This window comes from Bacillus sp. ISL-77 (assembly GCF_018613105.1).
In genome coordinates, this window is sequence record NZ_JAGGQY010000026.1 from 1 (window position 1) to 57,671 (window position 57,671).

Genomic DNA, 57,671 nt, shown 5'->3' on the forward strand with positions numbered 1-57,671 from the left:
CACTTTTTGCAACTTATTCATCGCTTATTGAATTAAAGGGTGCTTTAGTTTAACAAAGAGTCGTAGCTGCGGCTCTTTTTCTTGTTCCACTAACGTATGCAGTTTGCTTGAATAAGAAAAAACGCTTAATGCGTATTTGACTTAAACTGTGCATTAATTAGGGTTTGTTAAATTAAAGTAAATAGCTAGTAAGTAAATAATTATATGACCCACAGCCCAAATTCTACTCAAAAACATTAAGCAACCTTTTTCACTTCTTAAGAAAATAAGTACTCCAAGAGCCATTATTACAGTGATGATATATAAAGGGCTATAAGTTAGTTGGGCCAATAAAGTAGTCGTCGGTTGTCCTTCTAAGTCAGTCATGTTGCCTCCAAATTAATAAATAATACCTATTTTATCAGAATTATCTTAATGACTAACTATGGGAAATCTTCGGAAGAACTTAATGCACAGTTCGAGGATATTGTGTACTTCTTGTTCAACTAACGGGGCAGGTTAGTGGAATAAGGTTTTTGATTTAGTTTATTAAGTGATAACAAAAAGAGACACTCCTCCAAAGAATGTCTTTTACTCATCTTTTTACATTTTGAGTGGTAATATATTTCTAAATTATGAAGTGCCATCAAGTTTAATTTAAGTTCTTATACCACTACCATACTTGTCAATGATAAAGTCGATAAAGTATCTACTTGCTATTGGCAATACCTTTTTATCCTTGTATGCCAAACTGATTGTACGAACAACAGGGGGAGAGATTGACTTCGTTTCAATATTATACGGGCATCTGCTTAAGACAAGTTTCGGTAAAATAGAAATGCCAAGTCCTTTTTCAATCATGGACATAATCGCATAATCATCATAAACTTGGAATTGTATATTAGGTTCAAATTTGTTTTGTTTAAAAATCATTAATGGTTCACTTAGTCCTCCTTCATCTAAAAGAATATAAGATTCCTTCGTTAAATCTTTCAATGAGACTATGTTGTGCGTTGATAAAGGATGTTCTTTTGGCAATACAGCTAACATTTCATCTTCTTGCAAAGGAATGGTCGTTAGCTTTGTTACAGCCTCTGGATTCACAAAGCCAAAGTCTACAGTTCCTTCTTTAATCCAATTGGAGATACTTGTATAGTCGCCTTGATGTAATTCAAAATGAACACTTGGGTACCGATCCTTAAAATCTTTCATCAATCCAGGTAGCCAATTACATGCAACACTAGAAAATGTGCCAATTCGAATCAGCCCACTTTGTAGACCTACCATCTCTTTTTTCTTCTCAAGCAGTTCTCTATGTGAATTGCAAATATTCTTAATAAATGGCAAAAATTCCTCGCCATCTGGTGTTAGGGTAATACCTGTACGAGAGCGTAGAATAAGGGTAGTAGAAAGTTCTTCCTCTAATGACTGCACCATTTGGCTAATGGCGGATTGAGTATAGCCAAGTTCTTCAGCTGCTTTGGTAAAACTCCCTGTTTCTATAGCTTTGATAAATGCATAATAAGAGTTCATCATTACTAGCTCCTTTACATTAGAATTACTTATATATCTATTATAAATATTCGTTTTACTAATACAAATACAGATGATACCATAAATTCAATCTTAAATAAATAGATGAAAGGTTAGGGCTAACAATTATGACACAAAAACAAGCAAACTTGATTTTAGCTACTGTTTCTATGGCTTGGGGAACATCGTATATATTTATGAAACTTGGGGTTGTTACGATGTGGAATTGCATTTATCATTTTGGCAGCAATATTCCACAAGAACTGTTATCTTGGTACCAGTTTTACAAATGTTTATTACACGAAAACTACCGAGTAAAAAAATAATATATGGAATGATAATTGTCTCAGTTGGGTTAGGACTACTTACTATCAAAGATGATTTCTCTATTTCAATTGGCTCACTATACTGTCTTGTAGCTGCATTACTTTATGCAATCCATATTATCGTAACAAACCATTTTGTAAAAGAAGTAGATGCCTTGCAACTAGCTATCTTTCAACTAGGATTTGCTGCTCTGTATGCAACGATAGGAACGTTTATCTTAGAAACACCAGTTTTACCACATGGCATGATTGATTGGATTGCTATACTTGGTCTTGCGTTCATTTGCTCTGCATATGGTTTTGTTATGCAGCCAATTGCTCAGAAGTACACCACACCTGAAAGCGTAGGTTTTCTTTTTTCACTAGAACCTGTTTTTACAGCAATATTTGCGTTTATCTTTATACATGAAATTATAATGTTCCAAGAATATTTGGGTGCTTTGTTCATTTTAGTTGGTGTATTCGTAGCAAATTCCACATCTAAAAACAAAAGAAAATATTCTATAAATTCAAAACCTAAGCCTAACCCTAACCCTAACCCTCAGTAGCCTACTTTTAATTGGTCGACTAGTGATAAGAGGTAATTACTGATTAAATATTGGAAATATATTTCCAAATATATAGAAATATAGCAAAGGGGAGACAAATTTGGTGTTAAAAGTAGGAGATGTAATTACGTTTGAACGGACTTTTACAGTAAGGGATGTTGAATTATTTACAGAGATTTCAGGTGATGAAGGGATTCATCATATAACTCAAGATGAACAAGGAAGACTTGTCATTCAAGGGTTATTAACGGCAACTCTACCAACAAAAGTAGGTGGAGATAACAACGTACTGGCTCGCACTATGAATTTTGAGTTTTTAAGACCTGTGTTTACAGGAGATACAATAATTTGTGTAGTGAAAATTGAAAAATACGAAAGGCAAGAAAATAATAGAACAGCTATCATTGCATCCTTTTTATGTAAAAATCAGAATGAAAAAGAAGTATTAAAAGGGAATTTTTCAGGTGTAATACTTTAAAATCTTTATAATTTCTTCAACTAACGGAGGCTAGAGTTAAACAAGTTAAGGCTACATCGGCAGCCTTTTCCTCTTCAACATACGGGGCATAGTTAGTGGAATAAGAAACGATAAAATGAACTTAGTAGGATTTATTGTTTACATTCATAAAGGCAGTGTCTCATTGTAAGGATCATTATTTTATTGAAATTGATGAACAAGTTTGAGTATAGAGATATTGTTCAAAAATGAAACATTTTGCTTGAAGTAATAAAGGTTAAAAGAGAAAATGGCAAAATCAGCTTATTAGATTTGCTAATAAGAGGGGTTTTATGGAGAAAATTTATAAAGAGCTTCAGAAATTAGGATTTTCGCAATATGAGCTCCAAGTATATACAGAAATTTTAAAGGACTTTCCTATATCTGGATATGAGATAAGTAAAAGGTCAGGCGTACCTAGGTCAATGATATATGAAGTAGTGGCAAAATTATTAAAAAAAGGAGCCGTTTATACAGCGTCTCTTGTACCTTTGACTTATGTACCTTTACCAGCAAAAGAATTAATCAATCGACTACGTAATAACTTCGAATAATTTTTTAAAAACCATTATTAAAGAAAGAGGTTCTGGTGCAAAGACCTCGAACATCTTGCAATTTTTTTACTACAGAAGAAAGATTGTGAAATATTGTACTTAAACTATCGGGTGCTTGAGTTCAGGAAGGATTGCTGCGGCAATCCTTTTTTGTTGTTGTGCTAACGGGGGAGTTTAGTTGAATCAGAAAACATCTTAGGGAACACTATAATGAGGTGTTGAACTAATGAAAAGATACGTTATTTTTATAATGGCATTACTTCTTGTAATTGCCCCTAATAAAGCAGGGGCAACGATTAAAGGATATGATATGGTTGCAAAGTCAAGTAAGGATAATATAACTATGTATGCCAAGAAAATCGATGGTTTATATTATGACTTCAAAATTGACTTTAAGGGAAGTATTGCCTCAAGACCTTTTTGGTTAAGCGTTGCTAGTAACCCTTCTTATGCCCCACAAATTATATATGAGGACATAAACAGAGATGGAAATAAGGAGTTAATCATAATATTGAACAAAGGTTATGGTACTGGTGTTTTATTAGAAGAAGTTTATGTTTTTGAAACAGATTATAATCGATTTGGCGAGGTGCTTGTTGATAACCCTCTTGCAGTAGTATTGAAAAATGCGAAAACTAGGTTAACACCAACTGAAGCGAAAATAAGTATTGGAGACAAGCATTATGTTGTAGATATAAGTCCAGTAGGTATCAAGCCTGAGAATGTATTTAAAGATATATTTTTTGGAGGCATTATTAAATATGAAGTAGAAAACAATCACCTTATCGCTAGGTTAGCTGCTCAAGTTTCTCCAGCACACTCTATTGGTGAAGTTATTATTACTTATGTATATCGTGACAAAATGTATCAAGCAAAATCAGTGGATTTTCAGCCCTACAAATAAAGTTTGTGAATAATTGTACTTAAGCTAACGGGTGCGATTGTTTAATAATTAAAGAAAAAGTTTTAGAAGGCTTTAAGCGATATTTCGGAGAAAATTCGGATTTTCATATTATGTTTAGAAAAGCCTATTTAAAGGGATTGGAATAGGAAGGCTTATGAGGGAATCAAAGAGATTGACGGAACTGTCCAAATTACCAGATTCAAAAACAGAAAAATTTTATGATTGTTTCACTCTTATTTCCTCACAAATCTAATAACACGATTAATTATTTTCCAATAAAAAGCACCTGATAAATGTAACCGCTTCCATTAATATGGATAGTAAGAAATAGGAGAGGGGATACAAACAATGGAACTTTTATTAGAACAATGTGAACATAACCAGTCGGAAGAACCTTGTGAAGAGTGTACCCCAAAAAAAGAAAGAGAAGAGAATTACGATATCTCTGAATATGATTATCATAAAAGATTGTGGTTTTAATATAAAGAGAGCTTCCTTTAGAAGTTGTTTTATAAAGGGTAGTTGTTGACGGAAAAAATGACATAGATATAAGAGATGTGTTGATTTTCTTCTTCAGCTAACGGGTGCTTTACCAAAAAGATGGGCAAAAAAAGGTGTTACCTTATCTGGCAGCACCCATTTTTATAATTAAAAGTCAGTTTATATTTATGGAAGTAAATTTAGTTAAATTATAACATTAAACAAATAAGGGCTAGGCAATCTGAGAACTACACCTTGTACCAACTTGTTCTGATTGTAATAAATCATTTAAGGCTTGCTGATTAATCACTTCATTAAAATCAGAAGGTTGGTCTAAGGAAATTCCTCTCCGATTAGCAACAGAAATAATTATACCTATTTCATAATACATATTTTTCGTAAGAATACCTTTTTCAATATTATTAATAATTTCATAGTAAAAACGAATTAATAACTCATCAGGTAACTTTTCATAGAAATCCATTTTTTATTCACCTCAAACTCCAACGATTGTAAGCCTTTTCAATAATTATACCATTAATCGTATAATTATTGATGTTAAAGTTGTGTAAAAAATTAAAAACATTATGATTTGTTATAGTAAAATACGGAATGTTTGATAATCGACTTCACCCTAAAACCTAACTATCCACCTTCTTCAACTAACGGGTGCAATAGTGAAATTAAAGGAGGACTTATGAAAATAGAAGAAAAAGATGACAAAGTAATAATTGATGACTTTGAAATTGATGGTCATATTGATGAAGACCGTTGTTGTTCTAATTGTAAATTTAATTTAGTTTACTATGAAGATTTTGATGCTTATTTTTGTCCTAAATGTAATTACTGGACTGAATCTAAATGTAGTGACACTTACTGTAATTACTGTCCTAAACGCCCTGAAAGTCCATTGCCAAATAAATAGTGTTCTTCAACTAACGTAAGCAGGTTAGCTTTAGGAGGATTTGTAATTGAAAAAATCGAATATAACAGGTGAGAAGAATTGGTTCAAGGGGAGATAAGCAATGAATAATAAAAACAATTGGTTTTATATTTCGCTAACTGTCATTTCGATTATTGTATTAATTTTAGAAAAGGCTGGACCGTTTGCTGATAAATTACGCTTTGTGGGATTTGCTCTCTTCACGATATTCTGTGTTGCCATGATTATTGAAAATAAAGACTCAAAGGGGAAAAGAATTGGGGCTATATTATATTTCCTTCTTGGCTTAGTCGTTCTCTTAAATTAAGCCAATTTTGTCATCCTTCTCTTATGTATGTGAAGAAATGTACTTAAACTAACTGGGTGCTAGAGTTAAACAAAGGGTTGTTGGTGCAACTCTTTTTCTTATTGTATTAACGACGCAGGTTTGTGAAATAACCTGTTATATTAATATATTTCATTGTTATATTAGTTTCTTTTATATTCTGCTGCCATTGAATAGAAAAATAAAATGTTAAAATAGAAATAATCTTTTATTATGAATAAAGAAATAAGGAGGTAGAGATGTTTTGATTCATTTTAAAAAATGTGGTTTAGAGGATATTGAAACACTTAAGGGGATTTCTGTAAAAACGTTTGCGGATACATATGGTGAAGATAATACAGAGAAAGATATATCTTTATATATTCGAAATTCATTATCAGATGAAGCATTAACGGAACAGTTAACTAATTCTGATTCTCTTTTCTATCTTATGTTTGATGATGAAAAGCTAGTTGGTTATCTTAAATTAAATACTGAAAAAGCTCAAAGTAAGATTTATGACAAGGACAGTGTAGAGATTGAAAGAATTTATGTATTAGATGAATTTCAACAACGAGGATTCGGTCAACAAATGCTTGATAAAGCTATTGAAATAGCAAAACAATTAGATAAAGGGTCACTTTGGCTTGCGGTATGGGAAAAAAATAATGGTGCAATTTCTTTTTATCGAAAAAACCACTTTAAACAAGTGGAAACAATTACCTTTGTTTTAGGGGAGACCCTGTTTACTGGATTGGTTATGAAAAGGTTTTTAATAAGTAATTAAAAAAATATTGCAGAAATGATGATTTTAGAGGATATCGTGAAGTAATTCACTTAAACTAACGGGTGCAATAGTTATAGATGAAGGTCGCGGCGGCGGTCTTTTTTCTTGTTGAACTAACGAAGCAGGATAGTTGTGCGAAATGTTTCTAGCTTAAATGGAGGATGGTCACATTTCTCTGGTAAAGGCTAGACAGTTCCTATCGGAACTGAAGGATTATATCGAAGAATCAAATGATGGGGTAACGCCCTGAAGGGTTCTCTCTTAGTCGAATAGCACTGGAATTAGTAAGAATGATAGTGTTATAAGCTCGGCAAAAAGGCGTGAGAAATTACCGTAGCAGTTCGGCTGCCGAAAGCCTACTCGATGGAGTGGTGTAATTCATGATGCTTGAGTTGAATGAATATGGTGAGAATGCAAATAAAGTCTAAAAGTAAAAGGCTAAGCTGACGAACTTCTGAATGTACGGGTCTAAACCTGCAATACATAGAAATGTGTATGTCACCAAATTGTGAGGTTAGATGTGGGTGAGTAAAAATAACTAATATGAAAATCCATGATACGTTACAGGCGTATGAATGCTAACAGGCTTACAGGAAGCACCTAAGTTCATTCTATAATAGATATAATTCAACATTGTAAGCTGATAACGTGGAGGGCTTACTCCCAGAGAAACGTTGGAGTTCACAACATCATCCGTGTCTCAATTCTTCCGTTTCAATAAGTCGGTGCCTCCCGTAGGAGGTGAACCTCTATTAGTCTCACAAGAACCTTATTAACCGATAAAGATTTGCCTTGCATGATTAGTGAGAGTAGCGGCTGTATAACTTATCTTTATATCAGTGAAAGTGGTGGAACAGTACCAATGAAGTTCTAATCAACATGGAGGGATAGCCACTAGACCCGTATGCGGTGAAAGCTGCACGTACTGGTGTGGACGGGGGGAAAAGGGAGCGATAACTTCAAACCCCTACCTATCTGTATGAAGAAGGATATTTTCTGTTTTAAGCGAATTAGAATTACAAACAAACCTTACGCGAATACAGGTATTGAAATAACAGGAACATAGGAGGAGGAGGTATGAGATATGAAGATCAATAGAATAGATCATGTGAGTATAAACGTAAATGATCTTTCAGAGGCTAAAGCGTTTTTTCTTGATTTAGGACTTGAAGTGCAAGCGGAATGGGAATTGGATGGAGAACAGTTGGATAGAATAGTTGGGCTTAATGATGTTAAAACGGCCTGTGTAGGATTGGGGATGCCAGATGGTCAGGCATGGATAGAGCTAGTCAAATTTTATACGCCGTCAGATGAAAAAGATATTCAGCAGCCTTTTGCAAATACGCTGGGTATCCGACATATTTGCTTTGCTGTTGAAGATATTGAAGCTATTGTTGCAAAATTGAAAAAGAAGGGCACGGAAATCTTTAGTGAGATACAGCAATATGAAGAAAGTTATAAGTTATGCTACGTTCGTGGTCCAGAGGGAATTATTTTAGAGTTGGCGGAGCAAATCAGATAAATATTAAAGACTTCTTCTTAAACTATCGGGTGCTTTAGCGAAAGATCAGAGCTGCCAATTGTGGCAGCTTTTCTTATTGTGCTAACGGGGCAGGTTAGCTCAAGAAGGATAGTAGTTGAGGTGTGTTGAATTATAGGAAAATAAGTGTTTTCAGGAAGAGGTGAGAATGTTGGACGTTGGAGAAAAGCAATTTGCCGAAAGGGCTCTTCAACATTTATTTATTGGTAGTCAATTAGATGGAGTAAAATTCGGTGTTGGAGCAGGAGCAATTTTTATTCGATTTATGCATTAAACAACTAATCAAGAACCAGATGACCTTTGGATTAACATCGAGTCAAAATGGACAGTTTTACCCAATGGAATGAAAAATTATCCTAGTTCAGAGGATGAAATGGAGGAATTAACTGAGGAATAGGAATACAATTTAGTTTTCAAATTACGCAGGGACAAAGTTGTTGACATTAAATTAGGTAACTCTGTCCCGCACCTTTTTATCGTTTTCCAATGTGGATTAACGATGTTTGTAAACGGTCACCACAATTTTTATGAATGTTGGCAAGTTGGAGATGGTGCTGGATATACAGGAGAAGAATGGCTGATAGTTGCTACTCCAGGGGACCATATTGCTACGTGGGTACCTGACGATTTTAAGTGAAGTAATTAAAAGATGGCGGAACGGCGACTAACGGGTTCTCTTTTGGGGTGCAAAAATCAATTTCACAATACATTTTTAACGTGAATTCACACACGAATTCACGTTTTTTCTTTCCTTGAAATTACTACACTCTTTGATATTTTTATTAAAATTCAAGTAGGATTTCGCACACCAATTCTCGAATATGGAAATAATTATTGTACAGTGTGAATTTTACTGTGAATTATCATGTGATTTTTACTGTGAATTATGAAGGAGGAACAGATATGGAGTTTTTTAAACCCAAGAAAACCCAAAGTAGTGGAAATTCGCAGAAGAAACTATTTGGAAGTTTTGTAGAACAAGTTGTAAATATAACATTTTAAAGTAAGAGCATTTCTTTGTAATGAGAAATGCTTTTTATTTTTGTCATAATTAAAAGGATATTTTAATAATGATAATAATATAATAAAAAACAATACTAATTTATTGTTAAACGATAAATAATATGCTAAAATCAGTTGTCATTAAATAAGTGAGGTGTATTAAATGAATGTTAAACGAGGCTCAACCACTTTCTTAAAGGTAATTATTTTTCTGGCTGGAATTGCAGTGCTTGCTTTATGTATTTGTTTGCCTGAAATAGCCATTAAAGACGCAAAGGTACATCCAGATACGGCTTATTTCCTAATCCCCTTTTTAGTATGTGCATATGGATTCTGTATTACGTTTTCTGTTGCGTTGTATCAAGCATTTAAACTATTAACCTATATCGAAAAAAACAATGCTTTCTCTGAATTATCCCTTAATTCTTTGAAGGTTATAAAAAAATGTGTTTTTACAGTCATTTTCTTCATTGTGTTAGGGATAGTAATCTTAAAGGTGCTTTCTAAAGTTACAGGTGACGACGCAGCAGGTCCAATATCACTAAGTCTAATGGGCATTTTGGCAACAAGCATCATCGCAGCCATTGTGGACGTACTTCAAAAACCAATTAAAAATTTCCTAGAAAAAAATGAAATAAAAATGTGAGGTGTTTATTTTGAGAGAAGTCACAACATTGTTTTTAAAAATAGCTGTTTTTAGTATAGGACTACTGGTTCTTGCTTTATGTATATTTTTAGTGCCCCCTATGGCGAATTTCGCAGCAAGAATGTATCCAACTATTGCCCCGATGAAATATCTCGTTTTCATCGTGATGTATGGAGCGGCTGTACCTTTTTACGTTGCTCTCTATCAGGCTTTCAATCTTTTACGGTACATTGACGAGAACACAGCGTTCTCGGAATTATCTGTAAAGGCGTTAAAGAACATAAAGTGCTGTGCGTTTACAATCAGTGGTTTGTATGTATTAGGTCTGCCACTCTTTCGTTTTATAGCGAAGAAAGTTGACCCTCCTATTGGATTATTAGGACTCATCATCATTTTTGCTTCGTTGGTTATCGCCGTTTTTGCTGCTATCCTCCAACGGCTTCTACAAGAAGCGATTAACATTAAATCAGAAAATGATTTGACGGTCTGAGGTGGAGGATATGGCAATGATTATTAATATTGATGTGATGTTAGCAAAACGAAAAATGAGCGTAACGGAGCTTTCGGAAAGGGTTGGAATTACTATGGCTAATCTTTCCATTCTGAAAAATGGGAAAGCAAAGGCGGTTCGTTTTTCAACATTAGAAGCGATATGTAAGACTTTGGATTGTCAGCCAGGTGATATTTTGGAGTACAAAAGCGACGAAGACACTCAATAAAAACAGACAACAAATTTATTTAACGGAAGTCGTTAGAGAATTTAAGGGATAGCCATTAAGCTATCCCTTCTTTGCGTTTATTGATGTTATTTACTCAGAGAATTCCATTGAGAATTGCATTGATATTAGTGACAAAATATATGATGTGATTTGCTATGTTTGCACCTCAAAACGGAACCCGTTAAACGGCGACGTATCCCCTTTTCTTCTTCAACTAAAGGGCAGAATACTTTAAAAAGAGGTTTATAATATAGGGGTTTATCTTTTAAAGAAGGAATATAAATTCATATTAATCTTTATTTTCAGTAAATTTAGTATTGACAACTCGAGTTTATCGATATATTATCGTATTTAATTAAATAATAAGCAAAGATTGGAAATAGTAAAAGGATTTATAAACTTGTTAGAGAGCCGATGGTTGGTGAGAATCGGTAGTTATAGCCTTTGAACTCATCCAAGAGCTACTCCCTGAACTTAATCAGTAGGGGATGTCGGTTTTCTACCGTTATGTAGATAGGTGGTGATTGCCACTGAAAATGAGTGGGTTAATATTATTATGATTAATCAATTAGAGTGGTACCGCGAGCAATGCCTCGTCTCTATATTTTTATAGAGACGGGGCTTTTTTTATTTTAAATAAACTAACAATTACAAATGAAAAGGTGGGAGTCGGATGAAAAATATCGATAAATATTCTAGAGGTTACTTTATGCCCACAGTGCAATGCTTGAAATGGACAGAGAAGGAGTATATTACAGAAGCTCCTACCTGGTGTAGTGTTGATCTACGTGATGGGAATCAGGCTTTGGTCGTCCCGATGAGTCTAGAGGAAAAGTTAGAATATTTTCAGTTGCTTTTACAAGTAGGTTTCAAGGAAATTGAAGTAGGTTTTCCAGCTGCCTCGGAAACCGAATTTGCTTTTTTACGTACATTAATTGAAGAAAATTTGATTCCGGATGATGTGAAAATTCAAGTTTTAACACAGTCAAGAGAACATATTATCAAAAAAACATTTGAAGCGTTACAGGGTGCGAATAAAGCAGTGGTGCACTTGTACAATTCCACATCTATGGCACAGCGTGAGCAAGTATTTAGAAAATCTAAGAAAGAAATTATTAATATTGCTGTAACTGGAGCAAAAATACTAAAGAAATATGCTGCTGAAACCGAAGGGAATTTCCAATTTCAGTATTCTCCTGAAAGCTTCACGGGTACAGAAGTGGAGTTTGCGCTTGAAATTTGCAACAAGGTACTTGATATTTGGCAGCCGACAGCTGATAACAATGTAATTATCAACCTACCAGTTACGGTATCAATGTCCATGCCTCACGTTTACGCAAGTCAAATTGAGTATATGAGTGACAATCTGAGCTACCGAGATAATGTAATCCTATCACTTCATCCACACAATGACAGAGGAACTGGGGTAGCAGATGCAGAGCTAGGAATGCTTGCCGGAGCGCAAAGAGTCGAAGGAACATTGTTCGGAAATGGAGAAAGAACAGGGAACGTGGACATCGTAACGCTTGCATTAAACATGTATTCCCACGGGGTAGATCCCAAGCTGAATTTTGAAGATATCCCTACTATTATTTCCAAATATGAAAAATTAACAAGAATGAAGGTTCACGAAAGACACCCATATGGCGGTGAACTTGTCTTTACTGCATTTTCAGGTTCCCATCAAGATGCCATTGCCAAAGGTATGAAATGGCGAGAGGAAGAAGAACGTAAGTATTGGACTGTACCTTATCTATTAATTGATCCGATGGATATTGGAAGAGAATATGAAGGAGATATCATCCGAATTAACAGTCAATCCGGTAAGGGAGGAATCGGTTATATCCTTCAGCGAAAGTATGGAATTGATCTACCTACCGAAATGCGTGAGAGCTTTGGATATAGTGTGAAAAATGTTTCAGATCATAAGCACAAGGAACTTATGCCCAATGAAATCTATGACATTTTCATCAATGAATATGTAAATATTAACACCCCTATCGAATTAATCAGTTATAAATACACTCAAAATGGATATTACGAAACGATTGTATCGATCCGGATGAATAATGAAGAACATAAATTTACTGGTGTGGGAAATGGAAGACTTGATGCTGTCAGCAACGCTCTTCAAACCCAACTGGGTATGGATTATACAGATTTGGTCTATAAGCAGCATGCGCTGGAAATAGGTTCAGGATCAAACGCTGTATCTTATGTAGGAATTACCGCAAAGAATGGTGCTGTATATTGGGGCTGCGGAATTGATACTGATATTATGACCTCCTCAGTAAAAGCTCTGTTTAGTGCAGTTAACAACATGGTATCCAGCTTACAACTTCCTGTTGAAAAAGAATTTATCCATTCAAAAAATAAGTAGAAAAATATTAACGGGTTCCGTTACCTATTGCAAACAAAAAAAAATGTAAGGTGAAATGTCTATCAAATTATATTATGAGGCATTTTTTGTTGCTATATAGCGATTTCTATGTAATTTCTACTGAAAAATGTTGGAAAATGTATATAAAATTGTATTAGTAAACTGGCTGGTGTACAACTACAAATTAGCCTACATTTTAAAATAAATACAAGATTGTGAAATCTTGTACTTAAACTATAGGGTGCTTTAGTTGAACAAGACATTACTGTAAGCGTCAAGTACATTTGAACAATTTTGCTCATTAATTTTGAACACTTTGTTCTTTAAAAATTGTTTCGCGATGTTTCATCCTATAACTTGAATCATTAAAATGAACAATTTCTGCCCGATGAATGAGACGGTCTAAAATAGCTGTCGCCACACCTACGTCACCTAGGAGCTCAGTCCACTCTTTTGGAGAACGATTGGACGTTAAGATAATCGATGAGTTGTTGTACAAGTCATTAATCAATTGGAAAAATAAATTAGCTTCCCTTGGATCCATAGCTGCGTACATCAAATCATCAATAATAACTAAATGTGATTCTTTTATTCTCTTAATCCTAGTTTGGGACTTCCTGGTGATGTCCATGGTTTTCAAGGTATGAACCAAGTCTCCCATTGATATAAATGAAACCTTGTAACCTCGTTTAATGGCTTCTAATCCTAATCCAACCGCCATATGAGTTTTCCCCACACCTGGAGGTCCTAATAGAATAAGATTAAATAACTGCTCAATCCATGCTAATTCTTTTAATTGATTAAACTGTTTTAAGCTTAACGATTCTTGTTCATCTAAATTAAATTCCTCCAGCGGAGTGACACATGGGAACGCTGCGAGTTTCAACCGTTTTTCCACGTTTTTTTCGTCTCTCATTTTCCGTTCGTAATTAACTACACTATTCAAGAAAGCAATATAACTAAGCTGCTCCTTTTCAGCTGCTTCCAACAGAGAAGGGAGCTCTTTTGAGCTCTCCACTAACCTTAGTGAGATAAGGGAGTCTTGTAGATATTTTATTTGTTTCATTTTTCACTCTCCATGATAGTGAAATAATCTTCCAGGGGACGCTGCTTCGCCTCAGTATTTACGAGTGTTAACTCAGAGATGTCGTTATAATCTGTTTCAATGTGTTGATCGCTGACGTTTGCACTGTTCACTTGGCGTTGTCGCTTAAAGAGGGATACCACATCCTGAAAGTCATTTGCACTAAAGAGCTGTCTCTCCATACAGATTGCTAGGGCATCATCTATTACTTCTAAAGACCCAAGTTCGATACACTTTTTTATTAAGCTTAGCTGGTCTCGCAGATAGCGTGGATACCTATTTCGTAATTCATTTAGGTATGCCCTTGCTTGTGCTTTATGTGTAAAATGTTCACTAATAATTTCGATAAGCTCTTTTATCCCTTTGGAAGTATCCCGTTGATGGGATCTATTTTGAATGAGTTTCCCTTTATCAGGGCTAATGATATGTGTAGCCAATATTTCCCCTGACTCTTGGACGTAGATTACTAACTTATTATCTTCAGTCTCATGAATAAGGACTTCTGGATACTTTTGATATGTTCCTAACGGAACAGAGTATCTGTTCGAAAGGTACATGATTGTATTGTCCTTTCTTACACTTCTTGTTATACTATTTGTGTGAATATGGTTTAGTAAGTTGACCTGTCGCATGTGTTGCTTTTCGACGAGAAACACATCGGCGGGTCTTCTTTTTGTTCCATTGTGGATTTTGCCATTACCTGTTCTTTTTAACCATTTATGAGACTGCTCGTTCCAAGAATCAATGTTATGAAATACTCTATTATTAATGAAGTTATTCTTGATGAACTTGACCGCATTTTCTACTTTACCCTTACTTTCTGGATCAGCCTTTCTGCAAAGTTTCACTTCAAATTTGATTTCATTTACAAACTGTTGAAACTCTTCTGTAAGTAAAATATCCCCTTTGTTCTCAGACACTACTATTAGTCGATCCTGATCATACAAAATTTCTTTTGAAACACCCCAAATTCCTTAAATGCATTTCTATGAGCTGAAATAACATCTTTCGTCGTGAAAGGGTGATTTTGAAATTCAATGTATTTATATCTAGAATGGGCTAACACAAATACGATAAACATTAGTTTAACTGGTTTACTATATTGGTTCTTTACCGTTTTGAAACCAAAGTCTACTTGAATTTGTTCACCCATTGGGGGATCAGGAACTGCTTGATAATCCCTAGAGCCAGATTCCTTTGGAATTTGATATTCATCACGGAGGTACGCGACATAGCTTCTAACTGTACTTTCCCCGATCTTGAAATCAGGATATTTTTCTTTAAGCCAGTCTTGAACTTGGGCTGCAGTTATATCTGGATATTCTCTTAACCAATACAGGATTAATTCTTTATGAATGTCTAACTTCTTACTTCTAGTCATTGTAGATGCTGTCCACTCCGCCATTTCCTCTGGTGACTTACGAATATACTTGTAAACAGTATTTCTCGATATATCTAATGTCCTAGCAATTGAAGAGATACTATATTTCTGATTGAGCATTCCTCTAATTTCAACATACATTTCAAACTTATCCACCTTTGTAAATCCTCCGCCTAATCATAGAAGTATAAAAATCTATCATAAAATGGAGAATCATTTTAGTAAATAAGTGTTCAAAATTATTTGTCGTAAACTGTTCACTTTAGTCTAGCAGTTACAATTACTCAAGGCCAATCTAAAATTGGTCTTTTTTCTTTGATGAATTATCAACAATAAATTAACAGAGCCCTTTTGAAAAAACTGTTTCATTTAGGTACACCCGAATGAGACCTCCGACAGCTCACGGCAGAAATATATTTATAGTGTCTCAATTAAATGCCTCAAAACCGGGATAATATTCTAGTAATTTTTATATAAAAGGGCAAATGACAAATGAAAAAGGGGGACGCCAGGGTTTCAACTACTGAGTAAAAATATAATATAAAAACATAATTTGTAATAAAATCAAAACATATATCATCATATACATTAATATATAATTTATTATTAAAATCATCTCTAATTTTATTGTTTACTACAACAGATAAGTGGTTAATAGTTCTTTCTTGAGAAGGGATCTTAAAAAAACATAAATTCCGATTGTTATGTAAAAAAGTACTGGCCCTTTAATAACTTTACAAGATGATTACGAATCATAATGAAAGAAGAATAGGTAAATAGAAAAACTCTAACCAAATCGCGGTTAGAGTTTTTGTCTATATAGCATTCAGCCAGGATTTTTGCCGATTTCAAATACTGTAATTATTCCAAAATTCGCCAACCTGAAGGTGACGAGAGCTAATAAAGGTTGGTAGCTATTAAAAGTAAAACGAATAGAAATAGACAGAAGTAAGAAAAAAGGTTGTTAAAAAGTAATACCGAAACAATATGACTAAAGTCTGCTAAAGCTAACAACTATTGTTGGGCGTTTTTACCATATTTAATGCTAATGACTCATTATTAATATAGTTTTAAGATAGTAATATCTGAATATATCGAAAATAGTATATTTTTGTTAAAATATAAATAGAACAAATATTCGCACTATATAACAATATCATATAAGGGAGTTGAGAGAAAAAATACATATGTATGAGATTGATTCAAACAAATACCACGTGAGTTGTTTGCAATATCATATTGCATTTTTTACAAATAATTACATAGTGCTAGAGAAAGAGGAAATAGACTTTATAAAGTCCTATTTTAGAAACGTCTCCACTCGTCATGAATTTAAAATCGTGGGAATGGAGATCCATGGGTACAGCGTTAGACTAGTTATCAATTGCAAAACGACTCATTACATACCCAATCTCATGAAAGCTCTAAAAGGTGGAACAGCAAGGTTTTTATATAAGGAGTTTCCGGAAACAAAAATAAAAAAGGGTGGTAGTCTGTGGGATCAAAGATATTTTATCTCAACTGACAATCGGCTGCTAGATAACTTGGTACAGGACTACAAGAATTAAAAAAGCCTTTCTTAATAAGGAAGAATCCAATATAAGTCGGGGTTAAACTTCAATAAGAACAGTATTGAATCATAACTTTATGAAGTTATCCTTTTTCAAACATGACCAATTTTTATAGACCCTTTATAGCATCAGTTTTGACCAGAAAGGGGATTATCTTTTGAGAAACGATTCTATCGAAAGATCCGTTAATGATTCAATGGTCACTATCGCCGATTACATTTTGCAAATGATCGAACAGACTAAAAGGCAGCAAGAATTAGATATAAAAAAGCTCCTAGTTGACGATGAGCTTTCATTATCGAATGAAGAGAGGGGAGAAGTCGAGTACGAAATTTATTACGCTTTAATAAAAGAACGACAGCCAGATCTTTTTGAATTAAATGGAGACTGTATAGATATCTTTTCATGGGGTCAGGATAAAAGATTATTTCAAATATTTCAAAATAATGGTCAATTTTATGGTGTTTATAAACAGGAGTTCAAAGAAGCTCACAAAGTTACTGAAGTCTTTCATTCTAAAGAGGAAGTACTTCTGAACACGTTCGGAACCTCCAAATTTGAAAGATTCAGAGGGCATGTACTTTTTCTTTCGAAAGACGGAAAAGCATTCTCTCTCCAGAATAGTCAGCAATTTCGACTGAATTTAATGAAACCTTTTAAAGCCCAAGCATTCTATGAAAATATTGAACAAGCACGATCCTTTATTGTAAAAGACGAACTAAAGAAGGAACCGAAAATTAGAATACAAGCCCTTCGTAGAACGTTAGAGGAATATTATATTCCTTCGGACTTTGTAGGAAAGACTATCACATTAAACAGTATATCTAAAGATAATGAAGGGGTAAGGATCTCTTTTGAAGAGAATGAAATAGAACAAAACATCAGGATACCTAATCTGGATGAAAAATGGTTGGGAAAAATAAGGGACAATCCAAGAATGAATGTAGCCTTTGATGAACTTATCATGGATAGTTGTTCTATTGGAGAAGGTTTTCTTGCCTTTTACGATCTTGAGATAAAGAAAGAGCTTCAAATAAGGCAACAAGATTTTGAGGTGGTCTCAGATGAAGAGGGTTCGTACATTGGGAAGTTAAGTGCGACAGGTGGGGTAAAAAAAATATCACCATACTTCTCTGAAAAGGAGGCCAATGAACAATTAGAAAAGTTGAATCATTATATTCAATTGGAAAAACAGAAAGATAGATACAAGGAAAAAGAAGTGGAACCAAGCATCGAATTCATGGAACTTAGTGAGAAAGACTAAAAGGAGGCAGAGGAAAGTGAAAACGCTCAAAAAGTTACAACCCATACTCTTGTTTACAGCCATAGTGTTATGTCTTTATGCGATTCCAGAGCATGCATTTGCAGCTGGCGAGATTGAGGCAAAAGTGAAGGAAGGCCTTAAACAAATTCAATCATTCTTAACAGGAATTGTCGTGATAGTAGGAATCTGTGTAGGTGTCTGGATCATCATTAAAAAATTACCAGGCGTAGACGATCCTCATACGAAAAATGAAATGTTCCGAGGGGTAGGAATGGCACTTGCAGGTGTTGGGCTAGCATCTGCTCTTGTATGGATAGTTCCTTGGGTATATGGGTTATTCGCTTAAATAGAGGGGATTATTATGACTTCAAAAGAAGAAGTGAGAGCAGTTCTAAAAGAATTATTAGGACAAGAAGATTATCGAAAGGGGAAAACATTTGTTTTCCCTGATAATGTAGATCGATCTTATAACATTGTGAAAGGCTTATCGATATCAAATTTTTTAAAATTTATATTGCCGGCAATTTGTTTGGCAGCAGTCATCCTGCTTATCCCACCACACTCATTAGGATTTATGATGGTCAAAATGTTCTTTGTCGCATTGGTGCTATTAGTCTCTTTTATTTTTGCAGTTTTACGTCCCATTACATCTCGATCAAATATAACCTACAGTAACTATTTGAAACTAATTTTTAATTACAACAGTAGACAGAAGTTGTTCTTTATGAAACCAAATAAAAGGGATGAATTTCATGGCTAACAACAAAATGAAAATAGATAGAACACAGTTTGACTTTGAAGTGGAAACCCTTGTAAATAAGGGAAAAAAAACGATTCAAGATCTAAGCGTGATAGAAGGTATATATAAGGATTATGTGCTTTTGAAAAATGGGTACTTAGTTTCCATTTTTCAAGTAAGTGGTATCAATATGGATTTATTAGCTGAGTATGAACAGAATCGATTATTTGAAGACTATGGATCCTTTTTAATGAGCCAAGTCCACGATCAGATACAAACCATCTCTATGACTGTACCTGTGGATTTGAGATCGTACAATTTAGGTTGGAAAAAACGATATCTTCAAGAACTTGAAAATAAGGACAGTGCTAGAAATGAATATAAGCGAAAATTAATTGCTTCATATATAGATCACTTCCAAGGTATCAGGGTTAAAGAGGAAATGTCCACAAAACAACACTTTATTGTTATGAGGGAGAAAATGAGTAAACGAACTTTTCAGGATTTAGAACGTGCGGAGAGTATTTTAACAAAAAAGGTGGAGGAAATATCAAACTCTTTACAATCTACTTTTGAGACTTACGATGTATCAATTAGAAAATTATCAGAGAAAGATACGTTAATACTGCTTTACCGTTACTTTGATTTTGAGATGTCGAAACTTTACGTTTAGCCACTCTGGAAGGAGAAAATCATGCCATTTTCTATAGCAACACTTTTTCCATCACGAAATCGTAAAAATAAACAAGAAGAACAGATGCAACAATTTCCAGACCTCCTACAAGGAGTGTTAGAGACCGAGGAACTTAATTCCATCTATCCGTTTGTTTGGAAGGAAAATAAGAGTTTCATAGAAAGTGGAGGGAACTTCATTAAAGTGCTGGCTGTTGTTTCTTATCCCAAAGAGCAAAAAGGAAACTGGCTATCAGACTTGAAACGCTTGAAGGGTAACATTTCTTTTGTCCAATATTTAGAGCCTGCTAACTCTGAAGGGATGATTAGTTATTACAATGACTCTATTAAAAATAAGGAGGCTGAACTCTTAAAAACAAGAGATCCAGCTACGCGTATCAGGGTACAATCAGAACTTGATAGTGCCAGATACCAACTCAATCAGGTGTTAACAAACCGTTCCAGCTTTATGTACCTTTACACGTACATTTTCATACAAGCAATATCCCTAGAAGATTTGAAGACTTTAGAGGACAATGTTCAGAGGATTTGTACAAAATTAAGAATGAAAGCTTTAAACCCTCATTATGCTGCACCAATGGCTTTCTGGTCCGCTTTACCCTTAGGAGATAATCAATTAAAAGATTATACCTATCAGATGTGCAACAGTGAAACTGCCTCTTCTTTTTTTCCATTTGATGATTCCGAAATTTGCTACCTTTCCCCAATGGCTCAGGTGGAAGGGATTAATAAGACAACCAATTCCTTAGTAGCGATTGATTATTTAGATACGCAGCGTACATTAAACCAAAACATGGTCGTTATCGGAACTTCCGGTGTTGGTAAATCGACATTTATGGTTCAGAAGATTCTTCGCTGCTACGCAATGGGAATAAAAGTATATATCATTGATCCGGAAAGTGAGTACTCCCATATCGTGAAAAGCCTAGGTGGAGAAGTAGTCCACCTAAGCAGTAATAGTAGGACAAAGATCAATCCCTTGGAGATATTTTCAACAGAAATTACAGACACCGAAGATTTTAACACGGATGCAGAATTCGTTAGAGACCTTGTTAAACAGAAGGTTCAACGCCTTAAGGCGTTTTTTAAAGTATTAAAAGCCGATTTAACACAGGTTGAGTCTAGTATTTTAGACAAAACACTAACCCATCTTTATAATCGCTTTTCAATCAATGAAGAGATTGATTTTAAAAATCTGAAAGCCACTGACTATCCCATTCTTCAAGATTTTTACAATGATTTAGGGGAACTAAAGGAAAATGATATCGAACGGTATGAAAAAATCCAAGATTTTTATTTTATATTAGAAAGTTATGTTCATGGCTCAAACTCATTATTTAATGGTCACACGAACGTGAATATCAATAATTCCTTATTTTCCTTTAATTTAAAATCACTTCAAAATGAAGTAGATGTACAGGCGGCCTGTTACTTTAACATTTTCGGCTTTCTCTGGGACGAAGTAACAAAAACAAAAGATGAGTTAATTTATTTATTTATTGATGAGTTTCACTTCTTATCCAAAAATCCTGAATCTATGAGGTTTTTCTATCAAGCCTATAAACGATTTAGGAAATACAATGCTGGAGCGATCGCAGGTACACAACAAATTATCGATGTTCTCGATACCACTGATAACCTGGGGGCTGCCATGATTGAAAACAGTCATACAAAAGTATTTTTTGGTCTAGACAATAAAGGGGTAGACGATGTAGTGAAAAAGATTAATCTATCCTTTTCTGATGAAGAGATTTCCTTATTACGTGCAAAACGACAAGGAGAAGCGTTAATTACATATGGATCTCAACGTGCTTTTATCAGAGTGGAGCTTACACAAGAAGAACTTCGTCTTTGGAATAAAAAACGATATTTTGAAAAGTATGGGTTGGATCCTGACGAAATCCCAGACTATGAAGCTAGGAACGAAATGACTCCAATTGAAAAAGAGGAAGTCCGAAATTTTGTTCTGTAAAGGAAGGAAATTATGGTGAAAATCCAATTATTCGAATTCGGAACGTTATTTATTCATCAAAATAACCACTATCGTTTGGAAATACCTGAAAACAAGGTGTTGGCTGAACGAATTGAAGATTTAAAAGATCTTCAAGAAGATTCACCTGATTTCTTTTCTCTAAGTGATATAAAAAAAGGAAAACATCGATTTATTCTCAACTATGTGATGGAGGAAGATTACCAACCACTTATTAAAGCAAAAGAATATTCTCGTGTACTGCGTCTGGCCTTAATAAAAGAGTTGTTGGAGATGGATCCGTTAAATAAAGTAAAAGAGATAGTATTGATGCATCCCAGAAATATTTTCTTTAGAGATATGAAAACACTAAAGTTTCTATATAGAAGCAATCAATGGTTACCCTATGATAACCATATAGAAAAGCTGGAACAGTATAAAATTTTAATTATCTCTATGTTTTCACGTTTCACCTATGAAAAATATAAACGAGAAAAAGGTAATCTCTTAAAGAAGGAAAAAGATGAATTTCTATTTAGAATTGACAATGCTGAATCTGTTGAGGATTTGAAAGAATTGATTTCCAAGAGACTACAGAAGGAAGAGACCAAACATTTCATCGGATTGGAAACGGAACAACAAAAAATGAAGAAGCAAAGGAGGATCTTGGCAGGTATATCGATTGGGATTTGTACGGCTGCCGTTGTTTTAGCACTATTTCTTAACCAATCAGCAATAAATAGAATTCAATCGATCCATACGGTTGAACTTAAAAAATCAGAACAAGAATCAAAGTTTTATAAAATGCTCAGTGAGGAAAAATTCGATGAAGCCATTTCCTTTTTGAAAAAAAATAATGGCAGTAATAAAGAGATTGCCATTGTGTACCTTAAAAAGGGTGAGTATCAAAAGGCGATTGATTCCGATAAACGTTTAATTAAACCCACTGTGGAGGCCTTATATAAAGTGAATAATAAGGATGAAATACTTGGGTTAAAAGCTGAAAGTGATTATTTGGAGATCGAAAAGAAAATACTAACTTATGATTACAGCACTTTGTTTTCAATGCAAGCATTTGCAAAAGATAAAGACCAACTGCTTCGTATAGGCAAAGCATTTACAGAACATGGAGATCTTGAAGATGCTAGAAGTTTAAATGAAAGGCTGAAAAGCAAAGAGTTAGAGAGTGCTATAAGAAAAAAAGAATTGAAAAATCAAGTTGCTACCTTAGAACAACAAATAAAAGAGATTAACGAAAACGTAAAACCAGAGGACAAACAAAAAGAGCTTGATCCCATAAATAAGGAACTTGAAAACGCGAAAGCTGAGATAGAGAAAATCAATAAAGAATTGTGGTGAAAATAAGTGACAGCATTAGTGGCTGTGAAGGGATCTGTTTTTGTTATTAGGAACTGGAGGCAAATCACGGTAGGAGTCGTTTTTGCTTTCATACTCATGTCCGGTTTGCTACTTGGAATGAATACCTCTGAACAACAACAGATTGAGAACATTAATTCACCATTTGGCGCAGCTGGTGTCCCACCAAATATTGCGCAATGGAGAGGATTAATTAGTGAATATACGTCCAAATATGGAATACCAGAATACACAGATTTCCTTCTAGCTCTTATGTATCAAGAATTAGGGAATTCTCAAACGTTAGATATTATGCAAAGTTCCGAATCTGCTGGGTTGCCACCCAACTCTATACAAGATCCTGTGATGTCCGTCAATTTAGGTGTTCAACATTTTAAATCAGTGTTAAAACAAGGGCAAAAAGCTGGAGTTGATTTTGCTGCTATCGTTCAATCTTATAACTTTGGTTCTGGTTACCTTAATTTTGTTGCCTCAAATGGAGGGAAACATTCAGTCGAATTAGCTCAAGCGTTCTCCTTGAGTCAATCTAGCAAACTAGGATGGAGCTGTTCGGATTGGAGAGCGCCTTACTGTTACGGCGACTTTACATATGTACAAAAAGTGATGGAAAATCTAATGCCTACCAGTATGGTTGTAGGTGGTGGAGATGTTTCTCCATTGGGGGAACAAGCATTTAATGTGATTATTTCAGAAGCACAAAAATATGTAGGTTGGCCTTATGTATGGGGAGGTGCACACCCTAATACAGGATTTGATTGCTCAGGCTTTACACAATGGACATTTGCTCAGGCTGGCATAAAGCTACCTCGAACAGCTCAGGAACAGTACGATGTATCTTCAAAAATCTCACCTGCTGAAGCTAAGCCCGGCGACTTTGTCTTTTATACTGGTACATATGAGACCGACAAATACATCACACATATAGGCATATACATGGGAAACGGAATAATGTTTGATTCAAATGGTTCAGGTATAGGAAACCATGACATTAATTCTCCTTACTGGCAATCCCATCTGGTTGGTTTTGGTAGAGTGATCCATTAGGAGGAAAACACCTTGATTAAAGTATTGGCTGTTCTGCTTGGAATATCTATTTTAGCAAATGTGATCTTGGGATTTATGTACATTGGTCAAAGAACAATGGTTACCCAAGCAGAGGAAATAAACAAAGAAACCAAAAAACAGATGGTTCAGTTAAAAAACGAATCGCATAAAAAGGAAAAAGCACTTTCTACCTTTCAACAGAATGAAGCCTTGTATGAAATTGAACATAGTGAAGAGATTAAAAGTTTTGTAGATGGAACTTTTAGAGAATTATTTAATTACGATAACAAAAATTATGCTGCCCGTTTTGATCAGGTCCGCGATAAACTAGCAGAGTCCGTCATTTCAAAACTAAAAGCTTCTGGAGAAATGGGAAGTACACAAATTGAATTCAAAAATGAAGTGCAGGCTTTAAATGTCTATCTAAGTGCGGTTGAAAAGAACCAAGCAAAAGCTCTTGTAAACATGGAAACACAATACTCAGTGGGCGGAAGCCAATTCCCAAGAAAAAACCAAATGTATGAAGTAACGCTTGCTCAAAGCGGAGATAGATGGTTATTTGATAAATTAGAGTTAATGGGATCTTTCGAACCCTTTGAAGAGAACTAGTTATGCAGTGATTAAAAGGTAATCCAAAAGGAGAGAAACCCATGAAAATGTTTGGACTACGCCTATTGTTAACGGTCTTTTTACTAATCCTTCTTGAACTGATCGTAATTAATATAGCCGGAATTCTTCCGTTTATTGCAGCGCACCGGGATAATCTATCTGATGCTCCATATTTCGAATTTATAACGGATAACCTACTGCATCCGATTGAGAATTCAACTCTCATGGTTGAAGAGAAAAATCCTCTTTTCTTCTTAGGTAGTGGGGCAGTTATCCTATTATCCTTCTATGCTACTTTTTTTATGAAAGGCGCCAAAGGCAAATATCAGTTAGCGGACAAATACGGTGTTCATGGTTCGAGTCGATTCTCTCACAAGCATGAAATATTTAAACAGGGCGATACAGTTGGGGTTCCGGTAAATCAACTCATGAAAGATCTTGAAGCTAGTATGCAAGTTTCTAAGGAGGAGAAGTGATATGGCTGTAGATTATATGAAAAGTAACGGAATCATAGCCGGTATTTTGAATCAGGCAGTTATTGTGCAGCCGACAGATTCAAACCTTCCAAACAGAAACCACTTTGTAGCCGGTGGGCCTGGATCTTCCAAAACACAAGGATATGTCGTAACTAATGTGTTACACGAAAAGGAATGTTCTTTAGTGGTGACAGATCCAAAAGGTGAGGTCTATGAAATGACTTCGGAGGTTAAACGAAGGCAAGGCTATGAAGTACATGTGGTGAATTTTTCAGAAATGGAGTATTCAGATCGCTATAATCCTTTTGATTATGTTAGGGAGGAAATCCAAGCATCCACGGTAGCTAATGCGATTGTTGCTTCTAAAAATGACCCTAAAAGAAAAGATTTTTGGTATAATGCTCAGTTTAGCTTGTTAAAAGCATTAATCCTGTATGCTGTTCACGAGTTGCCGCCTAATCAACGCAACATGAAAGGTGTTTTGGATTTTTTACAAGAGTTTGATCCAGAGGAAAGTAATGATGGTGCCAGTGAATTAGATGAGCAATTTTTAAGACTAGATAAATCGCATCCAGCAAGAAGAGCATATGAGTTAGGATTTAAAAAGTCCCAAGAAAAAACTAGGGCAAACATTATCATTTCTTTGCTTACGACAATAGGTGACTTTACTTCCAGTTCGGTTTCACGGTTTACGTGTTTCTCAGATTTCTTTTTAGGGGATGTGGGAAAAAGGAAAATCGCTTTATATGTGATTATTCCAGTTATGGATTCTACATGGGAAGGCTTAATCAATTTGTTTTTTAATCAAATGTTTCAGGAGTTGTATAAAGTAGGGGCTAAAAACAGGGCAAAACTCCCTCATCCTGTGGTTTTTATCTTAGACGAATTCCCGAACTTAGGGAAGTTTCCGGACTATGAAAGGTTCTTAGCCACCTGCCGGGGGTACGGAATTGGGGTACTAACGATTGTTCAAAACATTACTCAATTGCAAGAAAAGTATGGAAGGGAACAAGCTGAATCCATTTTAGGTAACTGTGGAACAAAAATTTGCTTAGGGAATGTAAACGAAACAACCGCAAAATATTTTTCACAGTTAATGGGGAAAACAACCGCTAAAGTAGAGACAGGTTCGTCTTCAGAATCTAAAGGGAAATCATCAAGTACTTCTTCTTCATCTAGTTACTCATATGCAGCACGGAACCTAATGAATGAAGATGAAATTCTAACCATGCATAAAGATGATTGCATTATTATCATTACTGGAAAACACCCAATAAAGGCGAAAAAGGCGTACCAATATCTCTTGTTTCCAAATATTACAAACTCATTTTATGTTAGTCAATTAGACTATCAAAATAGCCCTTCACAAGAGGTGTTACACTGGTTTGAAGAGAAAAAAGGGGAATACGAAGAATACATTGAATCGGATGAGTGGAAAGTAGCGTTACAAAAAGCTGAGATTGAATTGCATGAAAAACAAATAAAAGAAGCTGAGAAAGAGGCAGAAAAGCAAGAAGAGCTTGCCATGAGCTTTTTTTCTAAAATGAATTCAACTCCAAACGTTAATCCATCAAAAGAGGGGAGCCCTTTAAATTGAAAAAAATAGCAATGCTTATACTTGTATTAATGGTAAGTACATTTCTTGCTGCATGTAATGGCAGTGGAAATCAATTTGATCCAAAGATTGAACAAGAAAAAGCAACAAAGGTAATGAATAGTGTTTTAACTTCCTTTAATGATGAAGAAAAGTTAGCTGAAGCAAAAACACGTGATGAAGCAAATCAAATTGCATGGGAGAAAATTAAGGGGAAAAATGCTAAGGCAATCTCTAAGGATCTAAGCGAAAAAGGTCAAAAACTACTATTATATATATTAACTGTAAACAAAGCGGAAGACCTACCAAACGGTGAAACAAAATCAAACTTATTATTTAGTCAAGGTGCGAAAGTAAAAAGTGTCAGTTTAAATGAAACTGAAAAAAAGTTCACTTTTGATATGGAACGTTACGAGATTGATCATAAATTAATCACCCTAGAAAAGCAGGAAGGTGTTTGGAAAATTGTAAAAGTTGAAGACCCTAAATAAGAGGTGAGTAAACTTGTTTAATTTTAAGGAGAAAATTGTTGAGGCTATTCAAGGGATGTTAGAAGACTTCATTGAATGGGCACTTCTAATGTGTAATGATTTGTTACTAAAACAAAATCCTGAAATTCAGTTCTTTACTACAGTCAATAATTTCTTGCTTGCCCTAACCTCAACAATAGCAGTAACCATTGTTTTATATAAGATCATCGAAGTCATGTCAAGGAACGCTGCAGGAGATGCCATTTCATACGGACCCGTTATTGTTAATACGTTAAAAAGTGCCTTGTTGATCCCTGCAATGCCCTTCATTCAGAAGATTTTGTTAGAACAGGTCGCCTATAACATGGGGAACTGGATGATTGGAGAAGGAAGTAAGGTTAGCAAGGAAAAAATCAATGATATGTTTGATCCAAATAACTTTGACACACTCCATTTTCAGGGTGCTGCACTCCTTATCTTACTAGCCGTATTTGCTGTAGCATTTATAGCATTCTTATTTTCAGTTGCTGTATTCCATGCAGATATCATGTTCCTATATTTACTATCTCCCTTAGCTTGTGTATCAGTCATTGCTGATGATAATGAATACCTGGGTGTCTGGTGGCGTGAATTATTAAGTCAGATTGTAACTATTATTGCGAAAATCTTTTTATTCGTTGTAGCTCTAAGTATTTTAATCAATGAAAATATTACGTTTCTTAATTTTCTTTTACTTATGGGATGTTGTATTCTCCTTATAAAGAGTCCGTCGGTACTTAGAAATATGTGGTATTCATCGGGTTCTGGAAGAGGAATGATGGGGGCTATGGGTGGTACAACCAAACTGATAGCTAGGAGATTTCTATTAAAAAGGTAAAGAAAAAGCGACTCCGAGTCCAACAAACGGGGACTTTAGTTCAACAAGCAGTATAAAAGGATCTTCGACTGGAAGATCCTTTTAAGCACAATTACATAAAACAATTTTAAGAAACTTTCTTTAATTCCTCTGTTAATCGTAGGAATTCTGCTTTATTTTTATTTCGTAAGGATAGGTCGATTTTCTTTTGAATTTTCTCTTTTCGGAAATCACGCAGGGCCTTGTCTAACACCATTTCAGCAAATAGAGAATCCATGACATTTACTTCAGGTTGTGGTGAATTAAGCAAATTCTTTTCCATAAGAAATCAACTCCTTAACCTTTTTTCTAGTATACCAATAATTTTCGGACTATTCAAACAATTAAAATTGGTAATTTGAGAGAGCAATAAAATGAAACATACCTTATCTACATATTTTGGTTACGAATCAAATCATGAGTATGGTGGAACAATTTGCACTCCATTTGTACTTGTTGGGCCATGGCTGGTGCATTATAGCCTAAATATCTTTTCAGCTATGTGAGTTCCTAAAAGAAACCAATAGGGTTGTACAATGATAAATAGTAATACCGGTGCCTACACCTAGTAACAAAAAGAGAGAATTGTGTCCATGGCGTAGGAAAAATGAGACAACGTTAACACAGTTATGGAGGACGTCCTAAAAGAGAAATAGAGACGCTAGAAGAAATCAGCCGAACCTTTGGGCAGTGGTTGGTCTCGTTCGTGGTAGAGCTGAAGCAGCACTTGTTTGCAATCCTACACAAGTGGCAGAGAAGATGAAGGAATATTCGGCCTTGGTATCGATACATTTGTGCTATCTGGATATCCTCATTTAGAGGAAACATATCAATTCGCTGAGTTAGTATTTCCGCTTTTACCGCTGAACAAAAGAGACACCATCAACATAACTCAACAAAACAATCAGCTAATTGGATAAATCATTGCAAATCAGTATATTCCGGAAACAGTAGATAGGATGGGATTTGTTAATCTGTTAAATATTTTAATAATATAAATAACATATATGACAACACATAAGTTATATTATTTTATGTTGTATTCGTCAAAATGTATGTTATATCTTTATTTAAGTTAACTATATCATAGTTATAAATTGTGTTGAAGTAAGCCTGGCGAGTATGAGCGGATTGCAATCGTAGATGTTATCGGAGTTGCTGTCGTAGAGTAATATATTACGAGGTGAGTACATGTGGAAGGGTTGTTTATAGTGACAATCTCTTCGGAGGTTATTTAATGATAAGAGGCCGAGTAATTTACTTACTAAAATACAATGGACCCCCGTTTTTGGGAGTCCAAAGCATGTAGTAATTTTCCTTGGGGTCAAGGAATTAACGCCTTTTTATTTTGCTGGTAAAAGGGGGGGAAATATGACTAAATTACCCCAAACTTTTTATCTAAATGCCTTTGTTTTTGATAATCTAGATTTGAGCCACTTTTCCATGATTTGATCACATAAAAAATGAGCCACATGATTTCCAATTCTAATAACCTCTCTTATGATAGGAAGTGACCAAACTTACTTCATATTAGAGGACGAAAAGGATGATCGAAATGGCTCAATTTCATAATATCAAATTCTTAAAAGAGGTTGAAGGTTTATCGCAAAGACAAATAGCGACAAAACTTGGAATATCCCGTAATACCGTAAGTAAATACCTAAAAAACAATACAGCTCCGACGACAGTGTTAAGAAAAAACGTTTATGGCACAAAGGAATATTCTCCAGAAACAAAACGGGTTATTCCAATAATTGACCAATGGTTAGAAGACGATCAAAAGAATTGGAGAAAACAAAAGCATACCGCCATTAAAATCTTTAAGAGATTACAAGATGAATATGATTTTAAAGGCTCTGCCTCTAACATTCGTAAAATCGTAGCCAAACGCAGGCAACAAATTCAGGAAGCCTTCATTCCTCTGGACTTTCAACTCGGCCACCAATTCCAATTCGACTGGGGAGAGGCGGATATTATTCTACAGGGTCGAAAACAACGCATTTTCCTTTTCTGCGTTCAGCTCTCTGCAAGCCGTATAAGGTTTGTCAGAGCGTATCTTCATGAAAAACAGGAAGCATTCCTGGATGGTTTTGTCCATGCGTTTGAATTCTTAGGAGGCGTCCCTACAGAGGGTCTCCTTGATAATTTAAAAACAGCTGTTACAAAAATACTACAAGGAAGAGATCGGCTAGAACAGGAATCTTTCATTGGGCTCCAAGCACATTACGTGTTTAAGGCAGAATTCTGTAATCCTGCAAGTGGTAACGAAAAAGGGAGAGTCGAAGGCACTGTAGGATACATAAGAAGAAATGCCCTGGTACCTTTACCGGAAGTTCAATCAGTAAAGGAATTGAATGACTATCTCTTGGATTGGTGTTTAAAAGAGGCCGGAAGGACTCACGTCCCAAATAAATCAGAAACTGTCTTAGAAATGTGGGATAAGGAAAAGGAATATCTTCATCCCCTTCCCGCGAACCGGTTTGAAGCTTGTAAGCTTTTATCATGCAAGGTCAATAAAACTTCCCTTATTACAGTGGAAACCAACCGTTATTCTGTCCCCTGCAGCTATGTGGGTCAAGCTGTATGGGCAAAAATTTTTGTCGACCGTGTAATCGTAGTGGCTCAAAACCATGTGATCGCAGAACACATTCGGTCCTATGAACGCAATCAGATGATTACCATTCTTGATCATTATTTGGAAGTATTACTTAAAAAACCACGGGCAATCCGAGACGCACACGCATTCCAATCAAATGAGATCCCTGATGTATTCAAGAGATTCCATTTGAAAATGCGAGAGCAGGAAGGATCTGTAGGTGATAGGAAGTTCATTCGACTTCTCCTCCTCCATCGTGATATTGGTATGGACAATTTAACAAAAGCCTTATTGGAAGCAGAGAAAACGCAAGTTTTCCGCTATGAGAAGGTCCATGAAATCATACAAAGGCTTACAAACCAGCACATACCAATCAGTACTCTTCCAATGGACAAAACACCTGTCAATCTCCTTGATTACAAGGTGAACAAGTCCAATATAGAACAGTACGGTCAATTGACAGGAGGCAAGCGGAAATGACAACTGAACTACTTTTAGATCACTTAACTAAACAACTACGGATTCCGACTATCGGAGCACAATATCGTTCCCTCGCAAGAGAGGCTGAGGATCGTAACTTAAGCTATGAGGAATTTTTATTGGCTTTACTAGAAGCTGAATCAGAGTCTAGAGAAGATAACCAAAGGCAAAGAAGGCTTAAACAAGCCGCTTTTCCTGTTCATAAAACACTAGATAGCTATGATTTTAGTTTGATGCCAAGTCTGAATAGGAATCGTTTTTTGACTCTATCAAAGGGAGATTTTGTGGAGAAGAAGGAAAACATAATATTTTTAGGAAACAGTGGGACTGGAAAGTCGCATCTGGCAACGGGGCTCGGTATTGAAATGATTAAAAATGGCTATAAGGTTAAGTTTATTTCGGCTGCAGAATTAGTGGAAGAACTTCTCCTGGCTAATGAAGAACATAAGCTAGGTGCATTAGAAAAAAGGTGGCTCAAATTTGATTTGATCATTATTGACGAGCTTGGCTACGTACCATTCACAAAAGTAGGATCCGAGCTCTTATTCCAATTCTTTGCCGGTCGTTACGAACGAGCAAGCGTCATGATAACTACGAATCTAGAATTTACAGAATGGACCTCTATATTTGGAGATGAAAAGATGACCGCAGCTCTTCTAGATCGACTAACCCACAGGGCTCATATCCTCCTCCTTAACGGAGAGTCATATCGTTTTAGACAAAGTATGAAACAAAGGGAAGATGGCGACTAGTAGGCTGGCGCGAGAGGAGTTTAGGGTATCTTGCCCCTCGGGGCAAGATACCCTAAACTCCTAATTCCCCACCAAATATGGAAATAACTCAGAATGAAGTGGCTCACTTTTGAAGTGATCGCTCTGGCTCAAATTAATATTGACAAATACAGCCTTTTAAAATAACTGGTTGAAGTACAAATTTTTTGTTCTATATTATGTCAGATGTGTGAAAGTTTCTTGGGTTAATGCCTAAAATGTTTAATTAATTGTCTTCTTTTTTTTACAATATTCATACAGGTGTTTCGGAAAGGGCTGAAATCAGTCCACTTAAACATCAATTTAATTTCTATATATTATTGTAATAATGGATTTTAATCATCTTTGCCTACGATAATACCCAAACTTTCTAATTTATCTAAGATCTCTTTTAAAGATTTTTGTCCTAAGTTACGTAATTTTCTTATATCTTCTTCGGATTTATTAGCTAAGTCTTGAATGGTATTAATCCCACTACGTTTTAGACTGTTGAAAGAACGAACAGAAAAGTCTAAATCCTCAATAGTCAGTTTAAGTATTTCTTTTTCATTTGAAACTTCTTCTTGTTCTTCCATAATTGGGATATCTTGTGATTCAGGATTAAGTCCTACTAAAATAGAAAGATGTTCATTAAACATTTTTGCACTTTCACAAATGGCTTCGCTGGGTCCTAAACTCCCATCTGTCCAAAGTTCGAAAGATAACCTTTCAAAACTATCCAATTGACCGACACGAGTGTTTTCAACTAAATAACTGGCGCTTGTGACAGGTGTATAGATTGAGTCTATTGGTATGACTCCTACTTGAAGGCCTTCACGTTTGTTTTGCTCTGCAGGAACATAACCACGTCCGCGTTTTGCAGTTAGGCGCATTCTAAAATGTACATTTTCTACAAGGGTAGCAAGATGTAAGTCGGGAATTAAGATCTCTACATCACTATCATGAGAAATATCAGCAGCTGTTATTGTACCAGTTCTATGTACATCAATCATCAATTCTTTCTCATCGTCAGAGAAAATATTCATAGATATTTTTTTTATGTTCAAAATGATGATTGCTACATCTTCTTCTATCCCATCAATAGATGAAAATTCATTGTGTACCCCATCTATTTGTATGGAAGTGACAGCGGCACCGGGGAGTGAAGATAAAAGGATGCGACGTAATGAGCTGCCAAGTGTCGTTCCAAATCCTCGAATAAGTGGTTCAACTACAAACTTTCCATACTTGCCATCCTCGCTAATCATAACCCTTTCAATTCTTGGTACTTCAATTTTTAACATCCGAATTATACACTCCTTTTAGTCATTAACACCAAAAACAACCTATTATATTTTGTTAATATACTCCAAGTACTATGAGGAATGCTAGTTTAACGGATAAAAAATGTACTTAACGATAATTTTTATTGTTCAGCAGCAGGAAAGTTTGAGAGACCGTTAGTTAAGAGTGGCTGTGTTGGCTGCTCTATTTTTTACCCTCAAATAGTACTGTAAATTGATTTCGTGACAATCTCTTTAGGCAGAACAATTAACTTATTAAAATACAATGGACTCCTGTTTTTAGGAGTCCATTGTAGGGAGTAATTTTCCTTAGAGCCTCTTCTTAATATTGCTAAAAGGAGGAAATGAATCTAAATTACACCAAGCTACTTATCTTTAATAAAAGGCATCTTATATTTGTGATGAATTCTTGTTTGGCATCGACTTACTAAAAATTTCGCACATCAGTGGTATGATGGGAGATGTATTTCTTTCTAATATTTTAATAATAAATATAACATATATAATAACATATAAGTTGTATTGTATTTTGTTATATGTTTTATGTTGTGTGTTATATTTAATTATGACGATCATATCATCATTAATATTAAATTAAAAAATAGATTTTATGAAAAAGAACAATGAACCTATTGGAATGAGAATTTATAAAGAACATTGCTTTAAGATACTAAAAGGAGGAAAATGTAGCTATTTTCAACTTTTAAAAGTAACACCATTTGAATCTGGTAGGCGTTAATAGTTTTTGAACAATGCTTCGAGTAAATCACCTGAATCCCACAGTCTAATCGAAAAGCAACTTCTTCATGTTTCTTAAGGTTAAATTCACCCCAACTAGCCACTAAACCTTGGTCCCCACCAAGGAGTTAAGTGCACCTTGTAGACTTCTCAATTATTATTGTTCCCGGAATATTCCTCTATTAAAAATAAGCGGTTTAAAAAAAGACAGAAATAATTCTGTCTCTTTTATTGTAGTCGACAAAACTGTCGATTAAAAACGCAGTTATAATTGGGGAATTTGTTTCCACAATCAAAACATGTTGAGTGCTGTTCACTACTGGTATTAAAAAAATAAAAAGTGTGGCCGTGTGTATAAAAAATCTCATTGCAAAGCAGAGAGATTTTTTTGATTAAAGCATGACGTACTTATGCAAGGAAAAACCATAAAAGGGGATAAACAAGAAAAGGATTAAGAGGAATGGTGTAAAGAGAATAATGAGAGGAACATTTTCAAATGAAGGAGGAAAGCGGAATATTCTTTATTGATTAGATGCTTTTGTTTACTGAAGAGGATATTTATACATTGCTATTGATTTAGGTTGGAAAACACGACCGGACTTTTCTTAACTCCGGGAACTTTTTCTTGAAATCATAAAAACAGACCGACTAAAGTATGAAGAAGCAGAGAGAAGTGCTAAATATATAGTAAAATCTATACCAAAACATAATTGAGCAATGATATTACTGGTTTTAGGTTTTAGTATATATTCGAAAAGTCATACGAAATTTTATTAATAAAAGGCGAGGTTTATTATTTTTAGCCGTTCTCCTTTGGAGTATCTACAAAGGAAATAGCAATATTAAGGGATAAATCTTTATTATGATTTATCCCTTATTTATATGTAAGAGACTACTTAGTAGGATACTTTACTACAATCCAAATGTGCTGCGTGTCAGCAGTTTAGCTATCACATATTCGGATGATCTTAAAAATAAATTTATGATAGATAACTTCCTCTTCTCAAACACTTCATTTCTTTTGTCAACTCATCATTTTTTTTAGAAGAGTTGCTCCTTAGCTTTACGGGCATGGAGCTGGCCCCCTAATGATAAATTTATAAATGTTACTTTTTCAATAGACTTAAAACACGCCTCAATAACAATCATATTTTGAATGGTATCTTCTAAAAGATTCTCTTGCATTTTCCCTTCTAATATTAATTGAGAGAAATACTCTACTTCTAACGTATATTGCTGTCCGTATAAATTTTCTACCTTATAATTTCCACTTTCATCAACTATAATAACATGGGCATTTCCATTTTGAGGGATAAAGGCTTCATTAATATTACTTCTAATGGCGGTTTACAAGGAGCACGAGCAGGGGCGGCTTATACTGCTTCTAAACATGCGGTTGTTGGTTTTACAAAAACACGGGTTATATGTACGCACAAAATGGAATCCGTTGTAATACCATAGCTCCAGATAGTGTGGAGACAAATATTGTTTCCTCTATGACTCAGTAGCTGGAAGGCAACTTACCCGACGGGGCGTTGCCTTTTTGCATTTCTTGATACTGAAGAAGCTAAATAAGTTTATAACTTCATCATAAGATACCTATAAGGATATCTTAAATACAAATTTGTAGTGAAGTATTGATAATATTTTGGTAATATATTTATTAAAATAATGTTATGAGTGGTTGTAAGGGGATGAAATGGTTTGATAAAGGAAAAGCGTATTAAAAAAATTCATGAATATGTTATTGAGCAACAATCTGCATCATTAGACGAATTGGTGTCAGTTTTTGATGTATCGAAAAACACAATCAGGCGTGATATTCAAACACTAGTGGAACGCGGAGAATTGAAAAAAGTTTATGGCGGTGTATCTGTCATTCATAAGAAACTGGAGTCATTTCAAGACAGAAAAATACGCAATCAAGAACAAAAAGCATCTATTGTAAAAAAAGCAGCCAGCTATGTGAAAGACGGTGATATTATTTTCATAGATTCAGGAACTACAACGATTGGGATGTTCAAATATATAAAGGACAAGAACTTGACAATTTTTACGAATAGTATTGATTGTATTGTTCGTGCTCTTCCGTTCGACCATTTAAATGTTATTTCAATCGGGGGGTTACTGGATCGAAAAACCGATTCGTTCGGTAACCCACACAATAACAATATGGACCTTCTAAGTAATTACAATATTAAGAAAGCCTTTATGGCATCTACTGGTATCTCCCTAACCAATGGGGTAACCAACGCCTCCCCACTTGAGAGTGAATTAAAAAAGGTAATTGTTAAAAGAAGTTCAGAGGTTTATTTATTGGTTGACCACGATAAATTCGATAAATATGGGTTAATGACCTATTGCGGTTTAGGTGCTATTGATTATCTAGTTACTGATAGGCTTCCGAATGCAACATATAGAGAATATGCTAAAAAAAATGCCATCCGACTTGTGATTACTCAATGAAAATTGGAATAGTGTTGGCGTTAATTAATTACTTCTTTGACGTATTATAGAAAATATTTCATCCTTTTTATAAAAATATAATGAAGTTTTGGTTATTTGTTGGTACTATGGAGATAGAATAAATATAATGTAAGCGATAACAGTGAATTAGGGTGAATTGAAATGATTAAAGAAATACGCATCAAAAAAATAAATGAATATGTAATTGAACATCAATCTGCGTCTTTAGACGAATTAGTAACAGCTTTTGATGTATCTAAAAATACAATTAGACGTGATGTTCAAGAATTAGTTGATCGTGGAGACCTAAAAAAGGTTTATGGCGGGGTATCGGCTATTCATAAAAAACTTGAATCGTTTCAAGATAGACAAATACGAAATCAAGAAAAAAAAGCATTAATTTCAGAAAAAGCATCAAGCTATGTGGAAGATGGAGATTTTATTTTTATCGATTCGGGTACCACTACTCTTGCAATGTTTGATTTTCTAAAGGAAAAGAATCTGACTATTTTCACGAATAGTATCGACTTTATCGTTCGTGCCCTTCCGGTTGAGAATTTAACTGTAATTTCTGTCGGAGGAATGCTTGACCGTAAAACCAATTCATTTGTTAATCCAAGAAATATGGAGTTATTTAAAGATTACAATATTAAGAAAGCCTTTATGGCTTCTACGGGCATCTCTCTGGTAAACGGAGTAACGAACGCATCGCCTTTGGAAAGTGAATTAAAAAAGACAATTGTTAATCGGAGTTCTGAGGTCTATCTATTGGTAGACCACGATAAATTCGATAAATATGGATTGATGACCTATTGCGGTCTAGATGAGATCGATTTTTTAATTACCGATAGATTTCCGAATGAAACATATAAAGATTACGCTAAGAATAATAGCATTCAGCTAGTTATTGCTGACTAACGTAATCTTGTTAAAAAACCCTTCTTTATGGACCAGTCCCCGTAAAAAAGGGTTTTTTAGTTCTCATTTTTTTTAAAAAAAGAAAAAAAGATTGCATTATTGGTACTATTAGTATTAATATGTACTTATAAATTACCAAGAGTTAACCAAAACTTTATAACGTTTTGAATTTCTGATGCACTTTAATAATGAAAGCGCTTGGGATTGCAGGATTTGTATTACTCCAAAAAATTTATAAGAAATGGGGTAGTGGATTTCATGCAAATCGTATTAAAGAGGTATTTACTTTTGGATTGAATTATAAAACAAATTGGGGCATATTCTTTGCCAATAACGAAAGGGGAAAATTAGAATGCGTTTAGCTTACGATCCGTCACATTATCGTGACAATACTAGTTTAAAAGAAACGATCGATGCAGTTGCTAGATTAGGATATGAATGGGTAGAGTTATCTCCACGTAAAGATTTTATTTGGTTTTATGAATATCCAAAGGTTGATAAGCAGCTGATAAAAGATTTAAAAAGATATTGTTCAGATGCCGGCGTTCAAATCTCGTCCGTACTTCCTGTTCAACAATGGTCTTCACCAAACGAAGCAGAACGCCAAGCTGCAGTTAGAAATTGGAAGCGTTGTATTGAAATCACTTCTGAATTAGGAGTTGATTTAATGAACAGTGAATTTAGCGGGGACAAAAGCCGTCCACTAGAAAGTGAAGCTGCTTTTGTAAGATCAATGGAAGAGTTAATGCCGATTTTTGAAAAAGAAGGGATTAAACTAAATTTACAATCTCATCCAAATGACTTTATTGAGTTGAACACAGAAGCCATTCGAATGATTCGTGCATTTGATAAGGATTGGATTAAATTAGTATATTCCGTAGCACACGCTTTCTTTTATGATGATGGGATCGGCGATGTAGCCAAACACTTAGATGAAGCAGGAGATTTACTTGCTCATGTTTTAATTGCTGATACACTTAATCATAAAGCTGCATTTGGCTTACGATATATTATTAATCCACCTAATGCAAACGTAACCATCCATCAGCATTTGAATCCTGGTGAAGGGGAAGTAAACTTTGAAGCATTATATCGGAAATTAAGAGAAATGAGATTTGATGGAATTGTAACCAATTCAGTATTCGCCTATCCTGATAGATCAGAGTGGTCCAATGAACTAACGTTGAAATCCATTAAAGAGGGATTATATATTTAGACGCGCTCTACATCATTTAGAATTTGATTGAAATTCCGATTTTAATTAAAAAAATTCATAAATAAAAAGCCTTTTCTCAGTGATTATGAGGAAAGGCTTTTTTGATTTCAGCCTTATTATTATAAATCTGTGTGTCATTGGGCTCCAAGGTATTCCAATTATTTAAAGTAAGATGAAATTATTGATTGAATCCCAAATTAATTATATGATATAATCATTACATAACCAACATATACCCAATAGTTAATAAAAGGTTGGTATTGATAAACCAATTGGAGGGGATCAAATGCCGTTAATTAGATTTGATTTAATAGAGGGTCGAGATGAAAAAGAGTTGAAACAATTACTAGATGTTTCTCACCGGGCTGTGGTAAAGGCTTTTGGCGTCCCTGAAAGAGATCGTTACCAAATCGTCCATCAGCATCGAGCAAATGAACTAATCATTGAAGACACTGGGTTAGGGTTTGAAAGAAGCCGAAATGTAATTGTTGTCACTATAACAAGTACACAAAGAAGTGATCAGCAAAAGAAAACCTTTTATAAACTATTAGCACAAGGGTTAGCAGAGAATTGTGGAACTGAACCAAATGATATTATGGTCTCCATTGTTACGAATGGGGCAGCTGACTGGAGCTTTGGTTTCGGAGAAGCTCAGTTTTTAACGGGTAAACTATAATCAAAACTTCCAAAATAATCTTAAAAAAACAGTTGACTGAAAGCGTTTTTAGTATTAAGATGAAATCAAACATAACCAAAAGATAACCAATATATCACAAATAGTTGAATGTAATTTACCAGTTTTATCAGTCTGATAGAGGATCTTACATTCTAAAGTACTCAAAAACTACAATGATTTTATTCTTAAGGAGGAAGCACAAATATGACTAATGTAATGGTGAAAGTAGAAAAACTAAAAAATTATATCAATGGTGAATGGGTCGAAAGTAAAACAACGCAATTTGAGGATGTCTACGATCCTGCTAAAAAAGAAATTATTGCCCAGGTTCCTCTTTCAACAAAAGAAGAAGTTGATTATGCTGTAGAAGTGGCAGCAAATGCATTTGAAAAGTGGAAAAACGTACCTGTGCAAAAGCGGGCGAGAGTCTTATTTGATTTCCACCAACTTTTACAAAAAAATAAAGAAGAATTAGCTCGTATTATCACGATTGAAAATGGTAAAAATCTATCTGAAGCATTAGGTGAAGTAGGACGCGGAATTGAAAATGTGGAATTTGCTGCAGGTGCCCCTACACTAATGATGGGAGACTCACTTACTACAATTGCAACAGATGTAGAAATCACTAATTATCGTTATCCAATTGGTGTTGTTGGCGGAATTACACCATTTAACTTCCCGATGATGGTACCATGCTGGATGTTCCCAATGGCCATTGCTGTTGGTAATACATTCGTTCTTAAACCATCTGAAAGAACACCATTATTAGCTCAAAAACTTGCTCAACTATTAGAAGAAGCTGGTCTTCCTAAAGGAGTCTTCAACATTGTTCACGGTGCACATGATGTTGTAAATGGACTTTTAGACCACCCAGAAGTGAAAGCTATTTCCTTCGTTGGTTCAAAGCCTGTCGGAGAATATGTATACAAACGCGGAAGTCAAAATCTAAAACGTGTTCAAGCCTTAACAGGTGCTAAAAACCATTCAGTCGTTTTAAATGATGCTGATTTAGAACTTGCTATAACAAATGTTATTGCTTCTGCCTTTGGTTCGGCTGGTGAACGCTGCATGGCTTGTTCGGTTGTAACAGTAGAAGAAGGAATTGCGGATGCTTTTCTTGATAGATTACTAGAAAAAGCAAAAGAAGTAAAAATCGGTCACGGTTTGGATGAAGGCGTGTTCTTAGGTCCGGTTATACGTGAACAAAATCAACTGCGGACATTAGGTTATATCCAAAAGGGTATTGAAGAAGGGGCAAAATTAGTATGTGATGGCCGGGAAAATACACCAGAAGAAGGATTTTTTGTAGGACCAACTATTTTTGATGATGTAACAACCGATATGGCCATCTGGAAAGATGAAATTTTTGCTCCAGTCCTATCCATCGTTCGTGTTAAAAACTTAAAAGAAGCTGTGGAAACAGCCAATCATTCAGAATTTGCAAATGGTGCATGTCTCTATACATCAAACGCTTCGGCCATTCGTTACTTCCGTGAAAATATCGATGCAGGTATGCTTGGAATTAACTTAGGTGTTCCAGCTCCAATGGCATTCTTCGCATTCTCTGGATGGAAATCTTCCTTCTACGGAACATTACCTGCAAACGGGAAAGACGGTGTAGACTTTTATACACGTAAAAAAGTAGTTACAGCTAATTATAAAGCCCCATCATTTGAATAAGTTACCAGCAACTGTAACATTCGGCTATTATCCTGCTAATGATTGCTAGGATAATAGCCATTACTAGAATTCACAGAAATAGGAGGCAACTACAAAGTGAGTAAATTGCTCCGAAAACCAAATCTTAAAGAAACGTCACCAGGTGTAACCATCGTTCATGAAGTAACAAGTGAAAATTCTTCATTAGAATATGTGGGGTTTAAAGTAATCGACCTTACTCCAGGTAGTACATATACAGAAGAACTAGCTAAAGTAGAATGCTGCATTGTCGCACTAACAGGGAAAATCAATGTTACCGATCATGAACAAGCATTTAAAAATATAGGTACTAGAGAAAGCGTATTTGAAAAGAAACCAACAGATAGTGTTTATGTATCAAATGATCGTTCTTTTGAGGTGGAGGCTGTGAGTCAAGCTCGGGTTGCTCTTTGCTACTCCCCATCTTTTAATCAATTGCCTACTATGTTAATTAAAGCGGAAGATAATGGAATTGAAAATAGAGGGAAATATAGCAATAAGCGTTTAGTTCATAATATCTTACCAGATTCAGACCCTTCCGCAAATAGTTTACTAGTGGTAGAAGTATTCACAGAAAGCGGAAACTGGTCAAGCTATCCGCCCCATAAGCATGATCAAGATAACTTGCCGAATGAGTCTTTTTTAGAAGAAAGCTACTATCATGAAATGAACCCTCGTCAAGGATTTGTCTTGCAACGTGTATACACAGATGACCGTTCTCTTGATGAAACAATGGCAGTAGAGAATGGCGACGTCGTGTTAGTACCTGCCGGATACCATCCAGTTGGGGTTCCTGATGGTTATGAATCCTATTACCTAAATGTAATGGCAGGACCAACACGCATTTGGAAATTTCACAATGAGCCAGCACACGAATGGATCCTAAACCGTAAATAAAGGAGATGTTATGAAAAAATGAACGTTCAATTTCATTCTGATAGAGAATTTGACCTTATTGCCATTGGCCGTGCATGCATGGATTTAAACGCGGTGGAATACAACCGTCCAATGGAAGAAACAATGACATTTAAAAAATATGTAGGCGGTTCACCAGCAAATATTGCGATTGGATCATCAAAGCTTGGACTAAAAACAGGATTTATCGGCAAGCTTGCTAATGACCAGCATGGACGTTTTATTGAGCAGTATATGCGTGGTGTTGGCGTCGATACATCCAACATGGTCGTTGATCAAGAAGGCCATAAGACAGGTTTAGCCTTTACAGAGATTAAAAGTCCGGAAGAGTGCAGTATCTTAATGTACCGTGATGAAGTAGCTGACCTTTATTTACAGCCATCTGAGGTAGATGAAGACTATATTAAAAAAGCAAAAGTTCTTCTCGTTTCAGGTACAGCGTTAGCTAAAAGCCCTTCCCGTGAAGCCGTATTAAAAGCCATTCATCTAGCAAAGAAACACGACGTTAAAGTTGTTTTTGAATTGGACTATCGTGGATATACATGGGTATCACCTGCAGAAACATCTGTTTATTATTCATTAGTGGCGGAGCAGGCAGATGTTGTAGTAGGTACACGTGATGAGTTCGATGTGATGGAAAACGTGGCAGAAGGCAGCAACGCAGCGACTGTTAACCATTTATTTAAATACTCTCCAGAACTAGTTGTGATTAAGCACGGTGTAGAAGGATCTTATGCATATTCAAAATCAGGAGAAACATTCAGAGGCCATGCTTATCTAACGAAAGTATTAAAAACGTTTGGCGCAGGCGACTCTTACGCATCTGCCTTCTTATACGCTCTAGTCACAGGCAAGGATATTGAAACCGCCCTAAAATACGGCAGTGCCTCTGCAGCTATTGTGGTAAGTAAACACAGTTCTTCAGAAGCGATGCCAACCGTTGCCGAAATTGAACAATTAATTGCGGCAAGATCTGAAAAAGCTGAACAAACAGTGTGAGGTGAGAATAGCCATGGGGAAAATTAGATTAACAACAGCGCAGGCATTAATTAAATTTTTAAATCAACAATATATCCATGTGGACGGAAAAGAATTTCCATTTGTTGAAGGAATCTTTAATATATTTGGACATGGAAATGTTTTAGGAATTGGGCAGGCACTTGAGCAATATTCAGGTCATTTAAAGGTGATTCAAGGGAAAAACGAACAAGGGATGGCACATGCAGCAATCGCATACAGTAAACAAATGCTTCGTCAAAAAATCTATGCCGTAACAACGTCTGTTGGGCCAGGTTCAGCCAACTTGGCCGCAGCGGCTGGGACAGCCTTGGCCAATAACATCCCTGTATTGTTTATCCCGGGTGATACCTTTGCATCAAGACAGCCTGATCCAGTTTTACAACAAGTAGAACAAGAATATAGCTTAGCTGTAACGACAAATGATGCATTAAAACCGGTCTCCAGGTATTGGGATCGGATTACACGCCCTGAACAGTTAATGCCAAGTTTGCTTCGTGCCTTTGAAGTGATGACCGACCAGGGAAAAGCAGGTCCGGCAACGATTTGTATTGCGCAGGATGTAGAAGGGGAAGCGTTTGACTATGATGAAAAATTCTTTGAAAAACGCGTCCATTATGTCGATCGTAAAGCACCGGTTGAGCGAGAGCTTAAGGGAGCTGCTGAACGGATCCGTGCAAGCAAAAAACCGGTCATTTTAGTTGGCGGTGGAGCAAAATACTCCCAAGCACGTGATATATTGGTTTCGCTTTCAGAAAAACATAATATCCCATTAGTAGAAACACAAGCCGGTAAAGCAACAATAGAATCCGATTTCAAAAATAATCTAGGTGGAATGGGGATCACTGGTACACTGGCAGCCAATAAAGCGGCGCGTCAAGCTGATTTATTTATTGGGATTGGAACAAGATATACAGATTTTGCCACTTCTTCAAAAACTGCATTTGACTTTGATCAAACCAAGTTCTTAAATATCAATGTCAGCCGTCTGCAGGCTTATAAAATGGATGCCTTCCAAGTCGTAGCAGATGCAAAAATAACATTAGAGCAATTGGCACCATTATTAGAAGGATATGAAAGTGATTTTGGCAGTGAAATTGCTGAATTAAAAGAAGAATGGAATGCTGAACGTGACCGTTTGAGTCAAGTAACATTCAAGCGTGAGAATTTCCTTCCGGAAGTTAAAAATCATTTTTCTCAAGAAGTATTGAATGAATATGCGGACGCACTTAACACAGAGCTTGCTCAGACGACGGCCTTACTAGCCGTGAATGACACCATTTCACCTGACAGCGTGATCATCACTGCAGCTGGGTCCCTTCCAGGAGATGTACAGCGTATATGGAATACGACTGAACCAAATACTTACAATGTCGAGTACGGCTACTCTTGTATGGGGTATGAAGTATCGGGTGCATTAGGGGTAAAATTAGCGGAGCCAACGAAAGAGGTATATTCCCTTGTAGGTGATGGCAGCTTCCTATTGCTGCATTCTGAATTAATTACGTCTATTCAATACGGACAAAAAATCAATGTTGTCCTCTTTGATAATTCAGGATTTGGATGTATCAACAATTTACAAATGGATCATGGCGGCGGCAGTTATTTCTGTGAATTTAGAACCCATGATAATAAAATCCTCAATATTGACTATGCAAAAGTGGCTGAGGGATATGGTGCAAAGACCTACCGCGTCAATACAGTCGAAGAATTGAAAGCAGCCTTAGAAGATGCCAAGAAGCAAGAAGTCTCTACACTAATCGATATTAAAGTCCTTCCAAAAACAATGACTGATGGCTATGATAGCTGGTGGAATGTCGGTGTTGCAGAGGTATCGAATAAAGAAAGCATCCAAAAGGCATATGAGTTAAGACAACAAAAATTAGAAACGGCAAAACAATACTAAATCTAAAAATCCATTTGAGGTTGGATCAAATTCACTTGAATTTGATCCGCCTTAATTAGTTTGAAAATTCAGACAAGAGAGGTGGGATGGAAATGATCGCAACAACAAGGTTAGTTCCGATGAAAGAAATGCTTGATAAAGCGAAAAAAGAAAAGTATGCGGTAGGACAATTTAATATCAACAGCTTTCAATGGGCAGAAGCGATGCTAGAAGCGGCTGAAGAGGAGCGGTCTCCTATAATTGTGGCCTCATCCGATAGACTAGTAGATTATTTGGGCGGATTTAAGACGATAGCTGCGATGGTAAATAGAATTATAGAGGAAAAGAAGATTACAGTACCGGTTGCGCTTCATCTTGATCATGGAAAAAGTGTGGAAAGATGTAAGGAGGCCATTGACGCTGGATATACCTCCGTTATGATTGACGGTTCGCACTATTCCATTGAAGAAAACATTGCCATGACAAAGCAAGTGACTGACTATGCCCGGCATCACGGTGTGACAGTCGAAGCTGAGGTTGGAACCGTGGGCGGTAACGAGGATGGTCTTATCGGTGGCATTAATTACGCCGATCCACAGGAATGTTTACGGCTTGTCCAAGAAACAAACATCGATGCACTGGCAGCGGCCCTTGGCTCTGTACATGGCCCCTACCAAGGAGAACCAAAATTAGGGTTTGCCGAAATGAAGGAAATTTCAGAATTAACCAATGTGCCGCTTGTCCTACATGGTGGTTCAGGGATCCCATTACACCAAATTCATAAGGCGATTGAATTAGGTCATGCCAAAATTAATGTGAATACAGAATGCTTGCAAGCATGGGCAAAGGCTGTTCGAAATGTGCTCGAGAACGATAAGGAAGTGTATGATGCCCGGACCATTCTTACACCAGGTAAGGAAGCTGTTAAAGAAACGGTAAAAGCGAAGATTAGAGAATTTAAATCAAGCTATAAAGCATAAAATCAACCGGGCGAAATTTGCCCGGTTTTTTCTTAAATCAATAAAATGGAAGTGGTATGCCTGAGTACATTACGAACGAATAGAAATAAATATCTGTTTATTGTTGTTTCTTTTTTATTGTGGTTTCCGCAATTTCTCTATGTTCCTGTTTTTTCACCTTATATGGAATCATTGGGGGGAAAGTATACATTTATTGGGATGGTATTGAGCAGCTACGGGATAATGCAGCTTTTATGCAGACTTCCGATTGGGATATTTTCTGATGTAAAGAAAGCTAGGAAACCATTTATCATTTTTGGCATGTTGGCCAGCATGTTAAGTTGTGTGATTTTTTTACTAACAGATAGTTTAGGTTGGATTCTCGCAGCCCGCGCACTTGCAGGAATTTCAGCGGCTACGTGGGTCGCATTTACAGTGTTATATCCCAGTTATTTTGCTGATCATGAAGTACATCGGGCAATGGGGAGTATTTCATTTATTGTCGTTCTTGCCCAGTTTTTAGGGATGAGTTTCAGTGGTTCAATCGTAAGTGAATGGGGCTGGAAAGCTCCATTTTGGATAGCTGGAGCTTTCAGCATCCTCGGTGTGATCCTATCCCTTTTTATTTTTGAATCAAAAGAAGGAATAGAGAGGGAACCGCTAAAGGTGAAGGAATTAGCGACTGTTATAAAAGAACCATCATTGTTGAAGGTGGCCCTATTATCGATTTTGGCACATAGTATTATTTTTTCAACGATGTTTGGATTTACATCCAACTATGCCCTCCATATTGGCTTTCATGCAAGAGAGCTCACTTTCATCGTGTTTGCGTTTATGATCCCTCATGCCATTGCGACTCCTTTTATGGGGAGAGTACTTGTTCCGCTTTTGGGTGAATGGAATGCCCTAAAAACGGCCTTTTTCTTTGCGTCCGTTTTCACGTTACTGATTCCGTTCGTTCAGAGTAAAGAGTTATTTTTGGCCGTTCAGATTTTTAGCGGATTTTCATTGGGCTTAATTTTTCCGTTGCTGTTAGGATTGGCCATTGAAAAAATTACACCCGAAAAAAGAGCGACGGCGATGGGTGCCTACCAGGCTATTTATGCAATAGGCATCTTTGTAGGGCCATTTTGTGCAGGAATATTTAATTCACTATTGGGAATTAAAGCAGGATTTTATTTTGTCGGGGTACTGGGACTAATGGCTACGTTCCTCATCATCATTTGGGGGAAAGATCATGCTGAATTGGAAAAAGAAAAATCTATCAAAAAAAGTAAGGCTGGTGCCTAGTAATTGTCGATGTGTCCTTTACAACAAATTCCTAAAATTTTGATAAAAGATACAAAGTTAAAAAACTTTGTATCTTTTTTTTATAACCACCATAGCAAGAAAGGAGAGCAGTGTGTATAGTTAGGAAAGGACTTTCCTAAAGTGAGTTCTCAAAAAAAGATATATTCTGAAAGAAACACCTTAAATCCGGTATTGTTTAATTTCTTTCTCGTCATTCCAGGTAAAGCATATGATGTTTCGAAGTATAAAAGTAATCGAAACTTTTAAAAGAGAAGACCAGTATTGTATGAAAAATGCTTAAGAATAGCCTTTTTTCTTTAAGCGTCCAGTAAGCTATCAATCCCAAATTGAATTTAAAAAATTTTCATAAAAATGAAATAAAAGTAATTGACGATTTTAATGTAAGTGATTACAATAAAAATATAGGAAAGAACTTTCCTAAATGTTTTTTCTAAGTGAGTTTTTTTAATAATAATTAGAAAAAAGTATTTCTTAAAATGATGAGGTGTGATGAAATGAGTCAATTAAAGGTTGGGTTATTAGGTGCTGGCAGAATGGGGGCCTTTCACGGAGAAAGTATAGCAAAACGAATACCAGATGCTACTTTATATGCAGTAGCAGATCCATTTCCCGGTGCTGCAGAAAAATTTGCAAATGAATTAGGATTAAATATAAAAACGTATACAGATCCACTTGAAATGATGCAGGACCCAAATGTAGATGCAGTTATTATCGCTTCACCAGCAAGAACACATGCAAGTAATGTTATTGCTGCTGCGAAAAACGGAAAAGCTGTTTTTTGTGAAAAGCCAATGGCGATAACACTGGAAGAAGCGGATGAAGTTCTTCAAGTTGTTAAGGAGATGAAAGTGCCATTACAAGTTGGATTTAACCGTCGCTTTTCAAAAGGCTTCAAAGGCGCGCATGAAGAAATCGTTGCTGGAAAAATTGGTACACCACAATTATTACGCTCTTTAACAAGAGATCCAGCATTAGGTAATCCAAATAAACCTGAGTGGACTATTTTTCTGGAAACACTTATTCATGATTTTGATACACTTTTATACCTAAATCCAAATGCTAAACCAGTTGAAGTATTTGTTATGGCAGATGCTTTGGTAGCACCAGAATTTAAGGATAAAGGTTTACTCGATACAGCAGTTGTAAGCGTTAGATTTGATAATGGCGCTATTGCTGTTGCAGAAGCAAACTTCCAAGCAGTGTATGGGTATGATGTCCGTGGGGAAGTCTTTGGTTCTGAAGGGATGTTACAGATGGGAAGCATTCGCGAATCAAGTATGACTAGGTATACAAAAGAGGGAGCGAGTTATAATACTTTGCGCTACGATCAGGACTTGCTCTTTGATGCTTATGTAGATGAATTAAAAGATTTTGTTGATTCAGTAAAGAACAATAAACCGACTTCCGTTACCGGAGAGGATGCCCGTTCTGCATTGTTAATCGCTCTTGCATGTATAGAGTCGTATAAGGAGAAAAAGCCGGTTAAAGTAGAAAATGATGTTTTAATTACGGTTTGAATGGATAAAAATTGCCCTTTTTCCTAATAACTTTGTTTATAATGAAAAATAGAAATTGGGGAAAGGGAGATTAGCATTGAAGCCAACTATATATGATGTTGCAAAAAAAGCAAATGTTTCTATATCTACTGTATCGAAAGTATTAAACGAAAATGGAAGTATCAGTGAAAAGACAAAGAAACGAATTTGGGAAGTAATTGATGAATTACAGTTTCAGCCAAGTATTGCTTCTTCCGTTAAAAAGGCAATGAAAACAATTGGTTTGTTGATTCCTGATATTTCTAATCCTTTTATGGCTGAAGTGACAAGAGCAATTGAGGACAACGGTCGTAAAAAAGGGTTTAATGTCATTATATGTAGTACTGATAATGACAGTACCAAAGAAGATGAATATATTTCCATGTTGAAACAAAAATATGTTGATGGAATGATCATTGCAACTGGTTTAAAAAATAGGCGCGCTTTTCAACAATTAATTGAGAGTGATATTCCAGTTGTGATGCTTTCTCGTGATGTTCCTAATTTACCCATTCATATAGTAATGGTAGACGATTTTCAGGGTGGGTATGAAGCTGGTACTCATTTAGCACAGTTAGGTCATCGAAAAATAGCCATGATCGTAGAAAACATCAATATTCCTTCCATAAAAAACCGAGTAAAGGGATTTAAAGAAGGATTAAAAGCTTCTGGTCTATCTTCTGAAGATTTAACTATCCTATATAGTTCTTTAGATTTGGATGAGAGTGGACAAGTGTGCTTAAATTTATTGGAAAATCAAGAAAACAGGCCTACAGCCATTTTTGTTTCGACAGAGTTACTTGCTTTTGGTGTTTTCCGTGCAGCAAGAACTCTAAAGATACAAATCCCTAATGAGTTATCTATTGTAGGATTTGATAATAGTATTTTGGCAAAACTTAGTGACCCGCCATTAACGACTATCGCTCAACCTATAGAAGAAATGGGAGCCAAAGCAGTAGAGTTGCTTGTTGATGAAATTACCAATAAGAAAGAACAATCTAATAAAGTGATGCAACGGGTAGTTATGTCTCCTCTCTTGATTGTTCGTGATTCAACGGCTCCAATTTCTATGAATGAAAGATAAGATCTTCTCCATTTTCCAGGCATGATGTCAGTTTCACATCAGAACAGGATTTCATTCCATTTTACATAGAAAAGGGAGATGCCTTAAAAGAAATTTGTAAGCGCTGCACAGTTTGAAAACCAATGGAAGTTTTACTTTAGGATTATTGTTTCTTAGATTAATTTTACAGTTGTTTTGCCCAAGAGTTAATCACTTATAAATATAAGGGGAATTTCTATATGGAGAATATTTCAAATAAGGGTGTGCAATTGGATCATTTTACGAAAAAGAACCCAAAAAAGTTTTTGAAATTAATTACCACTGTATCAACATTTGGGGGGCTATTATTCGGATATGATACTGGTGTTATGAATGGTTCACTCCCATTTATGGCAAAGCCCGAACAATTAAATCTTACCCCTCTTACAGAAGGGCTTGTAGCAAGTTCTCTAACGTTAGGAGCTGCTTTTGGTTCAATTGTGGGAGGACAGTTATCAGATCGAAAAGGGCGCAGAAGTCTAATACTGTATCTCGCTATTATCTTTTTATTTGCAACAATGGGCTGCGTTACTGCACCCAATGCAACAGTAATGATTATTTTCCGCTTCATTCTAGGCCTTGCTGTCGGCGGTTCTTCGGTAATCATACCATCCTATCTTTCGGAAATGTCTCCGTCGGAACATCGGGGCAGGATGGTTACGCGAAATGAATTAATGATTGTTACTGGGCAATTTCTAGCTTATGTTTTTAACGCCATTATTGGAAATGCCTTTGGAGATACAGGACATGTTTGGCGTTATATGTTAGTTGTTGCAACTTTACCGGCAGTGGCATTATGGTTTGGAGTGGCTGTTCTACCAGAAAGTCCTCGATGGTTAGCCTCAAAAGGAAAAATGGCTGAAGCATTAAAGGTACTGCAAATGATTCGTAATGAGAGTATTGCACAACAAGAATTAAATGAAATAAAAACACATATTCAAGAATCGCAAAAAGTAGAAAAAGCATCACTAAAAGATTTAAGGGTACCTTGGGTTCGATATATGGTAGGAATAGGGGTTGTCGTTGGGTCAGTAGCTCAGTTAGTGGGAATAAATTCTATTATGTATTATGGAACTCAAATTCTTGAAAATGCTGGTTTTGGAACCAAGACAGCTTTGATTGCAAACGTAGCAAATGGTTTAATTGCCGTTATTGCTGTTATCGTTGGTATGTCCCTCCTTAACAAAGTGAATAGACGGACGATGCTGCTTATAGGTTTTACTGGTGTTACAGTGGTTTTAATAGCGATTGGGATTACTAATATTGCGCTAACTGATTCACCGATTTTACCATTTATCGTATTAACATTGACAGTAACATACTTAGCCTTTTTTCAAGGGTTTATTGGACCTTTAGGATGGCTCGTAATAGCTGAAATTGCCCCTGTTCGCCTACGTGGTCTTAGTATGGGGATCGCTACATGCTCCCAATGGATTTGCAATTTTCTAGTAGGACTATTGTTCCCTACTCTTTTAAGAATACTCGGACTATCAGGAACCTTTTTCTTATTTGCTGTGTTTGGATTTATTGGGATATTATTTGTTGCGAAAAACTTGCCAGAGACAAGAGGGCTGACATTGGAACAAATAGAGGATGAGTTTAGAGATAAATATGATGTAAATCAGAGTAAGGTTAGTAAAATAGGTTAAAGACCGTTTGTAAATGTGAGTATCCGGGCGTTTTGTATTATCAAGTACTAGAATCATATATAAATAATAATCTGAAAATTCAATCCACTCTGAAATATGGTAGAGTACTAGACTCTATAAAAGAAACATTAAATAAAATTAGTAACGAGGAGGAAGTAGTATGAGTAGAGAATATGGTTTATGTTTATGGACTTTTGGTGATATTTCTGTAGAAGAAAAGTGTAAATTAGCTAAGGATATTGGTGTAGATGGAGTAGAAGTTCAAGGAGATCTTACGCAAGATCCAGGGGAACTTGCAAATATCTTGTCTAGATACGGGTTAAAAGTCTTATCTGTTACACCTGATAATGTGGATATTTCCTGTGAAAATGAAGATATAAGACTAGAGGCAGTGGGCTACTTTTTAAATCTATTGGATTGGGCAAGCGATATAGGTGCAAAACGAATTTGTTTACATGGCGATGTGGGAAAAATAACCGGGAGTGGAGATCTCGCGAAGGATTGGGTGCTTCTTGTAGAAAGTTCCAGGGTAGTGATGAAGAAAGCCGAAGCTTTAAATATCGAAGTAGTGTTCGAAGTGTTAAATCGCTATGAGAACCATCAAATTATTACAAATCAAGAGGCCCTGAAACTACTTGATTCTGTCAATAGTCCGAATTTATCTATTCTTTTAGATGCTTATCATATGAATATTGAGGAAGCAGACCCTATTGATGCATTAAGAAAAGCAGGAAGTAAGTTGGGAGTTTATCATGTAGCTGATTCTAATCGTCAAGCTGTTGGAAATGGCCATTCTAATATAAAAGGTCAAGTTGAAGCATTACATGAAATTAATTATACTGGGCCGATCATTATGGAGATGACTGCAGAAGGCCCAAATCCGTTTACAGCAGTTAAAGGACCAGATTATCTTCAGGTTCTAACCGATTATTATAAAACTTCATTAGAAAAACTAAAGGTATGGGATACTTCGAAGGTAGAAATATAATCATTACATCACTATAAGATGACCACTATATCCCAAAATATAATAAGAGTATGTATCAATATTTAAGCAAAATAACACTAACTTTATCACTATATACCAAAAATACAATAAATTTTTTGTTAATTTGGAAAAATAAGAATTGAAATCCTCAATAGGAGTAGGTTACAATATAAGCATAGAGTAAGCGCTTACTCAGATAAAACAAATGGTCTCTTATTTAAAATATAATAATCCCATTCTCTTGTTTGGGTGAGCGCTTTACCACCAATCTATTAAAGCCAAAATGGATAATTGCAGAAAGGAGACAATATATGGTTGTACGTGGAGGGAGCCTTCTCGAAATTAAAGGAATTAAGAAAAGTTTTGCTCAAAACCATGTATTAAAGGGAATCGATCTTGACGTAAGACCGGGTGAAGTACATGTGCTGCTGGGGGAAAACGGTGCAGGTAAATCTACTTTAATCAAGATTTTAACAGGCGTGCATCAAAAGGACGCAGGAGAAATCTATTGGGAAGGGAGCTCGGTAACACTAAATAACCCAGTTGATTCCATGAAACTAGGCATTGCTACCATTTATCAAGAACTAAATGTCATTCCTGAACTGAAGGTCTATGAAAATATCTTTCTTGGAAGAGAATTAAAACACGGCGGAAAAATGTCCTTGCTTAACCATAAAGCAATGCGCAAAGAAGCTGAGCGCTGCTTGGAGATGCTTGGCCAAAGCCCGAAACTTGCAGATAAACAACTGGGAACACTTGGTATTGGACAGCAGCAGTTAGTTGAAATTGCAAAAGCAATCACGTTAGATGCCAAATTAATTATTATGGATGAGCCTACTTCCAGTTTAAGCGCCCAGGAAGTAGAACAGCTCTATAAAGTGGTCGAAGAGCTTAAGAAAAAAGGCATCGCCATTATCTTTATTTCCCATCGCCTTGAGGAAATTAAACACCTTGGCGATCGGATAACCATTCTCCGAGATGGATTTAAAATCGAAACTTTACCAGTTAAAACAACAGAAAGTGATTACTGGATTGAACTGATGGTGGGACGATCATTAGATGAAAAGTTTCCAAAGCAGTCCTTTACCCTTGGAAAAGAGGGCTTTCGTGTTGAAGATTTAATCGTAGCAGGCACGACCCAACCGGTTAATTTTTCAGTCCATTATGGAGAAATTGTTGGAATCTCTGGACTTGTAGGTGCGGGCCGTACAGAATTGGCCAGATCTATTTTCGGTGTTGACCACCATAAAGGCGGTAAAGTCTTTATTGACGGTCAGGAAATAAAGATTAAATCTCCACGCGACGCCATAAACGCAGGGATAGCTTTTATTACAGAGGATCGCAAAAGTGAAGGTCTACTACTCGACATGACACTTGACTTTAATATTGCTATAGCGAATATGGAAAAGTTTAAAGGCAGTACAGGTCTGCTGGATGTAAAAGAAATGCGTAAGGAAGCACAAAAGTATGTAAAAGAGTTAAAAATTCGTCCTGGTAACATTGAACTTCACTCCAGGAACTTGAGTGGCGGAAATCAGCAAAAGGTTGTTATTGCCAAGTGGTTATGCACACATGCGAAGGTATTTATCTTTGATGAACCGACAAGAGGGATAGACGTAGGGGCAAAAGTTGAAGTTTATCGCTTGATGAATCAGTTAGTTGAAAACGGTTCCATGGTATTGATGATTTCTTCGGACCTTCCTGAAATTCTTGGCATGTGTGATCGGGTATTAGTCATGAGTGAAGGGAAATTAACGGCAGATCTGCCGATTGAAGAAGCTTCGCAAGACCGAATAATGAAAGCGGCTACAGGAGGATGAGAAAATGAGTCAAGTTCAATTAGTGACAGAATCAGAAAAGAATCTTTCGGTGAACACAGATCCAAAAGAAAAGATCACTTTAAAGAAAATAATTGGTAAGCTGGGACCTCTATTAGCTCTTGTCATCTTGATTGTCATACTTACCTGCCTATCAGATAAGTTTCTTACCGTAAATAACCTTATGAATATAGCCAGTCAATCGGCCATCAATGCTTTAATGGCGCTTGGAATGCTTTTAGCAATCATAACAGCAGGGATTGACTTGTCAGTTGGTGCTATTCTTGCCGTATCGATCATGTTAATGGGAATCGTTACCGTTAACCTGCATATGAACCCATTTATTGGTGTCATTGTTTGTCTTGGTGTAGGTTCTTTATTTGGCTGGGTAAACGGACTGTTATTAACGAAGCTGCATTTACCGCATCCGTTTATCTCTACACTTGGTACACAATTCATCGGCCGCGGTATTGCTCTAATTGTAACCGCAGCCGCACCGATTGCTGGGTTCCCGGTTGCCATTCAATTTGCCGGAAATCAATTTGTTGGTCCGATTCCAGTCAGCTTTCTTCTTGTCATTGTTGTTTATGTACTGTTTCACATTTTCCTTACCAGGTCAAAGACAGGCCGCTATATCTATGCGATCGGAGGCAATAAGGAGGCTGCACGCTTGTCTGGTATTAATGTGGACCGAGTGCTTCTGATTGTTTATTCACTTAGCGGCTTAATGGCAGGACTTGCCGGATTAGTAATGGTAGGTCAAGTTAACTCCGCATTCCCACTAGCAGGATTAAACTATGAAACAAATGCCATTGCAGCTGTTATTATTGGTGGCGCCAGCTTTTTCGGCGGGGTTGGTACAGTTTCCGGCACATTAATCGGGGCGCTAGTAATTGCTGTCCTTCAAAATGGCCTTAACCTTCTTAACGTTTCCGCAGATGCTCAACTGGCGGTAATCGGATTGGTTATCATTGCGGCAGTGTATGTTGACGTTCTTCGTCAACGCAAAAGTAAGAAAAACTAATTCTGTGTGAAAAAGTTGATTCAAAAAAATATCATCAAAGAATAATGCTCGGGAGAATACGATTTCTTAAACTTAAATTTTAAGGGGGCAGAAATGATGAAAAAACTTAGAGGGATTTTAATGATGAGTGTATTAGGGGCCGGATTAGTAATGGGGGGATGCAGCAATTCGGCTTCTTCAGGGGCAAGCAAGACTGCTTCTGGTTCTAATAAGTCTGCTTCAAATGGAGAAGTAAAGGTCTCTGTTGTTCTTAAAGCTTTAAATAGTGAATATTGGAAGCTGGTTCAGCGTGGTGCAATGGATGCGGGTAAAAAAGATGGAGTTACTGTAGAAGTAATGGGGCCTAGTGCTGAAACGGATGTACAAAAACAAGTTACGCTGATTCAAGATCAAATTACCAATAATGTGAATGCTTTGGTTGTCGCACCTAGCCAACCCGCTACCGTACTTAATGTTCTTCAACAGGCCAATAGAAATAAGATTCCTGTCATTTTGGCAGATACAGATGCAAACTATTCTGAAAAAGTTAGTTTCGTAGGAACAGGAAATTTAGTGGCTGGTCAAGAAGGTGGAAAATACATGGCCAATAAACTTCATAAAGGAGATAAGGTAGCCATCATTCGTGGAGCTTTGGGTGATAAAACCCACGATGACCGGACCAATGGAGCAGAAAAAGCCCTGAAAGCCGCTGGTATTAATGTCGTGACGATTCAACCTGCTGATAGTGACAGAGCGAAAGCGATGAATGTAATGCAAAATATTCTTCAATCAAATCCTAAAATTAAAGCGGTATTCGTAACAAGCGAGGATATGGCATTAGGTGCATTACGTGCTGTTCAATCAAAAAACAGCAAAGTAATGGTTGTTGGGTTCGATGGAACATCAGAGGGACTAAATTCGATCAAAGAAGGCGGGCTGGATGCTGAGGTAGCCCAGGATCCGTATAAGATTGGTTATATGGCTGTAGATGCAGCGGTTAAAGCAATTCATGGACAGTCAGTTGACAAACGAATTGATTCCGGTGCTAATGTGATTACTAAAGAAAATGTGGATGAGTCACTTTCTAAGATTAAACAGTATGTAGGTAATTAATGGATCATACAATTTAAAAATGTTTGTGAAAGTTTTAAAATAAGCGGGAAATTTCGTTTTAAAAAAGAGATTCCAATATAGCATAGCATCACCCGGTAATCCTTTGTGGTAAAATAATACCAGAATAAGGATTATTAAAGGGAGTTTGGAAGAAAATGAAGCCTACGATCTATGATGTAGCTGAAAAGGCAGGGGTCTCGATTGCAACCGTTTCCAAGGTGATTAACGATACAGGCCGTATCAGTGAAGAAACGAGAAATAAAGTTCTGAAAATAATGAGGGAGCTTGAATATCAGCCAAGCAGTGTTGCTACTGCTTTAACAGGTAAGCAAACCTTTACAATCGGTGTTCTTGTTCCTGATATTTCAAATGCCTTTTTTGCTGAAGTTGCCCGTGCGTTGGAAAACAACGCCAGGGAAATGGGCTATTCCATTATTTTATGCAGTACGGATTACCAGATTGAACGCGAACATGATTATTTAGAATTATTACAAAAAAAACAGGTTGACGGGATTATTATTGCGACAGAGCCTGAAGATTGGAAGGCCTATAAAAGTCTTCAAAAAAGGGATATACCGCATTTAATGTTTTCTGTTGACAGCCTCCGTTTTTCATCACATATTGTAACAACAGATGATGTACGAGGGGGATATATGGCAGGAAGGTACCTCCTTGATATGGGGCATACAGAAATTGCTATAATCGCAGAGCAAAACCGGGCCAGCGGCAGAATGCGTCTTGAAGGCTTTAAAAAATCCCTGGCTGATGAAGGGGTTGTCTTAAAGGATGAATGGACTTTAAATGCCATGTCTAAAATAGACGACGCAAAAGCTGCAGCAAGGAAGATATTGCAATTGGAGAATAGGCCGACAGCAGTGTTTGCTTCAACCGATTTAATTGCGGCAATTTTTATCAAGGAAGCACGTAAGGCACGTATCCGCATACCAAATGATCTATCTATAGTTGGCTTTGATAATACGATTTACGCGGAATTAACCGAACCCGGCTTAACGACGATTGCCCAGCCAAAGCAGGAGTTGGCAAAATTTGCGATGGATCAGCTATTAAAGCTAATAAAAGACCCAAGGATCCCGCAGCAGCGAATTATGCTTTCACCTAGGTTGGTTGAACGTAAATCTGTAAGAAACTTAAAAAATCTTTAATGATGCCGATCGACTTTTCGGCGTGGGTATAGAGTAAGCGCTTAACCAAACATTACCTTTAATAAA

At 36.1% G+C, this 57,671-nt stretch carries 56 protein-coding genes, 3 pseudogenes and 1 other annotated feature; of the genes and pseudogenes, 50 read left to right on the top strand and 9 right to left on the bottom strand.

The genetic code is table 11. The features are described from left to right. Positions 1-153 precede the first annotated feature (153 nt). Positions 154-366, bottom strand: coding sequence for a hypothetical protein (locus J7E77_RS10230; protein WP_214713978.1), 213 nt, complete (start codon positions 364-366; stop codon positions 154-156). 270 nt (positions 367-636) lie between these two features. Further along, complete coding sequence (locus J7E77_RS10235; protein WP_251028035.1) at positions 637-1,515, bottom strand: LysR family transcriptional regulator; 879 nt, start codon at positions 1,513-1,515, stop codon at positions 637-639. Positions 1,516-1,732: 217 nt separating this feature from the next. Here J7E77_RS10235 and J7E77_RS10240 point away from each other — a divergent pair, with 217 nt between their 5' ends. The 5 genes and pseudogenes from J7E77_RS10240 to J7E77_RS31160 all read left to right on the top strand — a co-directional run bounded on the left by J7E77_RS10240 (position 1,733) and on the right by J7E77_RS31160 (position 4,820). Further along, the gene (locus tag J7E77_RS10240) at positions 1,733-2,386 is read left to right on the top strand and encodes a DMT family transporter (protein WP_308160508.1); all 654 of its coding nucleotides are present in this window, start codon (positions 1,733-1,735) and stop codon (positions 2,384-2,386) included. 100 nt (positions 2,387-2,486) lie between these two features. After that, on the top strand, positions 2,487-2,864 hold the full coding sequence (locus tag J7E77_RS10245; RefSeq protein WP_214713980.1) for a hotdog family protein: 378 nt from the start codon (positions 2,487-2,489) through the stop codon (positions 2,862-2,864). Positions 2,865-3,175: 311 nt separating this feature from the next. Beyond that, positions 3,176-3,433, top strand: a pseudogene (locus J7E77_RS10250) (TrmB family transcriptional regulator); the annotation flags it as partial. A 229-nt stretch (positions 3,434-3,662) separates the two neighbouring features. After that, a complete protein-coding gene (locus tag J7E77_RS10255; RefSeq protein ID WP_214713984.1) occupies positions 3,663-4,340 on the top strand; it encodes a hypothetical protein in 678 nt (225 codons plus the stop codon). A 348-nt stretch (positions 4,341-4,688) separates the two neighbouring features. Further along, a complete protein-coding gene (locus J7E77_RS31160) occupies positions 4,689-4,820 on the top strand; it encodes a hypothetical protein (protein ID WP_256942356.1) in 132 nt (43 codons plus the stop codon). Between the two features lie 232 nt (positions 4,821-5,052). Here J7E77_RS31160 and J7E77_RS10260 read toward each other — a convergent pair whose 3' ends face one another. Beyond that, a complete protein-coding gene (locus J7E77_RS10260; RefSeq protein ID WP_214714106.1) occupies positions 5,053-5,304 on the bottom strand; it encodes a hypothetical protein in 252 nt (83 codons plus the stop codon). A 213-nt stretch (positions 5,305-5,517) separates the two neighbouring features. On the opposite strand from J7E77_RS10260, the gene J7E77_RS10265 reads away from it, so the two are divergent. The 10 genes from J7E77_RS10265 to J7E77_RS10305 all read left to right on the top strand — a co-directional run bounded on the left by J7E77_RS10265 (position 5,518) and on the right by J7E77_RS10305 (position 13,141). Further along, the gene (locus J7E77_RS10265) at positions 5,518-5,745 is read left to right on the top strand and encodes a hypothetical protein (RefSeq protein WP_214713986.1); all 228 of its coding nucleotides are present in this window, start codon (positions 5,518-5,520) and stop codon (positions 5,743-5,745) included. Between the two features lie 100 nt (positions 5,746-5,845). Next, on the top strand, positions 5,846-6,070 hold the full coding sequence (locus J7E77_RS10270; RefSeq protein WP_214713988.1) for a hypothetical protein: 225 nt from the start codon (positions 5,846-5,848) through the stop codon (positions 6,068-6,070). A 262-nt stretch (positions 6,071-6,332) separates the two neighbouring features. Beyond that, positions 6,333-6,854 carry a GNAT family N-acetyltransferase gene (locus J7E77_RS10275; RefSeq protein ID WP_214713990.1) on the top strand — a complete coding sequence of 174 codons (522 nt, stop codon included), beginning with the start codon at positions 6,333-6,335 and terminating at the stop codon, positions 6,852-6,854. Positions 6,855-7,938: 1,084 nt separating this feature from the next. Continuing rightward, a complete protein-coding gene (locus tag J7E77_RS10280; protein WP_214713992.1) occupies positions 7,939-8,376 on the top strand; it encodes a VOC family protein in 438 nt (145 codons plus the stop codon). Positions 8,377-8,542: 166 nt separating this feature from the next. After that, positions 8,543-8,668: a hypothetical protein gene (locus tag J7E77_RS31415; protein ID WP_308160512.1), complete on the top strand. Its 126-nt coding sequence runs from the start codon at positions 8,543-8,545 to the stop codon at positions 8,666-8,668. Between the two features lie 225 nt (positions 8,669-8,893). Further along, positions 8,894-9,031 (top strand): hypothetical protein, encoded by a 138-nt coding sequence (locus J7E77_RS31420; RefSeq protein ID WP_308160513.1) that lies wholly within the window; start codon positions 8,894-8,896, stop codon positions 9,029-9,031. A 528-nt stretch (positions 9,032-9,559) separates the two neighbouring features. Then, positions 9,560-10,042 carry a DUF2975 domain-containing protein gene (locus J7E77_RS10290; RefSeq protein WP_214713993.1) on the top strand — a complete coding sequence of 161 codons (483 nt, stop codon included), beginning with the start codon at positions 9,560-9,562 and terminating at the stop codon, positions 10,040-10,042. A gap of 10 nt (positions 10,043-10,052) precedes the next feature. Continuing rightward, entirely contained in the window at positions 10,053-10,532 is a 480-nt protein-coding gene (locus J7E77_RS10295; protein ID WP_214713995.1) for a DUF2975 domain-containing protein, read from the top strand. A 10-nt stretch (positions 10,533-10,542) separates the two neighbouring features. Then, positions 10,543-10,761: a helix-turn-helix domain-containing protein gene (locus tag J7E77_RS10300; RefSeq protein ID WP_214713997.1), complete on the top strand. Its 219-nt coding sequence runs from the start codon at positions 10,543-10,545 to the stop codon at positions 10,759-10,761. Between the two features lie 360 nt (positions 10,762-11,121). Continuing rightward, positions 11,122-11,365: a binding site (T-box leader), on the top strand. Positions 11,366-11,434: 69 nt separating this feature from the next. Further along, positions 11,435-13,141: a 2-isopropylmalate synthase gene (locus tag J7E77_RS10305; protein WP_214713999.1), complete on the top strand. Its 1,707-nt coding sequence runs from the start codon at positions 11,435-11,437 to the stop codon at positions 13,139-13,141. A 301-nt stretch (positions 13,142-13,442) separates the two neighbouring features. Here J7E77_RS10305 and istB (J7E77_RS10310) read toward each other — a convergent pair whose 3' ends face one another. From istB (J7E77_RS10310) to J7E77_RS30555, 3 genes are read right to left on the bottom strand one after another with little or no spacing between them, the layout of a single operon-like run. Further along, positions 13,443-14,207: an IS21-like element helper ATPase IstB gene (gene istB, locus J7E77_RS10310; protein ID WP_214714001.1), complete on the bottom strand. Its 765-nt coding sequence runs from the start codon at positions 14,205-14,207 to the stop codon at positions 13,443-13,445. Then, on the bottom strand, positions 14,204-15,145 hold the full coding sequence (locus tag J7E77_RS30550) for a hypothetical protein (RefSeq protein WP_251028036.1): 942 nt from the start codon (positions 15,143-15,145) through the stop codon (positions 14,204-14,206). The genes istB (J7E77_RS10310) and J7E77_RS30550 overlap by 4 nt, the downstream gene beginning before the upstream one ends. Before the next feature lie 5 nt (positions 15,146-15,150). Beyond that, a complete protein-coding gene (locus J7E77_RS30555) occupies positions 15,151-15,762 on the bottom strand; it encodes a helix-turn-helix domain-containing protein (protein WP_308160514.1) in 612 nt (203 codons plus the stop codon). A gap of 1,031 nt (positions 15,763-16,793) precedes the next feature. Here J7E77_RS30555 and tnpA point away from each other — a divergent pair. From tnpA to J7E77_RS10380, 13 genes are all read left to right on the top strand, one after another. After that, positions 16,794-17,174, top strand: coding sequence for an IS200/IS605 family transposase (tnpA, locus tag J7E77_RS31720; protein ID WP_214714003.1), 381 nt, complete (start codon positions 16,794-16,796; stop codon positions 17,172-17,174). A gap of 223 nt (positions 17,175-17,397) precedes the next feature. After that, positions 17,398-18,441, top strand: coding sequence for a hypothetical protein (locus J7E77_RS10325; protein WP_214714005.1), 1,044 nt, complete (start codon positions 17,398-17,400; stop codon positions 18,439-18,441). 16 nt (positions 18,442-18,457) lie between these two features. Beyond that, positions 18,458-18,787 carry a CagC family type IV secretion system protein gene (locus J7E77_RS10330; RefSeq protein ID WP_308160517.1) on the top strand — a complete coding sequence of 110 codons (330 nt, stop codon included), beginning with the start codon at positions 18,458-18,460 and terminating at the stop codon, positions 18,785-18,787. A gap of 15 nt (positions 18,788-18,802) precedes the next feature. After that, positions 18,803-19,201 (top strand): hypothetical protein, encoded by a 399-nt coding sequence (locus tag J7E77_RS10335; RefSeq protein WP_214714007.1) that lies wholly within the window; start codon positions 18,803-18,805, stop codon positions 19,199-19,201. Beyond that, on the top strand, positions 19,194-19,853 hold the full coding sequence (trsD, locus tag J7E77_RS10340; RefSeq protein ID WP_214714009.1) for a TrsD/TraD family conjugative transfer protein: 660 nt from the start codon (positions 19,194-19,196) through the stop codon (positions 19,851-19,853). Before J7E77_RS10335 ends, trsD begins: the two co-directional genes overlap by 8 nt. 21 nt (positions 19,854-19,874) lie before the next feature. After that, the gene (locus tag J7E77_RS10345) at positions 19,875-21,845 is read left to right on the top strand and encodes a VirB4 family type IV secretion system protein (RefSeq protein ID WP_214714011.1); all 1,971 of its coding nucleotides are present in this window, start codon (positions 19,875-19,877) and stop codon (positions 21,843-21,845) included. Between the two features lie 12 nt (positions 21,846-21,857). Then, a complete protein-coding gene (locus tag J7E77_RS10350; protein WP_214714014.1) occupies positions 21,858-23,201 on the top strand; it encodes a type VII secretion protein EssB/YukC in 1,344 nt (447 codons plus the stop codon). A gap of 6 nt (positions 23,202-23,207) precedes the next feature. Then, the gene (locus J7E77_RS10355) at positions 23,208-24,263 is read left to right on the top strand and encodes a bifunctional lytic transglycosylase/C40 family peptidase (RefSeq protein ID WP_214714016.1); all 1,056 of its coding nucleotides are present in this window, start codon (positions 23,208-23,210) and stop codon (positions 24,261-24,263) included. 12 nt (positions 24,264-24,275) lie between these two features. After that, positions 24,276-24,872 (top strand): hypothetical protein, encoded by a 597-nt coding sequence (locus J7E77_RS10360; RefSeq protein ID WP_214714018.1) that lies wholly within the window; start codon positions 24,276-24,278, stop codon positions 24,870-24,872. Between the two features lie 41 nt (positions 24,873-24,913). Next, positions 24,914-25,348, top strand: a complete 435-nt coding sequence (locus J7E77_RS10365; protein WP_214714020.1) for a hypothetical protein — start codon at positions 24,914-24,916, stop codon at positions 25,346-25,348. A gap of 1 nt (position 25,349) precedes the next feature. After that, the gene (locus J7E77_RS10370; protein WP_214714022.1) at positions 25,350-26,945 is read left to right on the top strand and encodes a VirD4-like conjugal transfer protein, CD1115 family; all 1,596 of its coding nucleotides are present in this window, start codon (positions 25,350-25,352) and stop codon (positions 26,943-26,945) included. Beyond that, a complete protein-coding gene (locus J7E77_RS10375) occupies positions 26,942-27,433 on the top strand; it encodes a hypothetical protein (protein WP_214714024.1) in 492 nt (163 codons plus the stop codon). Before J7E77_RS10370 ends, J7E77_RS10375 begins: the two co-directional genes overlap by 4 nt. Before the next feature lie 13 nt (positions 27,434-27,446). Beyond that, the gene (locus J7E77_RS10380) at positions 27,447-28,289 is read left to right on the top strand and encodes a conjugal transfer protein TrbL family protein (RefSeq protein ID WP_214714025.1); all 843 of its coding nucleotides are present in this window, start codon (positions 27,447-27,449) and stop codon (positions 28,287-28,289) included. Positions 28,290-28,395: 106 nt separating this feature from the next. Here the strand turns inward: J7E77_RS10380 and J7E77_RS10385 are convergent, their stop codons facing one another. Further along, positions 28,396-28,590 carry an IDEAL domain-containing protein gene (locus J7E77_RS10385; protein WP_214714027.1) on the bottom strand — a complete coding sequence of 65 codons (195 nt, stop codon included), beginning with the start codon at positions 28,588-28,590 and terminating at the stop codon, positions 28,396-28,398. Positions 28,591-28,979: 389 nt separating this feature from the next. On the opposite strand from J7E77_RS10385, the pseudogene J7E77_RS10390 reads away from it, so the two are divergent. The 3 genes and pseudogenes from J7E77_RS10390 to istB (J7E77_RS10400) all read left to right on the top strand — a co-directional run. Then, a pseudogene (locus J7E77_RS10390) lies at positions 28,980-29,227 on the top strand (alkanesulfonate monooxygenase); the annotation flags it as partial. Between the two features lie 635 nt (positions 29,228-29,862). Next, positions 29,863-31,383 (top strand): IS21 family transposase, encoded by a 1,521-nt coding sequence (gene istA / locus J7E77_RS10395; RefSeq protein WP_251028037.1) that lies wholly within the window; start codon positions 29,863-29,865, stop codon positions 31,381-31,383. Then, a complete protein-coding gene (istB, locus tag J7E77_RS10400) occupies positions 31,380-32,135 on the top strand; it encodes an IS21-like element helper ATPase IstB (RefSeq protein WP_214714031.1) in 756 nt (251 codons plus the stop codon). The genes istA and istB (J7E77_RS10400) overlap by 4 nt, the downstream gene beginning before the upstream one ends. Positions 32,136-32,488: 353 nt before the next feature. On the opposite strand, the gene J7E77_RS10405 is transcribed toward istB (J7E77_RS10400), so the two are convergent. Continuing rightward, on the bottom strand, positions 32,489-33,436 hold the full coding sequence (locus tag J7E77_RS10405) for a DNA-directed RNA polymerase subunit alpha (protein WP_214714033.1): 948 nt from the start codon (positions 33,434-33,436) through the stop codon (positions 32,489-32,491). Between the two features lie 1,779 nt (positions 33,437-35,215). Next, positions 35,216-35,359, bottom strand: coding sequence for a hypothetical protein (locus J7E77_RS10410; protein WP_214714035.1), 144 nt, complete (start codon positions 35,357-35,359; stop codon positions 35,216-35,218). A gap of 135 nt (positions 35,360-35,494) precedes the next feature. Between J7E77_RS10410 and J7E77_RS10415 the strand changes: the two are divergent. From J7E77_RS10415 to J7E77_RS10505, 19 genes and pseudogenes are all read left to right on the top strand, one after another. Then, a pseudogene (locus J7E77_RS10415) lies at positions 35,495-35,661 on the top strand (SDR family NAD(P)-dependent oxidoreductase); the annotation flags it as partial. A 217-nt stretch (positions 35,662-35,878) separates the two neighbouring features. Continuing rightward, positions 35,879-36,640 (top strand): DeoR/GlpR family DNA-binding transcription regulator, encoded by a 762-nt coding sequence (locus J7E77_RS10420; protein WP_214714037.1) that lies wholly within the window; start codon positions 35,879-35,881, stop codon positions 36,638-36,640. A 162-nt stretch (positions 36,641-36,802) separates the two neighbouring features. Continuing rightward, on the top strand, positions 36,803-37,558 hold the full coding sequence (locus J7E77_RS10425) for a DeoR/GlpR family DNA-binding transcription regulator (protein WP_214714039.1): 756 nt from the start codon (positions 36,803-36,805) through the stop codon (positions 37,556-37,558). A gap of 352 nt (positions 37,559-37,910) precedes the next feature. Beyond that, on the top strand, positions 37,911-38,774 hold the full coding sequence (locus J7E77_RS10430) for a sugar phosphate isomerase/epimerase family protein (protein ID WP_214714041.1): 864 nt from the start codon (positions 37,911-37,913) through the stop codon (positions 38,772-38,774). Between the two features lie 286 nt (positions 38,775-39,060). After that, positions 39,061-39,450 carry a tautomerase family protein gene (locus J7E77_RS10435; protein WP_214714043.1) on the top strand — a complete coding sequence of 130 codons (390 nt, stop codon included), beginning with the start codon at positions 39,061-39,063 and terminating at the stop codon, positions 39,448-39,450. A gap of 216 nt (positions 39,451-39,666) precedes the next feature. After that, positions 39,667-41,130, top strand: coding sequence for a CoA-acylating methylmalonate-semialdehyde dehydrogenase (locus J7E77_RS10440; RefSeq protein ID WP_214714099.1), 1,464 nt, complete (start codon positions 39,667-39,669; stop codon positions 41,128-41,130). Positions 41,131-41,226: 96 nt separating this feature from the next. After that, a complete protein-coding gene (iolB, locus tag J7E77_RS10445; protein WP_214714045.1) occupies positions 41,227-42,045 on the top strand; it encodes a 5-deoxy-glucuronate isomerase in 819 nt (272 codons plus the stop codon). Positions 42,046-42,063: 18 nt separating this feature from the next. After that, complete coding sequence (iolC, locus tag J7E77_RS10450) at positions 42,064-43,062, top strand: 5-dehydro-2-deoxygluconokinase (RefSeq protein WP_214714047.1); 999 nt, start codon at positions 42,064-42,066, stop codon at positions 43,060-43,062. A gap of 13 nt (positions 43,063-43,075) precedes the next feature. Next, positions 43,076-44,986: a 3D-(3,5/4)-trihydroxycyclohexane-1,2-dione acylhydrolase (decyclizing) gene (gene iolD, locus J7E77_RS10455; RefSeq protein ID WP_214714049.1), complete on the top strand. Its 1,911-nt coding sequence runs from the start codon at positions 43,076-43,078 to the stop codon at positions 44,984-44,986. Between the two features lie 92 nt (positions 44,987-45,078). Next, positions 45,079-45,945 carry a class II fructose-1,6-bisphosphate aldolase gene (gene fba, locus J7E77_RS10460; RefSeq protein ID WP_251028038.1) on the top strand — a complete coding sequence of 289 codons (867 nt, stop codon included), beginning with the start codon at positions 45,079-45,081 and terminating at the stop codon, positions 45,943-45,945. A 60-nt stretch (positions 45,946-46,005) separates the two neighbouring features. Continuing rightward, positions 46,006-47,214: an MFS transporter gene (locus J7E77_RS10465; RefSeq protein ID WP_214714102.1), complete on the top strand. Its 1,209-nt coding sequence runs from the start codon at positions 46,006-46,008 to the stop codon at positions 47,212-47,214. A 515-nt stretch (positions 47,215-47,729) separates the two neighbouring features. Then, entirely contained in the window at positions 47,730-48,752 is a 1,023-nt protein-coding gene (locus J7E77_RS10470) for a Gfo/Idh/MocA family oxidoreductase (protein WP_214714051.1), read from the top strand. Positions 48,753-48,828: 76 nt separating this feature from the next. Then, positions 48,829-49,854, top strand: coding sequence for a LacI family DNA-binding transcriptional regulator (locus J7E77_RS10475; RefSeq protein ID WP_214714053.1), 1,026 nt, complete (start codon positions 48,829-48,831; stop codon positions 49,852-49,854). A gap of 218 nt (positions 49,855-50,072) precedes the next feature. Continuing rightward, positions 50,073-51,521 (top strand): sugar porter family MFS transporter, encoded by a 1,449-nt coding sequence (locus J7E77_RS10480; RefSeq protein WP_214714055.1) that lies wholly within the window; start codon positions 50,073-50,075, stop codon positions 51,519-51,521. Between the two features lie 160 nt (positions 51,522-51,681). Further along, positions 51,682-52,509 (top strand): sugar phosphate isomerase/epimerase family protein, encoded by an 828-nt coding sequence (locus tag J7E77_RS10485; RefSeq protein ID WP_214714057.1) that lies wholly within the window; start codon positions 51,682-51,684, stop codon positions 52,507-52,509. A 311-nt stretch (positions 52,510-52,820) separates the two neighbouring features. Continuing rightward, complete coding sequence (locus J7E77_RS10490; RefSeq protein WP_214714059.1) at positions 52,821-54,329, top strand: sugar ABC transporter ATP-binding protein; 1,509 nt, start codon at positions 52,821-52,823, stop codon at positions 54,327-54,329. A gap of 4 nt (positions 54,330-54,333) precedes the next feature. Further along, entirely contained in the window at positions 54,334-55,350 is a 1,017-nt protein-coding gene (locus J7E77_RS10495) for an ABC transporter permease (RefSeq protein ID WP_214714061.1), read from the top strand. A 96-nt stretch (positions 55,351-55,446) separates the two neighbouring features. Beyond that, a complete protein-coding gene (locus J7E77_RS10500; protein WP_214714063.1) occupies positions 55,447-56,442 on the top strand; it encodes a sugar ABC transporter substrate-binding protein in 996 nt (331 codons plus the stop codon). Between the two features lie 155 nt (positions 56,443-56,597). After that, complete coding sequence (locus tag J7E77_RS10505) at positions 56,598-57,605, top strand: LacI family DNA-binding transcriptional regulator (RefSeq protein WP_214714065.1); 1,008 nt, start codon at positions 56,598-56,600, stop codon at positions 57,603-57,605. Positions 57,606-57,671 lie beyond the last annotated feature (66 nt).

Excerpts from the sequence above, each read along its gene's own strand:
- istB (WP_214714001.1), bottom strand. The coding sequence starts at position 14,207 with ATGAAACAAATAAAATATCTACAAGACTCCCTTATCTCACTAAGGTTA.
- tnpA (WP_214714003.1), top strand. The coding sequence starts at position 16,794 with ATGTATGAGATTGATTCAAACAAATACCACGTGAGTTGTTTGCAATAT.
- trsD (WP_214714009.1), top strand. The coding sequence starts at position 19,194 with ATGGCTAACAACAAAATGAAAATAGATAGAACACAGTTTGACTTTGAA.
- J7E77_RS10470 (WP_214714051.1), top strand. The coding sequence starts at position 47,730 with ATGAGTCAATTAAAGGTTGGGTTATTAGGTGCTGGCAGAATGGGGGCC.
- J7E77_RS10435 (WP_214714043.1), top strand. The coding sequence starts at position 39,061 with ATGCCGTTAATTAGATTTGATTTAATAGAGGGTCGAGATGAAAAAGAG.
- J7E77_RS10300 (WP_214713997.1), top strand. The coding sequence starts at position 10,543 with ATGGCAATGATTATTAATATTGATGTGATGTTAGCAAAACGAAAAATG.
- istA (WP_251028037.1), top strand. The coding sequence starts at position 29,863 with ATGGCTCAATTTCATAATATCAAATTCTTAAAAGAGGTTGAAGGTTTA.
- J7E77_RS10505 (WP_214714065.1), top strand. The coding sequence starts at position 56,598 with ATGAAGCCTACGATCTATGATGTAGCTGAAAAGGCAGGGGTCTCGATT.
- J7E77_RS10425 (WP_214714039.1), top strand. The coding sequence starts at position 36,803 with ATGATTAAAGAAATACGCATCAAAAAAATAAATGAATATGTAATTGAA.
- J7E77_RS10405 (WP_214714033.1), bottom strand. The coding sequence starts at position 33,436 with ATGTTAAAAATTGAAGTACCAAGAATTGAAAGGGTTATGATTAGCGAG.
- iolC (WP_214714047.1), top strand. The coding sequence starts at position 42,064 with ATGAACGTTCAATTTCATTCTGATAGAGAATTTGACCTTATTGCCATT.
- J7E77_RS31160 (WP_256942356.1), top strand. The coding sequence starts at position 4,689 with ATGGAACTTTTATTAGAACAATGTGAACATAACCAGTCGGAAGAACCT.
- fba (WP_251028038.1), top strand. The coding sequence starts at position 45,079 with ATGATCGCAACAACAAGGTTAGTTCCGATGAAAGAAATGCTTGATAAA.
- J7E77_RS10485 (WP_214714057.1), top strand. The coding sequence starts at position 51,682 with ATGAGTAGAGAATATGGTTTATGTTTATGGACTTTTGGTGATATTTCT.
- J7E77_RS10480 (WP_214714055.1), top strand. The coding sequence starts at position 50,073 with ATGGAGAATATTTCAAATAAGGGTGTGCAATTGGATCATTTTACGAAA.
- J7E77_RS10495 (WP_214714061.1), top strand. The coding sequence starts at position 54,334 with ATGAGTCAAGTTCAATTAGTGACAGAATCAGAAAAGAATCTTTCGGTG.
- J7E77_RS10490 (WP_214714059.1), top strand. The coding sequence starts at position 52,821 with ATGGTTGTACGTGGAGGGAGCCTTCTCGAAATTAAAGGAATTAAGAAA.
- J7E77_RS10235 (WP_251028035.1), bottom strand. The coding sequence starts at position 1,515 with ATGATGAACTCTTATTATGCATTTATCAAAGCTATAGAAACAGGGAGT.
- J7E77_RS10350 (WP_214714014.1), top strand. The coding sequence starts at position 21,858 with ATGGTGAAAATCCAATTATTCGAATTCGGAACGTTATTTATTCATCAA.
- J7E77_RS10345 (WP_214714011.1), top strand. The coding sequence starts at position 19,875 with ATGCCATTTTCTATAGCAACACTTTTTCCATCACGAAATCGTAAAAAT.
- J7E77_RS10280 (WP_214713992.1), top strand. The coding sequence starts at position 7,939 with ATGAAGATCAATAGAATAGATCATGTGAGTATAAACGTAAATGATCTT.
- J7E77_RS10270 (WP_214713988.1), top strand. The coding sequence starts at position 5,846 with ATGAATAATAAAAACAATTGGTTTTATATTTCGCTAACTGTCATTTCG.
- istB (WP_214714031.1), top strand. The coding sequence starts at position 31,380 with ATGACAACTGAACTACTTTTAGATCACTTAACTAAACAACTACGGATT.
- J7E77_RS10500 (WP_214714063.1), top strand. The coding sequence starts at position 55,447 with ATGAAAAAACTTAGAGGGATTTTAATGATGAGTGTATTAGGGGCCGGA.
- J7E77_RS10265 (WP_214713986.1), top strand. The coding sequence starts at position 5,518 with ATGAAAATAGAAGAAAAAGATGACAAAGTAATAATTGATGACTTTGAA.
- J7E77_RS10365 (WP_214714020.1), top strand. The coding sequence starts at position 24,914 with ATGAAAATGTTTGGACTACGCCTATTGTTAACGGTCTTTTTACTAATC.
- J7E77_RS31420 (WP_308160513.1), top strand. The coding sequence starts at position 8,894 with ATGTTTGTAAACGGTCACCACAATTTTTATGAATGTTGGCAAGTTGGA.
- J7E77_RS10410 (WP_214714035.1), bottom strand. The coding sequence starts at position 35,359 with ATGCAAGAGAATCTTTTAGAAGATACCATTCAAAATATGATTGTTATT.
- J7E77_RS10260 (WP_214714106.1), bottom strand. The coding sequence starts at position 5,304 with ATGGATTTCTATGAAAAGTTACCTGATGAGTTATTAATTCGTTTTTAC.
- J7E77_RS10305 (WP_214713999.1), top strand. The coding sequence starts at position 11,435 with ATGAAAAATATCGATAAATATTCTAGAGGTTACTTTATGCCCACAGTG.
- J7E77_RS10440 (WP_214714099.1), top strand. The coding sequence starts at position 39,667 with ATGGTGAAAGTAGAAAAACTAAAAAATTATATCAATGGTGAATGGGTC.
- J7E77_RS10385 (WP_214714027.1), bottom strand. The coding sequence starts at position 28,590 with ATGGAAAAGAATTTGCTTAATTCACCACAACCTGAAGTAAATGTCATG.
- J7E77_RS10255 (WP_214713984.1), top strand. The coding sequence starts at position 3,663 with ATGAAAAGATACGTTATTTTTATAATGGCATTACTTCTTGTAATTGCC.
- J7E77_RS10230 (WP_214713978.1), bottom strand. The coding sequence starts at position 366 with ATGACTGACTTAGAAGGACAACCGACGACTACTTTATTGGCCCAACTA.
- J7E77_RS10335 (WP_214714007.1), top strand. The coding sequence starts at position 18,803 with ATGACTTCAAAAGAAGAAGTGAGAGCAGTTCTAAAAGAATTATTAGGA.
- J7E77_RS31415 (WP_308160512.1), top strand. The coding sequence starts at position 8,543 with ATGTTGGACGTTGGAGAAAAGCAATTTGCCGAAAGGGCTCTTCAACAT.
- J7E77_RS10290 (WP_214713993.1), top strand. The coding sequence starts at position 9,560 with ATGAATGTTAAACGAGGCTCAACCACTTTCTTAAAGGTAATTATTTTT.
- iolD (WP_214714049.1), top strand. The coding sequence starts at position 43,076 with ATGGGGAAAATTAGATTAACAACAGCGCAGGCATTAATTAAATTTTTA.
- J7E77_RS10370 (WP_214714022.1), top strand. The coding sequence starts at position 25,350 with ATGGCTGTAGATTATATGAAAAGTAACGGAATCATAGCCGGTATTTTG.
- J7E77_RS10430 (WP_214714041.1), top strand. The coding sequence starts at position 37,911 with ATGCGTTTAGCTTACGATCCGTCACATTATCGTGACAATACTAGTTTA.